This window comes from Collinsella aerofaciens (genome assembly GCF_902501475.1).
In the GTDB taxonomy this organism is placed as follows: Bacteria; Actinomycetota; Coriobacteriia; order Coriobacteriales; family Coriobacteriaceae; genus Collinsella; species Collinsella aerofaciens_AL.
Window position 1 is genome coordinate 1 of record NZ_CABWIF010000058.1, and the last position, 57,671, is coordinate 57,671.

General features: G+C 60.1%; 46 protein-coding genes and 5 tRNA genes. 7 read left to right on the plus strand and 44 right to left on the minus strand.

The genetic code is table 11. The annotated features are described in order from the left end of the window. Positions 1-2: 2 nt before the first annotated feature. Positions 3-89 carry an IS3 family transposase gene (locus GDJ93_RS09185; protein ID WP_226812388.1) on the plus strand — a complete coding sequence of 29 codons (87 nt, stop codon included), beginning with the start codon at positions 3-5 and terminating at the stop codon, positions 87-89. 303 nt (positions 90-392) lie between these two features. Here GDJ93_RS09185 and GDJ93_RS09190 read toward each other — a convergent pair whose 3' ends face one another. Further along, positions 393-2,408 carry an LPXTG cell wall anchor domain-containing protein gene (locus GDJ93_RS09190; RefSeq protein WP_152068571.1) on the minus strand — a complete coding sequence of 672 codons (2,016 nt, stop codon included), beginning with the start codon at positions 2,406-2,408 and terminating at the stop codon, positions 393-395. A gap of 226 nt (positions 2,409-2,634) precedes the next feature. Between GDJ93_RS09190 and GDJ93_RS09195 the strand changes: the two genes are divergently transcribed. Further along, complete coding sequence (locus tag GDJ93_RS09195) at positions 2,635-4,038, plus strand: helix-turn-helix transcriptional regulator (protein WP_152068572.1); 1,404 nt, start codon at positions 2,635-2,637, stop codon at positions 4,036-4,038. 51 nt (positions 4,039-4,089) lie between these two features. Here the strand turns inward: GDJ93_RS09195 and GDJ93_RS09200 are convergent, their stop codons facing one another. From GDJ93_RS09200 to purF, 11 genes are all read right to left on the minus strand, one after another. Then, the gene (locus GDJ93_RS09200) at positions 4,090-4,713 is read right to left on the minus strand and encodes a cytidylate kinase-like family protein (protein ID WP_148331746.1); all 624 of its coding nucleotides are present in this window, start codon (positions 4,711-4,713) and stop codon (positions 4,090-4,092) included. A gap of 48 nt (positions 4,714-4,761) precedes the next feature. Further along, entirely contained in the window at positions 4,762-5,400 is a 639-nt protein-coding gene (locus GDJ93_RS09205; RefSeq protein WP_152068573.1) for an amino acid ABC transporter permease, read from the minus strand. 3 nt (positions 5,401-5,403) lie between these two features. After that, on the minus strand, positions 5,404-6,150 hold the full coding sequence (locus tag GDJ93_RS09210) for an amino acid ABC transporter permease (RefSeq protein WP_035136546.1): 747 nt from the start codon (positions 6,148-6,150) through the stop codon (positions 5,404-5,406). Between the two features lie 25 nt (positions 6,151-6,175). After that, the gene (locus GDJ93_RS09215) at positions 6,176-7,051 is read right to left on the minus strand and encodes a transporter substrate-binding domain-containing protein (protein WP_152068574.1); all 876 of its coding nucleotides are present in this window, start codon (positions 7,049-7,051) and stop codon (positions 6,176-6,178) included. An 8-nt stretch (positions 7,052-7,059) separates the two neighbouring features. Then, positions 7,060-7,791 carry an amino acid ABC transporter ATP-binding protein gene (locus GDJ93_RS09220; RefSeq protein WP_152068575.1) on the minus strand — a complete coding sequence of 244 codons (732 nt, stop codon included), beginning with the start codon at positions 7,789-7,791 and terminating at the stop codon, positions 7,060-7,062. 246 nt (positions 7,792-8,037) lie between these two features. Further along, positions 8,038-8,481: a GatB/YqeY domain-containing protein gene (locus GDJ93_RS09225; protein WP_117769746.1), complete on the minus strand. Its 444-nt coding sequence runs from the start codon at positions 8,479-8,481 to the stop codon at positions 8,038-8,040. A 54-nt stretch (positions 8,482-8,535) separates the two neighbouring features. Further along, the gene (locus GDJ93_RS09230) at positions 8,536-9,756 is read right to left on the minus strand and encodes a peptidylprolyl isomerase (protein ID WP_152068576.1); all 1,221 of its coding nucleotides are present in this window, start codon (positions 9,754-9,756) and stop codon (positions 8,536-8,538) included. 226 nt (positions 9,757-9,982) lie between these two features. Then, on the minus strand, positions 9,983-10,447 hold the full coding sequence (locus GDJ93_RS09235) for a PTS sugar transporter subunit IIA (RefSeq protein WP_152068577.1): 465 nt from the start codon (positions 10,445-10,447) through the stop codon (positions 9,983-9,985). A gap of 153 nt (positions 10,448-10,600) precedes the next feature. Further along, the gene (gene purN / locus GDJ93_RS09240; RefSeq protein WP_152068578.1) at positions 10,601-11,302 is read right to left on the minus strand and encodes a phosphoribosylglycinamide formyltransferase; all 702 of its coding nucleotides are present in this window, start codon (positions 11,300-11,302) and stop codon (positions 10,601-10,603) included. Further along, positions 11,292-12,395, minus strand: a complete 1,104-nt coding sequence (gene purM, locus GDJ93_RS09245; protein WP_152068579.1) for a phosphoribosylformylglycinamidine cyclo-ligase — start codon at positions 12,393-12,395, stop codon at positions 11,292-11,294. Before purM ends, purN begins: the two co-directional genes overlap by 11 nt. Before the next feature lie 157 nt (positions 12,396-12,552). Further along, positions 12,553-14,223 carry an amidophosphoribosyltransferase gene (gene purF, locus GDJ93_RS09250; RefSeq protein WP_152068580.1) on the minus strand — a complete coding sequence of 557 codons (1,671 nt, stop codon included), beginning with the start codon at positions 14,221-14,223 and terminating at the stop codon, positions 12,553-12,555. Positions 14,224-14,517: 294 nt separating this feature from the next. Here purF and GDJ93_RS09255 point away from each other — a divergent pair, with 294 nt between their 5' ends. Continuing rightward, positions 14,518-15,747 carry a putative ABC transporter permease gene (locus tag GDJ93_RS09255; protein ID WP_006235807.1) on the plus strand — a complete coding sequence of 410 codons (1,230 nt, stop codon included), beginning with the start codon at positions 14,518-14,520 and terminating at the stop codon, positions 15,745-15,747. Between the two features lie 89 nt (positions 15,748-15,836). Here GDJ93_RS09255 and GDJ93_RS09260 read toward each other — a convergent pair whose 3' ends face one another. From GDJ93_RS09260 to rpsF, 15 genes are all read right to left on the minus strand, one after another. After that, entirely contained in the window at positions 15,837-16,253 is a 417-nt protein-coding gene (locus GDJ93_RS09260) for a molybdenum cofactor biosynthesis protein MoaE (protein ID WP_226812578.1), read from the minus strand. Between the two features lie 66 nt (positions 16,254-16,319). Further along, positions 16,320-17,318 (minus strand): class B sortase, encoded by a 999-nt coding sequence (locus GDJ93_RS09265; RefSeq protein ID WP_152068582.1) that lies wholly within the window; start codon positions 17,316-17,318, stop codon positions 16,320-16,322. 35 nt (positions 17,319-17,353) lie between these two features. Continuing rightward, positions 17,354-17,818, minus strand: coding sequence for a 5-(carboxyamino)imidazole ribonucleotide mutase (gene purE, locus GDJ93_RS09270; RefSeq protein ID WP_006235810.1), 465 nt, complete (start codon positions 17,816-17,818; stop codon positions 17,354-17,356). A 445-nt stretch (positions 17,819-18,263) separates the two neighbouring features. Further along, a complete protein-coding gene (gene carB / locus GDJ93_RS09275) occupies positions 18,264-21,578 on the minus strand; it encodes a carbamoyl-phosphate synthase large subunit (RefSeq protein ID WP_152068583.1) in 3,315 nt (1,104 codons plus the stop codon). Between the two features lie 98 nt (positions 21,579-21,676). After that, positions 21,677-23,182, minus strand: a complete 1,506-nt coding sequence (gene carA / locus GDJ93_RS09280) for a glutamine-hydrolyzing carbamoyl-phosphate synthase small subunit (RefSeq protein ID WP_226812579.1) — start codon at positions 23,180-23,182, stop codon at positions 21,677-21,679. A gap of 206 nt (positions 23,183-23,388) precedes the next feature. Continuing rightward, positions 23,389-24,354, minus strand: coding sequence for a hypothetical protein (locus tag GDJ93_RS09285; RefSeq protein WP_152068584.1), 966 nt, complete (start codon positions 24,352-24,354; stop codon positions 23,389-23,391). A gap of 19 nt (positions 24,355-24,373) precedes the next feature. Continuing rightward, positions 24,374-26,146, minus strand: coding sequence for an ABC transporter ATP-binding protein (locus GDJ93_RS09290; RefSeq protein ID WP_152068585.1), 1,773 nt, complete (start codon positions 26,144-26,146; stop codon positions 24,374-24,376). Positions 26,147-26,393: 247 nt separating this feature from the next. Beyond that, positions 26,394-27,089: an NUDIX domain-containing protein gene (locus GDJ93_RS09295; protein ID WP_193221516.1), complete on the minus strand. Its 696-nt coding sequence runs from the start codon at positions 27,087-27,089 to the stop codon at positions 26,394-26,396. Positions 27,090-27,110: 21 nt separating this feature from the next. Next, positions 27,111-28,415, minus strand: coding sequence for a phosphoribosylamine--glycine ligase (gene purD, locus GDJ93_RS09300; RefSeq protein ID WP_152068586.1), 1,305 nt, complete (start codon positions 28,413-28,415; stop codon positions 27,111-27,113). Between the two features lie 118 nt (positions 28,416-28,533). Then, entirely contained in the window at positions 28,534-29,820 is a 1,287-nt protein-coding gene (locus GDJ93_RS09305; protein ID WP_055251352.1) for an adenylosuccinate synthase, read from the minus strand. 93 nt (positions 29,821-29,913) lie between these two features. Next, the gene (dnaB, locus tag GDJ93_RS09310; RefSeq protein WP_006235827.1) at positions 29,914-31,311 is read right to left on the minus strand and encodes a replicative DNA helicase; all 1,398 of its coding nucleotides are present in this window, start codon (positions 31,309-31,311) and stop codon (positions 29,914-29,916) included. A gap of 218 nt (positions 31,312-31,529) precedes the next feature. Next, positions 31,530-32,069: a 50S ribosomal protein L9 gene (gene rplI, locus GDJ93_RS09315; protein WP_022094073.1), complete on the minus strand. Its 540-nt coding sequence runs from the start codon at positions 32,067-32,069 to the stop codon at positions 31,530-31,532. A 15-nt stretch (positions 32,070-32,084) separates the two neighbouring features. Beyond that, positions 32,085-32,351: a 30S ribosomal protein S18 gene (gene rpsR / locus GDJ93_RS09320; RefSeq protein WP_006235829.1), complete on the minus strand. Its 267-nt coding sequence runs from the start codon at positions 32,349-32,351 to the stop codon at positions 32,085-32,087. Between the two features lie 72 nt (positions 32,352-32,423). After that, positions 32,424-32,876, minus strand: coding sequence for a single-stranded DNA-binding protein (locus GDJ93_RS09325; RefSeq protein WP_006235830.1), 453 nt, complete (start codon positions 32,874-32,876; stop codon positions 32,424-32,426). A 48-nt stretch (positions 32,877-32,924) separates the two neighbouring features. Next, complete coding sequence (rpsF, locus tag GDJ93_RS09330; RefSeq protein WP_006235831.1) at positions 32,925-33,218, minus strand: 30S ribosomal protein S6; 294 nt, start codon at positions 33,216-33,218, stop codon at positions 32,925-32,927. 505 nt (positions 33,219-33,723) lie between these two features. Between rpsF and GDJ93_RS09335 the strand changes: the two genes are divergently transcribed. The 4 genes from GDJ93_RS09335 (at position 33,724) to GDJ93_RS09350 (ending at position 36,324) form a co-directional block, all read left to right on the plus strand. Continuing rightward, positions 33,724-33,814, plus strand: a tRNA-Ser gene (locus GDJ93_RS09335). A 48-nt stretch (positions 33,815-33,862) separates the two neighbouring features. Next, positions 33,863-33,953 (plus strand) — tRNA-Ser (locus GDJ93_RS09340). A gap of 428 nt (positions 33,954-34,381) precedes the next feature. Then, the gene (locus GDJ93_RS09345) at positions 34,382-35,071 is read left to right on the plus strand and encodes a trimeric intracellular cation channel family protein (RefSeq protein ID WP_226812580.1); all 690 of its coding nucleotides are present in this window, start codon (positions 34,382-34,384) and stop codon (positions 35,069-35,071) included. Positions 35,072-35,178: 107 nt separating this feature from the next. Beyond that, positions 35,179-36,324, plus strand: coding sequence for a DUF8173 domain-containing protein (locus GDJ93_RS09350; protein ID WP_152068587.1), 1,146 nt, complete (start codon positions 35,179-35,181; stop codon positions 36,322-36,324). Positions 36,325-36,515: 191 nt separating this feature from the next. On the opposite strand, the gene GDJ93_RS09355 is transcribed toward GDJ93_RS09350, so the two are convergent. The 17 genes from GDJ93_RS09355 to GDJ93_RS09435 all read right to left on the minus strand — a co-directional run bounded on the left by GDJ93_RS09355 (position 36,516) and on the right by GDJ93_RS09435 (position 57,395). After that, the gene (locus tag GDJ93_RS09355; protein ID WP_152068588.1) at positions 36,516-38,201 is read right to left on the minus strand and encodes a SpaA isopeptide-forming pilin-related protein; all 1,686 of its coding nucleotides are present in this window, start codon (positions 38,199-38,201) and stop codon (positions 36,516-36,518) included. After that, the gene (locus GDJ93_RS09360; RefSeq protein WP_193221517.1) at positions 38,155-39,801 is read right to left on the minus strand and encodes a Spy0128 family protein; all 1,647 of its coding nucleotides are present in this window, start codon (positions 39,799-39,801) and stop codon (positions 38,155-38,157) included. The genes GDJ93_RS09355 and GDJ93_RS09360 overlap by 47 nt, the downstream gene beginning before the upstream one ends. A 62-nt stretch (positions 39,802-39,863) precedes the next feature. Further along, the gene (locus tag GDJ93_RS09365) at positions 39,864-41,897 is read right to left on the minus strand and encodes an isopeptide-forming domain-containing fimbrial protein (protein ID WP_152068590.1); all 2,034 of its coding nucleotides are present in this window, start codon (positions 41,895-41,897) and stop codon (positions 39,864-39,866) included. A 423-nt stretch (positions 41,898-42,320) separates the two neighbouring features. Then, on the minus strand, positions 42,321-44,159 hold the full coding sequence (gene typA / locus GDJ93_RS09370; RefSeq protein ID WP_152068591.1) for a translational GTPase TypA: 1,839 nt from the start codon (positions 44,157-44,159) through the stop codon (positions 42,321-42,323). A 117-nt stretch (positions 44,160-44,276) separates the two neighbouring features. Next, complete coding sequence (locus GDJ93_RS09375) at positions 44,277-44,726, minus strand: hypothetical protein (RefSeq protein WP_089572580.1); 450 nt, start codon at positions 44,724-44,726, stop codon at positions 44,277-44,279. Between the two features lie 30 nt (positions 44,727-44,756). Next, complete coding sequence (locus GDJ93_RS09380; protein WP_138374280.1) at positions 44,757-45,113, minus strand: hypothetical protein; 357 nt, start codon at positions 45,111-45,113, stop codon at positions 44,757-44,759. Positions 45,114-45,146: 33 nt separating this feature from the next. Beyond that, positions 45,147-45,647 carry a bifunctional nuclease family protein gene (locus GDJ93_RS09385; protein WP_138374279.1) on the minus strand — a complete coding sequence of 167 codons (501 nt, stop codon included), beginning with the start codon at positions 45,645-45,647 and terminating at the stop codon, positions 45,147-45,149. Positions 45,648-45,806: 159 nt separating this feature from the next. Then, a tRNA-Ile gene (locus GDJ93_RS09390) sits at positions 45,807-45,883 on the minus strand. Between the two features lie 4 nt (positions 45,884-45,887). Beyond that, a tRNA-Ala gene (locus GDJ93_RS09395) sits at positions 45,888-45,963 on the minus strand. Positions 45,964-46,030: 67 nt separating this feature from the next. Beyond that, positions 46,031-46,107, minus strand: a tRNA-Ile gene (locus GDJ93_RS09400). A 297-nt stretch (positions 46,108-46,404) separates the two neighbouring features. Further along, positions 46,405-49,116, minus strand: a complete 2,712-nt coding sequence (gene gyrA, locus GDJ93_RS09405; RefSeq protein WP_152068612.1) for a DNA gyrase subunit A — start codon at positions 49,114-49,116, stop codon at positions 46,405-46,407. A gap of 41 nt (positions 49,117-49,157) precedes the next feature. Continuing rightward, complete coding sequence (gyrB, locus tag GDJ93_RS09410; protein WP_040360015.1) at positions 49,158-51,188, minus strand: DNA topoisomerase (ATP-hydrolyzing) subunit B; 2,031 nt, start codon at positions 51,186-51,188, stop codon at positions 49,158-49,160. A 105-nt stretch (positions 51,189-51,293) separates the two neighbouring features. Then, positions 51,294-51,857 (minus strand): DciA family protein, encoded by a 564-nt coding sequence (locus tag GDJ93_RS09415; RefSeq protein ID WP_152068592.1) that lies wholly within the window; start codon positions 51,855-51,857, stop codon positions 51,294-51,296. After that, on the minus strand, positions 51,844-52,950 hold the full coding sequence (recF, locus tag GDJ93_RS09420; protein WP_152068593.1) for a DNA replication/repair protein RecF: 1,107 nt from the start codon (positions 52,948-52,950) through the stop codon (positions 51,844-51,846). The genes GDJ93_RS09415 and recF overlap by 14 nt, the downstream gene beginning before the upstream one ends. 10 nt (positions 52,951-52,960) lie before the next feature. Beyond that, a complete protein-coding gene (gene dnaN, locus GDJ93_RS09425; protein WP_152068594.1) occupies positions 52,961-54,064 on the minus strand; it encodes a DNA polymerase III subunit beta in 1,104 nt (367 codons plus the stop codon). 238 nt (positions 54,065-54,302) lie between these two features. Beyond that, positions 54,303-56,027, minus strand: a complete 1,725-nt coding sequence (locus GDJ93_RS09430) for a DnaA ATPase domain-containing protein (protein WP_152068595.1) — start codon at positions 56,025-56,027, stop codon at positions 54,303-54,305. Between the two features lie 15 nt (positions 56,028-56,042). After that, positions 56,043-57,395 carry an ATP-binding protein gene (locus tag GDJ93_RS09435; protein WP_052044048.1) on the minus strand — a complete coding sequence of 451 codons (1,353 nt, stop codon included), beginning with the start codon at positions 57,393-57,395 and terminating at the stop codon, positions 56,043-56,045. Positions 57,396-57,671: the final 276 nt, after the last annotated feature.

Below are 57,671 nucleotides of genomic sequence, written 5' to 3' on the forward strand. Positions count from 1 at the left end.
TCGTGGTCCATTGGAACACGAGGAGGCGCCAGGTTAAACTGAAGGGACTGACCCCGGAGGAGTTCCGGAGACAGTCCCTTGCGGCGTAGTTCTTATTTAAGCCGTCCAAGTTTTGGGGTGCAGTTCACGCCCGGCGGGGACTTTTTCTATGCCGACCGCCCGACCACCACAAAGGGGACAGGCACCTTTGTGGTGGTTTGGAGCCTGGCTGGTCGGTTTGTCTCGATCTGTAACACCTGGAGCCCGTTGAGCCTTGCAGTTGTTACAGATCGAGATATTGCGCCAGCCGCCCCCGCTTTGTCTCAATCTGTAACATCTGGAGCCGTTTTGACTGGCTTGGTGTTACAGATTGAGATTTTACTAACGTCGAGGATGGGCGCCGCCACCCAACCCTAACGCTTGCGGCGCTTGGTCGCTGCGAGGCCGGCGGCGGCTACGGTTGCGCCGGCGATGCCTAGGGCGGTAACCGTCATTGCGGTAGCGTCACCCGTGGCAGCCAGAGTAGCGTCGCCCTTCTTGGCCTGCGTGGTTTTCTCAACCGTCTTGGCCGTGGTGGTTGTCGTGACCGGCTTTGTCGCGGGCTTGGTCTCAGGTTTCACCTCGGGCTTGGGCTCAGGCTTGACTTCAGGCTGCGGCGCTGGCTTTTCGGGGTCGACCGGAGCCGGCGTGGCCTCGGGCGTAAACGTCAGATCGGTGTTGAGCCACAGAGTGAAGATACAGCCGCTCTCGGGATCAACTACACTCGCTTCGCCCACCTGGTAGCCGCACTCCTGGCCGTTGATCACCAGCTTGGTGTTGGGCGTAAAGTAGAATCCGCGCGCGGGCTTGAGGTAGATACCGTAGCGATAGGTCACGCCAGGCTTAAAGGCGTCGATGTGGTTCGTGATGTTCTGATCCCAGAACTTCTGAGAGTTCACTTCGCTGCCGTCGCTACCCGTCCAGTACTCACACTGAGGAAGGGAGTTGGAGCCCGTCGGAACATTCGCCGTAAAGACCGGCTTATCGCCCGCCTTGAAGGTGGTCGTGGCGCCGTTGATCTCTATAACGTCGATGGCACGCCATTCGTCGATTGGCTGCTCGCACAGCATATTGTCAGCATTGGGCGCAAAGACGCCGTTGTCGGTCTTGATGTGGTGCACCCAACGACCGTTGACGTTCATATTGCAGTCATCGGCCACGGTATTGTCGCCCTTGAGCCTCAGCTCAACGGAAAACATGTAGAACTTGCCCTCTTCGAAGTGGTCGATCCTCCTCGCGCCCGTCGGATACTTGGCGGGGTCGGAATACCAGAAGGCAACGGGTGTGAGCTCGGCGGGGTCGCTGCCATCCATCTCCTCCCAGCACTCGTAGGCGATCTCGTACTTGTCGGCGTCAGCAGCGGGAATCGTCGCGGTCGCGCGGGGCACCTCGCCGGGCGCGTAGTCGGTCTTCACGTCGTTGACGTCCAGGTTATGGAGGGCTTCGCTTTCTGACGCAACAAGCGTAATTTCGCTATTGATGGCGTAGTGGAGGTAATAGTCGTCCCTGGTTTCGTTGACGGTAATCGAGCTGCCCGCGTAGCTGTTGTCACCTTCATAGTCGGTGCCATAGTCGGTGCTGGTATACGTCAGTGCCGCGCCAATATAAAGATCCTCATTGCGCGTGAGTCGATACGAACCGCCTGCCGCGCCACCCGTAAAGGTCAGCGTCAGCCTCATGTGATTGCCAACGGGTTCGAAGCGAGCCGTCACGTCGGACATGGACGCATCCTGAACTTCGACCAGAGTGCCCGAAGCGGCATCGGCCCTGTAGTACTTAACCTCGACGACTTCGCTCGCAAGCGTTTCTGGAATGCCACCTTCTACATCGGGAAAATCATCATAGGTATACGGCTGGCCCTTTTTGAGCGTGATGTTGTCCGAAAGCACGCAGTTCGTATAATGATCGACCACGGTCGTATTGACCCTAACGCCGCTCCCGCCTGTCACATCGGTCACGCCACAGGGCATGATGGTGTTGTTTGCCGACGAGCTGTCGGTGCCACCAAGAGAGCCATCTTGGTTGGCAGCAACTGTATCGTTCCCCGTTGCCGCTGATGCGTCCTGCTGATCTTGCTGAGCTTCTGCCGTGGACGGTGCCGCCGGAGCCGCGTCAGTCATCGGCGCAGCCGGAGCCACCGGTACCGGCGCCGGAGCCGCCGTATCCTCCGCAACCGTCGGCGTCACCGGAGCCGCGGCAACCTCATCCGTCCCAGCGGCGGAATCGGCACATTCCGTCGCCAGTGCCACGCTCGGCAGCAGCAGCTGGCCAACCATAAGCGCACACGCGCCGGCGCAAGCTATTTTGGCACCCACACAACGCCAAGTACCGTGAGCCAGCGAGCAGGTGCGCTCACGCTGAGTTTGTTTATCGAAGTGCCTTCCGTTCATAACGGCCTCCTTGGTCGTAGGGACATACCACCACAAAGGTGCCTGTCCCCTTTGTGGTGGTCCTGCACCACCAAGATGTGCCAAATGACTCCGTATGCCTAGGTTCGTAGATGTGAACCTAGGCCTCTACCTGCGGTTTAATTCAATATGATTTCGCCATCGCCACACTCGTCCCGGGAACGCTACAATCGAGGACACGATCATTCGTCCACCCAAAGGACCGTCCTTGAACCTGAGCAGGCCTAAAATCAACGCGCTTCTGGCACTCGCGCTCTTTACCTTTGTCTTTCTTGCCGCCGAGTTTCGATTCGACATTAATGTCGGGCTGCTCACCGGTGCCGAGCGTGTTGTGATTGCGCAGGGCGTTATTCTGGGTGCGAGCGTGCTTGGCTTTATCGGATACGCGCCGCTGCTTGATCACGCGCAGCGCAAAGGCCAGCCTCAGGCAGTTGTCAGTGCCGCCGTCCCCATCGCCATCTTGGGGCTGCTTCAGATTCAGTCCCCCACGAGCCCGCTTGCGCTCGAGATTCTGGGGTGCCTCGCATTCCTCGGACTCGGCCTGCTGGGCGCCGCCACTCACCACGCCTTTTCGTTGGCATTCCAGGATGATCCCAAGCTCGCCACCGGCGCGGGAGCGGCCTATGCCGCGGGCATCCTGATGCAGTTCGCCATCAACCTGCTCGATTGCGGCGGTATCGCAGAGCTCATCGTCCTTGGCACAGCGACGATCGCCATATCCGCCCTCGGCGTCGTTCCCCAAAAGGCTGCCGAGAGCTCCAGCCCCACCATCAATCCCTTTGCCGAGCCCTCGCACGCCCTCGCCAAGCAGGCGTGCTGGAGTATCGCGCTCGTCATGATTCTTGCCTGCTTGTTCTCGACCCTCGACAACGTGGTCACACTCTCCAACGCCCACGGCACCATTGCCGTGCAAACCTGGCCGCGCCTCTTTTTAGCGGCAAGCGGCCTTGCCGCCGGTCTTATCTTTGACCTTGCCGAGCGCCGCTACATGGGACTTGTCATGCTCGGTATCGCCGTGCTCTCGACCATTTCCATCCTAGCCGTAGAGGCCGGGGCCGATCCCAACCTGGGCCTTATCGTCTTTTACCTGAGCTCGGGCTTTTTCGTCACGTTCTTCACCGCCACGTTTACTCAGCTTGCACCACGCATGCACGTGCCCGCCTTCTGGGCCGGCATGGGCCGTGCGGCCAATAATGTGTGCGCGTTCACCACGTCGGGCGTCTCGCTTGCGCTTGTGACCTCTGGCAATGTTTCTCTCATTATGATCGGTGCGCTCGTTTTGCTCGTCGCCGCCTGCGCGACATTCGTGGCAGCCGGCCTGTTCCGCCTACCCCAAACCGAGCAGGAGCGTAAGCATCAACAGCTTGCCGAGGAGGCGCTCGCTGCGCCGAGTATCGAAGAGCAGCGCCAGGCCTTCATCGCCAATCACGCTCTCACCCCGCGCGAAGTCGACGTGCTCATAGCCGTAACCCAGGACGAACGTCCACTTAAACAGGTCGCCGAGGAGCTCGGCATCTCGATGCGTATGGTCCAGCGCCACCTGAGCTCCATCTACCAAAAGACCGACACGCAAACGCGCGCCGGTCTCACCAAAGCCTTCCCCTCGGCCTAAAACAAAAACCACCACAAAAGTGCCTGTCCCCTTTGTGGTGGTTTTGGTCGGTTAGCCTTCGAGCTGAGCGACTTTGTAGCGGTAGGCTGCGGCGATGACATCCTTGCAGCCTTCGCGGCCCAGCTTGGCGCGGTTGACGACGATGTCCTTGCCGCTCGTCATCTTCCACTTTCCGGCGCTGTAGCGCTTATAGAACGCCTCGCGCGCCTTCTGCTGCTGCTTGACCAGCTTGGCGCCCTTCTTTTTGTTGAGGCCACGCTTCTTGCGCACGATCTCGACGCGGTCCTCAAAGGGAGCGGTTACCAGCACGGCGATGTGATTGGGGTTGTTGCGCAGCAGGTAATCGGACAGGCGGCCTTCGATAATGCAGCTCTCGGTCTCGCCCAGATCCAAAATCACCTGGCTCATCTTTTGGAACAACTTGTCCGAGTACGAACGCGCATCGTAGCGGTCGGGCAGAAACGCCATATTCTCCACGGCCAGGCGCTCGTCGTAGGCAGCCATCTTGTCGAGCGACTCGCCCGCGCGCAGCGACGCACGCACCAGCAGCTCGTTATCGTACAGCGGAATCCCCAGCTCATCGGCAAGGATACGGCCGATCTCGTGGCCCTCGGCACCAAAGTCGCGCGCGATGGTAATGACCACAGGACTCTTCTTATTCTCCAGATCGCTCATCGCGATTCCTTTCTCTATGTGGCAAAGGGGCTGTCCCTTTGCCACATTCTACGCTGCCACAATACGACGTTGATAAGCTCGGACCAGTAGCGAGATACCAAAGTTGAGCACAAAGTACATCGCAAACACCAGGCCGTAGAGCATAAGCACCTGCGTCAGGTCGATCGCGTGGGCCATCACGACATTTGCCGTGTACATGAGCTCGGCCACGTTAATGCCCGAAAGATACGAGCTGTCCTTGATGACGGTCGTGCACTGGCTAAACAGCGCCGGAATGATCGTCTTAAACGTCTGCGGCAGAATGATGTAGCGCATGGTGGCAAAGAAGCCAAAGCCCTGGCTCTGCGCCGCCTCAAACTGGCCGCGCGGAATCGAGTTGAGGCCGCCGCGCACAATCTCGGCCATAACAGCGCTGGTAAACAGCGTAAAGGCGATGGTCGAAATCACAATGTCCAAACCCTGCACCGTGAAGTAGATAAACAGGATCCACAGCAGGTTCGGCGTGCAACGGAACAGCTCGATATAGGCGCTCACCAAAATACGGAACGGGCGGGGCGCATAGCTTTTAACGAGCGCCAGCACCGTGCCAAAGATGAGCGAGAAAAAGATCGACAGCGCCGAGATCTCGATGGTCTTAACAAAGCCGCCCCAAATGTAGAGCAGGTTGGTCGCGTTGAAGATTTCCATGCGCTAGGCCTCCTCTACGTTGTCGAGCCCCAGCTCGGCCAGACTCACGCCGCGCGGACGCTCCTTGGAGCGGCGCTCGAGCCACTGCACCAACATGGCGAGCGGAAAGCAGATGATGAAGTACATAAGGCAGCAGACGATATATCCCTGCAGGTAACCGTACAGACTCACAAAGTTGTCGGAACGGTACATAAGGTCGCCGCCGGCCACAAGCGCCAGCACCGACGTGTTCTTGACCAGGTTGAGCGCCTGGTTACACAGCGGCGGCAGAATGATCTTGAATGTCTGGGGCAGCACGATGTACCAGTACGCCTGGGCACGGGTGAAGCCCTGGCTCTGGGCCGCCTCCATCTGACCACGCGGAACCGCCTCGATACCAGTGCGGATAACCTCCGAAATGTAGGCCGCGTGATACAGGCCCACGCCCAAGAAGCCCAGCACGAACGGCGCGATGCGCACCGGCTGGTCGGCACCGGTTATGGCCTGCAAAAACTGCGGACCGGCCATGTACATAAAGAGCACCTGCACGGGCAACGGGGTGTTCTGGTAAAACTCCACGTACACGCGGCTTATGGCGCGCAGCACGCGCGAGCGAGTGGTAGAGAACACGCCCAGCAGCGTGCCCAGCACCAGCGACAACAGCAGGCCGGCAACGACCACTTGCAGCGTCACGCCAAAGCCCTCCCAGAAGGGCCCCATGTTTTGAAATGTCGTCGACCAACGGTCGGCGTCAAATAATCCTTCGAGCATTTGATTCCTTCCTTGGACGATGTGCCTATACAAGACCCCAGGTCTTGACCTCTTGGTCGAGCCAGCCATCGGCCAGGCGATCACAAATCACCTGATCGACCACGGCCGAAAGGTCGCAGCCCTTCTTGGTCGCCACGCCGTAGCCCTGCTCGCCAAACTTGACCTCGGGCTGCAACAACTCAACGGTCTCGTTCATGTAGCCGGCCAGCGTGGAGCGGTCCATGGCAAAGACGTCGATATTGCCGGCGTCGAGCGAACTCTTGATGATGGGGTAGCCGCTAAATGCCCTAAACTCGGGCTTACAGCTAAAGCCGTTGTCCTTGATCATCTGCTCGATCAGGCCCTGCGTGGTGGCACCCTGGCTCACACCAATGACCTTGCCGTCCAGGTCCTCAATCGAGGTAAAGCCCGAACGCTTCTTGACCATGAGTCCCACGTAGTCGGTGCGGTACGGCGTCGAGAAATCCCAGCTCTTCTTGCGCTCGTCGGTGATGGTGTAGGTCGCCGCGACCACGTCGAGTTGGCCGTTATCGATCAGCGGGCCGCGTGTCTTGGGCGTTACGTCGGTAAACTCGACAAGCTCCTGGGCGCGGGCCTCCTTGTAGCTCACGCCAAAGACGGCAGCGGCGATCTGGTAGCACAAATCGACCTCCATGCCCTCAAAGCGGCCCTTGGCGGTGTCGTAATAGCCGTAGCCGGGAACGTCCTTCTTAACGCCGGCATTCAGATGGCCACGCGACTTAATGGCCGCAAGCTTAGACCCCTTGTCGGAGTCCTCGCCGCTGGTGGAGTTGCCGCAACCGGCAAGCGCGATCCCCGTCAGCGCAAGCATACCGGCGCCCGCCAGCTGCAAAAAGTGACGGCGCGACACGGCCGTCCTTGTCATATCCGTCATGTCCATCACCGCGCCTAGTGCAGAATCTTGGACAGGAACTCGCGGCAGCGCGGGTTCTCGGGGTTATCGAAGAAGTGCTCGGGCGTGCCCTCCTCCAGAATGCGGCCGTCCTCCATAAAGATGACGCGGTCGGCCACCTGACGCGCAAAACCCATCTCGTGCGTCACGCAGATCATGGTGATGTCCTCCTGCGCGAGCTCAATCATAACGTCCAGAACCTCCTGGACCATCTCGGGGTCGAGCGCCGAGGTCGGTTCGTCAAACAGGATGATGGGCTGCTTGGTGCACAGGGCGCGGGCGATGGCGATGCGCTGCTGCTGACCGCCCGAGAGATTCTGCGGATACTCGCCGGCCTTATGCGCCATGCCAACGCGCTTGAGCGCGGCGATGGCGATCTCGGTCGCCTCCTCCTTGCTCTTCTTTTGCAGCTTGATGGGCGCGAGCGTCAGGTTGCCGAGCACCGTCATGTTGGGATACAGGTTGAACTGCTGAAACACCATGGAACTATACTTGCGAGCCATCTCCAGGTGATTCTTTTTGGTGAGCGGCGTACCGTCGATGACGACCTCGCCCGACGTGGGCTCCTCCAGATAATCGACGCAACGGATGAGTGTCGACTTACCCGAGCCGGAAGGCCCGATCATTACGAGCTTCTCGCCGCGCTTGACGGTGAGATCGATATCTTTGAGCACATGCAGGTCGCCAAAGTACTTGTTGAGATGCTTGATCTCGATCATGTCTGCCATGAATGTCCCTTCCCTGCGTTTACACGAGTTGAACTATTGTACGGAAAGAACCGCGTTTCCGCAGCCCACACTACATTCCCGTAAAGAACCCGCAACCTTCCACTCACTCATTGGGGACGGACTTAAATGAGTGCCTACTCATTGGGCACTCATTTAAGTCCGTCCCCAATGAGTGCCCAGCCAGCAAAAAGGGGCGCGACCATGACGGCCACGCCCCCTCAACATCAACTATGTACCGCTAGGCCCCTATGCGAGTTTGGCGCCGACGATCTTTGCTGCTGCCGGCTTATCGAAGTTGCCGCCAGTGGCCTTACCCAGAGCGCCCATGACCTGGCCCATCTGCTTCTTGGACGTGGCACCCAGCTCGGCGATAACCTGCTCGATCAGGGCCTCGAGCTCCTCGCCCGAAACCTGCGCGGGCAGCAGGCTCTCCAGAATCTTGACCTGCTCGGTCAGGTTGTCGGTACGCTCCTGGTCGGTACCGGCCTTAATGGACATCTCCAGTGTCTCACTCGTCTGCTTAATCAGACGCTTGATCATGTTGTTGACGTCTTCCTCGGTCACATCGCGACGCTCGTTGACCTCGATATTCTTCACCTCGGCCTTAACCTGGCGAATGATAGACAGGCGAACCTTGTCCTTGGCCTTCATGGCCGCAATCATTTCCTTCTGCAGCTCTTCGTTGGTCATCTGCATATCCTCCTCAATAGCGTGGGCGGTACTCACGCGTGCACCGCCCCATGATTACTTAGTCGTCGACGAATCGTCGGTCGAACTCTTGGTGACGCCCTTCAGGCTGACGTTGTACGGCACGTCCTTGGGCATTGGGTTAACGGTGATGTCGGCGTCCTTCTTGTACTGCTCCAGCCACTCGCTGTACGCAGTGCTTGCCGCCTGCGTCTTCACCACGTTGGAGACGTACTTCTTGATGTCCTTGGGCACCTGCTTAATGTCATCGACCTGATTATCGACATGGAAGTAGTCGGTGCACTTGATGATGTGATAACCATAGGTCGACTCGACGACGTCGCTCACATCGCCCTTGTTGAGCCCCTCGAGCGCCGCCTGGTAGCTGTCGACGAAGGTGGTGAGCTTATCCCAGCCCACATCGCCCTTCTTCTCCTTGGAACCGGTGTCCTCGGAGTACTGCTCAACGGCGTCCTCAAAGCTCAGCTCACCGGAGTTGATCTTGTCCAGGCACTCCTGCGCCTTGGCCTTGGCGGCAGCCTTGTCCTCGTCGGAAGCATCGGAATCAGCCTTGATCAGGATGTTCGACGAGCGGCGAGCATCGTTGTAGTTAGACAGGTTCTCGTTGATGTAATCGACGATCTCGCTGTCCTTGGGCTTGCTTGTGGGCGCTACCGCATCCTTGAGTTTCTGCTGCGCCAGACTCTCCTTGAGCGAATCCTTGTAGGTGTCCTCGGTATAGCCGTAGGTCTTGAGGGTCTTCTTAAAGGCCTTGGCACCGCCCGCGCTCTTGCACGCGTCCTTCCAAGCCTTCTCGACCTCCTCATCCGACACCGTCACGCCGTTCTCCTTCCGTGCCTGTTGAAGCAGAATCTGCTGCGTGTAGGAGTCGATGAGTTGCTTGCGGTACTTCTTGGGCGTGAGGTCGTTGTCGACCAGATACTGCGCCCAGTCCTTGTCCTTGGTGTAGCCGTAGGACGTGCGCATGCTCATGATCTGCTTGGTCACGGTGTCCTCGGTGAGGTTGGTGCCGTTGATAGTAGCAGCAACACCGCCGGTCAGCTTGTAGCCCGAGGTGTCCTCAGCCCGCGACATAAGACCGGAGCACGCCATCGCCGAGACGGAAAGCAGCATCGCCAGCACGCCGATGACCACCAGGACGATCTTGACGGTCTTAGACACGTACGTCTTGCGCTGCTTCTTGCGAGAGCTGGAGGCAGCGCGAGCCTGCTGCTCGGGCGTCGGCGCGGCCTCGGAGTTCTTTTTCTTATTTGCCATAGTCGGCCTTTCGCATAACGAATCGAACAAACGCCATTGTGTCACAACGCGGCCCCCGCGGCACGCTTGGTACATTGGGGGCAGGTTAATCTGCACCATTTTGGTGCAAAGGGGGCAGATGCGGCACTTGGCAGTTGGGGACGTTCTTTATGTGCCGGCAGTTAGGGACAGTCCCCCAAGTGCCGACAGAAAAGGAACGTCCCCCAAGTGCCGACTCAGCCCCACCTTAGAAGTGGCGGCGGATGGCGTCGACCATGCCCTGGGGCGTGGTCTGGCCGAGCACGTCGGCTGCAGCATCGGCGTCCATAAAGATGTTCATGAGCGCCTGCAGGGCCTCGACCTGGCCGCCCGGCTCGGCAATACCCAAATTGATGACGATCTGCGCCGGCACCGGAGCGCCCATGCCAGCCATAGCGTTAAATGTCACGGGCGCGGCGGGCTTCACCACCGCGATATAGGGCTTGGCCACAAACCCCGGATCGGTATGCGGAATGGCAATGTTTGCCGCCGGCATGGCAAGACCCGTGGGATAGGCATCCTCTCGCGTGCGAACGGCGTCGAGCCAACCGTCGGCAATGTAGCCACGTGGTGCAAGCTCGCCCTCGAGCCGCGCAAACACCTCATCCGGCGTTGCACACTCCCAATCAAAAAACACCAGCTCAGGCGTAAACAGAACTTCGTTATCCGCCATGCGCTCACCTCTCTCACCCAGTCACCTGCGACGTTCTTGAATGACTAGTCGTTAAAGACCGTCCCCGATGACTACCCAAAAACAAAAGGTGGCCACGCGCGCCTTGGCGCCAATGACCACCCTGACTACTCGGCTAAATTGTACTGTGCGCCGCTAGCCGCGAGGCGCGTCAATTGCGACCTTGCCGCTCTCCAGCACGTGGACGCGGCCGTCGGCGAGCATTTGCACGACCTCGGGATACAGCACGTGCTCAATCGCGTGGATGTGCTCCTCGAGCGTGTCGACATCCCAGCCCTCCTCAACAGCCAGCGCACGCTGGGCGATGATGGGACCGTTGTCGTAGATCTCGTTGGCAAAATGCACGGTCACGCCAGTTACCTTGACGCCGCGCGCAAAGGCATCGTCAATCGCATGCGCACCGGTAAAGCTCGGCAGCAGCGCCGGATGCAAGTTGACCACGCGGTTGGGAAACGCCGCCAGCAGCGGCGTGTGCACCATGCGCATGTAGCCGGCCATGACCACATACTCGCAGCCGCGTTCGAGCAGTTCGTGCGCGATGATCTCGTCGGCGGCGATGGGGTCGGCGTAGACATCCTTAGACAGCGTGAGCGTCTGGATGTCCGCGCGCTCAGCGCGCTGCAAACCCTTAGCCGAAGGACGGCTCGACACCACAAGCCCAATCGAAGCGTTGAGCTTGCCGGCGGCGATCAGATCGATCAGCGCCTGCAGGTTGGTACCCGAACCGCTGATGAGCACACCGATCTTGAGCGGCTCGGCCGTATCGGTGCCGGTCGGACGGGTGTAGGGCACAAAGCCCAGGCCCTCGGCATCAGCCATCTGCTCGTTAGCGCTCATCGGAGTACACGACCTTACCGGAACCCTCGACGCACTCGCCCACGCGGAACGGCTTCTCGCCCAGCGCGACCAGGGCCTCGGTAACCGCAGCCTCGTCCTCGGGGGCGACGATCAGGCACAGGCCAACACCCATGTTGAAGGTCTTGCATGCCTCGTTGGGCGCAAGCTCGGCCTGGCGCGACACATAGGTGATGACGGGCGGAACGTCCCAACCCATCTCGGCACCGTTGCGGGTGACCACGGCGTCGACGTCGTCGGCGAGCGCGCGGTTGAGGTTCTCGGTAATACCGCCGCCAGTGATGTGGGCGATGGCGTGCACCGGAGCGCCGCCGCGGAGCAGCTCAAGAACCGGCTTGACGTAGATGCGCGTGGGGGCCAGCAGAGTGTCTGCCAGCGATGCACCACCAAGCTCCTCGAGCGGGCGGCTCAGCTCCTCGGCCTTAGCGGCGGCCTCGGGCGTACCCGGCTTAATACCGTCGACGCCGATGACCTTACGCACGAGCGAGTAGCCGTTGGAGTGCACACCGGTGGAAGGCAGGCCCAGAATCACGTCGCCGGGGCGGACGTTCGCGGGGTCGAGCATCTTGGGACGATCGACGACACCCACGGTAAAGCCGGCGAGGTCGTAGTCGGCAGGCGCCATGACGCCGGGGTGCTCGGCCATCTCGCCGCCCACGAGCGCGCAGCCCGCGAGCTTGCAGCCATCGGCCACGCCCTTGATGATCTTTGCCATGTGCTCGGCCTCGATGTGACCGATGGCAACGTAGTCCAGGAAAAACAGCGGCTCGGCGCCCGAAGCCAGAATGTCGTTGACGCACATAGCGACCAGGTCCTGGCCCACCGTCTCGTGACGGTCCATGATCTGGGCGAGCACGAGCTTGGTGCCCACGCCGTCGGTACCGCTAATCAGAATCGGGTCTTCCATATCCTTAAGCGCGGCGGCCGAGAATAAGCCACCAAAGCCACCGATACCGCCGATAACCTCGGGGCGATTGGTGTCCTTGACCATCTGCTTAATAGCGTCGACGGCGCGGCCGCCCTCAGCGGTATCGACGCCGGCATCCTCATACGTCACATGCTTGCTGTCGCTCATCTGAGCCTTCCTCTCCCACTACCGTGGCGCCGCGCGGGCGCCAAACGGTGCTCATAGTTGCGTTCATTTCGGCGTGTGCCATAACAGCACACGCCGTCATATCAACAAAACAGCAGGTAAAACCTACCAGAATAAACCTGTCCCTACATGGCAGGCTTTAGGCCTCGCCGTGCTCCTCTTCCCAGCTGCGGTCGTCGTATTTCTCGACCACGGCGTCGTCGTCAAAGTGCAGCGGCTTATCCAGGTTGCGGGGCTTAAAGCCCTCCATGAACTTGTCGCGGCCAAAACTCTCGGGAATCGCCACGGGGTAGCGGCCGGTAAAGCACGCATCGCAGTAGCCGCCCTTGGGCATGACCTTCAGCAGGCCCTCGACCGAAAGGAAAGCCAGCGAATCGGCGCCGATGTACTCGCAAATCTCGTCGACCGTCTTGTTGGCGCTAATAAGCTGCGACTGCACGTCGGTATCGATGCCGTAGAAGCACGGCCAGATGACCTCGGGCGAGTTGATGCGGATGTGAATCTCCTTGGCACCAGCGTTGCGCAGCATCTTGACGAGCTGCACCATGGTGGTGCCGCGCACGATGGAGTCGTCGATGACGACCAGGCGCTTGCCCTCGATGTTGTCGCGCAGCGGGTTGAGTTTCATACGCACGCCCATGGCGCGCAACTCCTGCGTAGGCTCGATAAACGTACGGCCCACGTAGCGGTTCTTGATGAGGCCCTCGCCAAAGGGAATACCGCTCTCGTGCGAATACCCCTCCGCGGGCGGCAGGCCGGAGTCGGGCACGCCGATGACCAGGTCGGCCTCGACGGGCTCCTCGTGTGCCAGCTGACGACCCATGTCATAACGGCAGGCATAGACGCTCTTGCCGTTCATGATGGAGTCGGGACGGGCGAAGTAGACCTGCTCAAAGATGCAGTTGGCGGGCTCTTCGGCTGCAGGCACGCCCTGCTCGGATACCAGACCCTCGGCGCTGATGCGCAAGATCTCGCCGGGACGGACGTCACGGACGTACTCGGCACCCACGATGTCGAGTGCGCAGGTCTCGGAGGCAACGACCCAGCCGCCGGCGCGCGTGACATGGACGGCGGAGTCGACCGTCGCGGCGCCGTCCTGCGACGGCAGCTGCGAAACGGATGCGGCATCGGCCTGGTCCAAACCCTCGTCCACCAGCTTGCCCAGCACGAGCGGGCGAATGCCGTGCGGATCGCGGAATGCGTAGAGCGCCTGCTCGTTGATGAGCGTCATGGCGTAGCCGCCGCGCACGAGCTCCATGGTCTTGCGAATGCCCTCGCGCAGGTGGCCCGTACGCTGAGTAAAGTAGCCGATAAGCTTGGTCGCGACCTCGGAATCCGAATTGGAGAGGAACGGCACGCCCAGCTCGATCAGCTGGCGGCGTAGCTCGTCGGTGTTGACCAGAGTGCCGTTGTGAGCAAGCGCGATAATGACGCTGTTGATGGTGGAAAGATGCGGCTGCGAGGCTTCCCAGCTCTTGGCACCGGCAGTGCCATAGCGCACGTGACCCACGGCCAGCTGGCCGGAGAGCGTCGACAAGTCGGCGTTGGAGAACACGCGATCGAGCAGTCCCAGGTCTTTGCGAACCATAACCGTGCCGCCATCACCCACGGCGATTCCCGCCGATTCCTGGCCGCGATGCTGTAGCGCACGCAGGCCAAAGTACGTCAGTCGGGCCACATCGCGATCGGGTGCCCACACACCAAAAATGCCGCATTCCTCATGCAGCTGGTCGGAGTCCGGATCATACGTCGACATGGTCTTCACCTGTCCCGCGGCACGCTCGGCCGCGCGGATGGTTTCTTGAGACATGGCATCCCCTCAGAGCCTCGTTATTTGGCGTTACCTGCCCTATTATACGCACGGCAAGACAAGCACTCCCGCGCATGAACAGCGCTTTTTAAAAGCCCACCGAGCTTATAATCCGTTTTGCAGCCAAACATTTTATTGGGCAGGCGCCTCGGGACCGACGATCCCGCATGCTTCCGTCGCGACGCGTCTCGTCCACCGCTAGGGCTTACATTGCTGCAATTGGGTCGTTTGTCCTGTCTTTTAGCAGGTCGGCGGCGTATCCTTGTACCTACAGCAAAACGAGAAAGGTTATGTATGGATCGAAACGAACTCGACCCCAGCGTCCCCAGCGCCACGGAGGTCAAGAAGATCCCCCTCATCATTAAGGTGTACGCCGTCCTGTGCATCCTGTCCGGCGTGGGCACGCTCCCGTCGGTCGGCGCCTTTATGTGGCAGGTCATCACCGCGCTCATCAACGGCAACGCCGCCGCCAAGCTCGGCGACAACACGCTCGTCGCGGTCGGACTGATTGTCGCCGGCATCATGCTCTCGGCTGCCAGTGCCGTCATCTTGATCATCTTTGGCCTTGACCTCATCAAGAACCAGCGCCGCAATGCCGCCCGTCTGTCCTATATCCTTATCGCATTGACCGTCGTCGAGCTTTTGGTTGACGTGATGCTCCAGGGCATCGGGCCTTTCTTGCTGCGCCCCGCCATCCAGCTCGGCATCCTCGTCGCGCTTTCGACCACCGTCGACCCCACGCTGCGCCAGGAGCGCGAGCTGCAACGCCGCCTGCAGGAAATGCTCGATCGCGACGCCGCCGCCGAGGGCATGCTCGGGCGCGATGAAACCGGCGAAGGCTACATCAAGCTCAACTACTTCAACCTGTTCTGGGTATTCTTTGTCTGCTGCATACTCGGCCTGATCGCCGAGGACATCTGGCACATGACGGTCGACGACCCTGGCGTCTACCAGAACCGCGCCGGCATGCTGTTTGGCCCCTTCAGCCCCATCTATGGATTTGGCGCCGTACTCATGACCATGGTGCTCAACCGCTTCTACAAAAAGAACCCCATCATTATCTTTTTGGTGAGCGCGCTGCTCGGCGCGAGCTTTGAGGTGTTCGTGGGCTGGTTTATGCAGACCTCGTTTGGAGTGGTCTCGTGGAGCTACTCACATATGAAGCTCTTTGGCATGCCCGATCCGCTCGCCGTCCTTACCGGCGGACGTACCTGCACGGGCTTCGCCTGCCTGTGGGGCCTGGGTGGCCTCATCTGGATCAAGCTGCTGCTGCCGAGGCTACTCAAGCTCATCAACATGATTCCGTGGAAGAGTCGCTACTCGGCTACTGTCATCTTCACCATCATTATGCTGGTCGATGGCGTTATGACGCTGCAGTCGCTCGATTATTGGTATCAGCGCGTCAACGGCACGGAACCGGATATTCCCGTTGCGCAGTTCTACGGCAAGTACTTCGATAATGACTTTATGGAGAATCGCTTCCAGAGCATGACCATGAGCCCCAAGGATGCAACGCGCGTGTAGCGCTCACCGCGCCCAAAACGCAAAATGCCCGTCGGTATCACACGTACCGGCGGGCATTTTTATAAGCCGCCTTCTATCGACGCAAGCCTCTACGCCTCGCGCTCGACCTCACTCACGCATTCATTCTTGATGGTGCCGACGAGCGCCTGCAGCGCATCGACCGCGTGCGGGCGAATGTCCCCGCCGATGAGCACGAGCATGATGTCGTCACCTACGGCAAGCTCGCCGCTTGCCAACCACACGCGCACATAGCCGATACCTGGCATCGCGCTCGTGGCCTCGATAGCAGCCTGCACCTTGCTGGCGTCGTATCCGAACACCATGCCGCCCACCTTGTGGCCCGGCGCCACGCCATCGGTCTCGACACCGCGCGCCTCGGCCTTGGGCGTCGCGCGCACCACACCGTTATGTGTCAGATACATACCGCACGCAGGTGCCGACGAATCGGCCTTGGCCTCGCGCAGCCAAGCATCAACCGAAGGCATCGTTTTGCCATTCTCGAGCATCATTTCTCCCTTACCGTCGTCGAGTAGCCAATTTGGAACGGGGCTTTTTAGCTACTCTCGAACAACTTATTCCTCGACCGGCGTGAGCACCATGACAGCACGCGTGTTGCTCAGCGATAACGAACGACAGGTCACAAGCGTCACGACCTTGGTTGCCGAAGCGGCACGATCGGTGGCATCGCTCGCCACGGCAGAGGCACCGTCGAGCATCTCGGACAGGTAGTTCTTGAGCCCGTCATCGCCCTCAAAATTGGGCGTGCGCGCCTTGGCATACGTGTCCTCGACAACTTTGGTCGCCAGTGGTCGCAGTTTATACGTAGCATCCCGTGTGATGTAATACACGAACTCGATGCTATCGAACGTTGCCTGATCAGTGGTGTCCGAAATCACGTTGAACATCGACCCGTCATTCATGTGGTGGCCGTAGATCGTGGTCTGCTGGTCAACCATTCCCGGCGCGGTATCGTCGCTGTCCAAGAAGATCGCACCCGATGCATTGGACGTACCGTCAAACAGCGTGTTGAGGTATTTGGAGTTGTTATTGGTCTGCACCACGGGATAGTTGATGTTGGTTCCCGGCGCGTAAATCCAACCCACAACCTCGGGATTTGTCTGGGCAAGTGCATCGAAGTCGATAATCGGCACGCCGCTGGCGTCCTTATCGCTTACATATTGCTTTTCGATTTTCTGGTACGAATCGCTTGCCTGCTTATAGCCAATCTGAGCATTGATAAAGATGGCAGCGGCGGCAACAATCAGGCCGATGCCGATGATGATGAGCAGAATGGGAATAATGGAGCGGCGCTTTTTGCGCGGCGGCTCGGTGTAATCCGACGGCGCGGCATGCGATGAAGACCGGGGCGGCTTCTTAGCGGTGCTATAAGATGAAGGTCGATATGCGGCCGGCGCGTCCTGCCGACGATGCGTCGCCGGTGTCACGGGGCGCGGCGCGCGTGGCTGCTGAGGAGAGGATGCCCGACCCTGCTGCGCCGCATGGGCAGCATCCGGCTTCGACGGATCGGGAATCTGAGAAGCCTTGAATCGTTTTCCCTGATAGTCGGACATGGCTCTCCTTATACTGCGGTGTAACGGCGGAACGCCTAGGCGTCGGCCATCTCCTGCTTCATTTTCTCGATAACCTTGCGGTATTCGGGGTCGCAAGCGCCCAGAATCTGCGTGGCGTAGATGGCGGCGTTCTTGGCGCCGTTGATGGCAACGCAGGCCACGGGCACGCCCGAAGGCATCTGCACCATCGACAGCAGCGAATCCATACCGCCCAGGTCACTCGTCTTCATAGGCACACCGATAACCGGCAGTGGCGTAAAGGCAGCCACGACACCACCCAGGTGAGCGGCCTTGCCGGCGGCGGCGATAATCACTTTGATACCGCGATCGGCAGCGGTCGAAGCCCACTCGTGGACCTTCGCCGGCGTGCGATGTGCGCTCGCAATGACGAGCTCATAGGGCACACCAAGCGCCTCGAGCTCGGCGGTGCAACCTTCCATAACGCCCAGATCGGACTTGGAGCCCATGATGATCCCGACAACCGGCTTTTGATCTGCCATAAACAAAGACCTCCTGTTGAGAGCGGCGACGCGGCGGATCCGCGACCCTTAACTACTGAGAGTAGTATAGCTGCTCCCGTCCCTGCGGTCTTTGTGGCGCTTCGCGGGCGGGCCAGGCTTTATCTTCACTCCGGTTGCTTCGCAAAGTCGTTCAGATAAAGCCTGGCCCGCCCGCGAAGCGCCCTGCGACCTACCGGGGATTGCTATGACGTACGTTGGCTGAAATATTAACGTGGGATCCGCCGTTCGAACGAACGGCGGATCCCACACTCACTTTTTATTCAGCCCTAGTCATCGCGCAAAGCCCCTTCCGCAGCACACGGAGCAGCCAAGTCACCGCAGGCCGGGGGCGGGAGGGGCCGAGTTTCCTCCTGAGCGACTCTGCTTGCAGCCGGAGCGAAAGGGGGAAATCTCGGCCCCTCCCGCCCCGGCCGGCCAGGTCACACTACACCGTGTGCTGCGGCAGGTCCTGCAGGGCGATGACGTCCATGCCCATGTCGTTGGCGCTACCGTGACCCTGCTGGTCCTCACGCACTGCCTCGATGGCACTCACGTACGTGTTGGCCGCAGACATCGCCGTCACGCAGGTCACGCCGCGGCGCACCGCCTCGGTACGCAACAGATAGCCGTCGCCACGCGAACCCGGGCCGTACGGCGTGTTGATGATTACCGCAATCTTGCCATCGGCGATGAGGTCGCCGATGTTGGGACGCTCGCCGTCATGCGGGCCGCTGATCTTCTCCACGACCTCGCATGTCACGTTGCCGCCGCGCAGCACGCGCGCCGTGCCCTCGGTGGAGCAGATGTCAAAGCCCAGGTAGCGCAGGATACGGGCGACCGAAAGGATGTGGCGCTTGTCTCGGTCGCACACGCTAATGAACACCTTGCCGGCGCTCGGGTCGGGCAGCTTGTAGTCAATCGCCAGCTGCGTCTTGGCGTATGCCTCGGGATAGCTCTTGGCGATACCCATAACCTCGCCCGTCGACTTCATCTCGGGACCCAGGATAACGTCGGCGCCCGGGAAACGACCCCAGGGCATAACGGCTTCCTTCATGCAGAACCAGTCCAGCTGACGCTCGTCGCTCGGCAGACCCAGGCTGGCGATAGAATCGCCCGCCATGATACGCGCCGCGCACTTGGCCAGCGGCACGCCGGTTGCCTTGGAGATGAACGGCACGGTGCGGCTCGCGCGCGGGTTTGCCTCGATCACGTAGACGGTCTCGCCCTTGATGGCGTACTGCACGTTGACCAGGCCGCGTACGCCCAGCGCCATCGCGATGCGGCGCGTGGTCTCGCGAAGCTTTGCCTGCAGGCTCTCGCTAAAACTGAACGGCGGGATGCAGGTCGCGGAGTCGCCAGAGTGGATACCGGCCTCCTCGATATGCTCCAGAATGCCGCCAATGTAGACCTCTTCGCCATCGCACAGGGCGTCGACATCGGACTCGATCGCACCCTCCAGGAAGCGGTCCAGGTACACCGGGTAGTCGGGGCTAATGCGCGCGGCCTCGGCCATGTAATCGCGCAGGTGCTCGGCATCGTAGGCGATCATCATGCCGCGGCCGCCCAGCACGTAGCTCGGACGTACCAGCAGCGGGTAGCCAATGTGCGCGGCCACGGCCTCGGCCTCCTCAAACGAGGTGGCCTGGCCCGCCGGCGGGTACATGATGCCCAGCTTGTCGAGCAGGGCGGCAAAACGCTCGCGATCCTCGGCAAAATCGATGGCGTCGGGCTTGGTGCCCATGATGTTCACGCCGCTCTCCTCGAGCATGCGCGCCAGCTTAAGCGGGGTCTGGCCGCCGAGCGTCACCACGACGCCGTCGGGGCGCTCAACATCGATGACGTCCATGACATCCTCGTAGGTGAGCGGCTCAAAGTAAAGGCGGTCGGACGTGTCGTAGTCGGTCGAAACGGTCTCAGGATTGCAGTTGACCATGATGGTCTCAAAGCCGCGGGCCGCCAGCGCATAGCTCGCATGCACACAGCAGTAGTCGAACTCGATACCCTGGCCGATACGGTTGGGGCCGGCGCCCAGGATCATCGCCTTGGGCTTGTCCGCCGGCGTGGTCTCGTCGGGAGCCACGCACTTCTTGGCATCCGGACTCATGCGGTAGATATTCTCGTACGTCTTGTAGTGGTACTCCGTGGCGCTCGAGAACTCCGCAGCGCAGGTATCGACCGTCTTCATGCTGGGAACCACGCCAAGGCCCTTGCGATAGGCGCGCACAAAGCGCTCGTCCGAGCCGGTCAGCGCGGCGATCTCGGCGTCGCTCGTGCCGTACTGCTTGAGCAGGCGCATCGCGTCGGCGTCGATATCCTCCACACGCAGGCCGCGGATGCTCTCCTGGACCTGCACCATGTCGTTGATGCGGTTGATATACCACGGGTCGATGCCGCAAATGGCATGGATGCGCGTGACGTCCCAGCCACGGCGTAGGGCCTCGACCACAAAGAAGATGCGGTGCTCGGTCGGGGTTGCCACGGCCTGAGCGAGCTCGTCGTCGCTCAGCTTGTCGGCACCCTCCTTGCCACCGGCGCAAATGCCCTGGTGTCCGTCCTCCAGCGAGCGCATGGCCTTGCCAAAGGCCTCCTCAAAGGTGCGGCCAATCGCCATGATCTCGCCCACGGCCTTCATGCGCGTGGTGAGCGTGGGGTCGGTACCCTTGAACTTCTCGAAGGCAAAGCGCGGCACCTTGACGACACAGTAGTCGATTGTGGGCTCAAAGCAGGCGGGCGTAGCCTTGGTGATGTCGTTGACGATCTCGTCGAGCGTGTAGCCCACGGCCAGGCGAGCGGCGGCCTTAGCGATGGGGAAGCCCGTGGCCTTGGAGGCCAGTGCGGACGAGCGGCTCACGCGCGGGTTCATCTCGATGACGATCAGGCGGCCGGTCTGGGGGTTCACGGCAAACTGCACGTTGGAGCCGCCGGTCTCGACGCCGATCTTCTCCAAGATGGCGAGCGAGGCGACACGCATACGCTGATACTCAAGGTCGGAGAGGGTCTGCGCCGGCGCCACGGTGATGGAGTCGCCGGTATGCACGCCCATGGGGTCGAGATTCTCGATGGAGCACACGATGATGCCGTTGCCGGCGTGATCACGCATGACCTCCATCTCATACTCTTTCCAGCCCTCGATGGACTCCTCGACCAGCACCTCGTGGGCAGGCGAGAGCTCCAGGCCCTGGCTCACGATGGAGACGAGTTCCTCGTGGGTGTGAGCGATGCCGCCACCGGCGCCGCCGAGGGTAAAGCTCGGGCGCAGTACGCAGGGATAGCCCACGCGCTCGGCGATAGCCTCGGCGTCGGCCACGCTGTAGGCATAGCCCGAGCGCGCGACCTCCAGGCCAATCTCGGCCATGGCCTCGTTAAAGAGCTTGCGGTCCTCGCCGCGCTCGATAGCGGCCAGGTCGCAGCCGATCATCTCGACGCCGTATTTGTCGAGCGTACCGTCTTTCGCCAGCTCGACAGCGGCGTTCAGACCGGTCTGGCCGCCCAGCGTGGGCAGCAGCGCGTCCGGGCGCTCTTTCTTGATTACGCGCTCGATAAATTCGGCGGTGATGGGCTCGACATAGGTGCGGTCGGCAAGACCTGGGTCGGTCATGATGGTCGCCGGGTTGGAGTTGACCAGGATGACCTCAAAGCCATCCTCCTTGAGCACCTTGCAGGCCTGGGCACCGGAGTAGTCGAACTCACAGGCCTGGCCGATGACGATGGGGCCCGAACCAATGACGAGGATACGCTTGATGTCAGTACGTTTCGGCATGTTTAAAACCTCCTAGAGAGGCTGACTCAATGTTTTGGAAAAGTCAGCGAGGGTGCAGCTGGTGCATCAGGTTGCCGTGATGCGAGGGCGCGCTGGGCTTATGCCCGCGCGTCCGAAGCAGAGCGGCAAGATGATGTGCCAGATGCAGCCGCAGCGTCGACCGGTCCGCCGTTCGGTAGAACGGCGGAACCATCGTCGGCAAAGTTCCAGCCCTGCAGGCGGTCCTTCGCGGTGTCGATGTCCAGGTAGTTCTCCTCGCCGTCCATGAGTCGCGTAAAGGCAGTAAAGAGATAGTGGGCATCGGTGGGTCCGGGCGAGGCCTCGGGGTGGTACTGCACCGAGAAGCACGGCGCGTCGAGCAGCTGGATGCCCTCGGCGGTGCCGTCGTTGAGGTTCACATGCGTCAGGCGAATGCGGCCGAAGCGCTCGTTCATCACGACTGGCGCGATGCCGCGGCGCACCCAGACGCGCAGATCCCCATCGGCCGCATGCTCGGTCTCGCCGCCGGAAAGCTCGGGGACAAGCTTGCCCAAGCTGGGGAACAGCAGACCAAAGCCATGGTTTTGCGCGGTAATCTCCACGCGACGGCTTACCAGGTTCATGACCGGCTGGTTGCCACCGCGGTGACCGAACTTAAGCTTTTCCATCTGAGCGCCGCAGGCCAGGTTGATCATCTGGTGACCAAGACAAATACCAAAGACCGGCACCTTGCCGATCAGCTGCTGCACCTGCTCGTAGGTCTCCACCACGGCGTCGGGGTCGCCGGGACCATTGGACAAAAAGACACCGTCGGGATTCATGTCGAGCACCTGCTGGGCGGGCGTATCCCACGGCACGACGGTAAGGTCGCAGCCGGCGCGGACCAGACCCTCCAGAATGCCGCGCTTCACACCGCAGTCGTAGGCGACCACTTTGTGACGGGCAGGAGCGGCAGCCGTAAGCGCAAAGTCATGCGTGGCAGGCAGGTCGGCGGCCACAAACTCGTGAGGTACGGGGCAACTTACGGTCTTGACCAGGTTCTCGCCTACCAGCGTGGGCGCAGCGGCCAGACGCTCGGCAAGCTCGTCGACGTCGAAGATCTCGGTCGAAATAATGCCCATCTTGGAACCATTGTCGCGCAGGTGGCGCACCAGGGCGCGAGTGTCGACACCCTCGATAGCGACGATGCCGTGAGCGCGCAGGTACTCCGGCACGCTGACGGCCGAGCGCCAGTTAGAAGGCGTGGCGCACATGTCGCGAACGATCATGCCGCGCATGGCCGGAGCGCTCGCAGGGCGCACGGCGTCGCCGGGGAAGGCCGACTGGACGTCGGTCTCGTCGATACCGTAGTTGCCGATCTGCGGATAGGTCATGGTTACGATTTGGCCGGCATAACTCGGGTCGGTCATGACCTCAAAGTAGCCCTCGAGCGAGGTGTTGAAGCAGACTTCGCCGGTCGCGGTGCCCTCGGCGCCGCATGCACGTCCATAAAAAATGGTCCCATCCTCAAGATACAGGATGCAGGGACCGCAGGTGCCCTTGCTGGTTTTGGCCAGCATACGCTGGCAAAGCTCGCTGGGCGCGAAGGTGCGGGCGGCAGCGCCCGCGGTATGGTTGTTCGCCATAATTCTCCTTCCCGGTCTCACAGGACCGGCTTAAAGGTGTGTAGTTAGGCCTCGCGGTATTGTAACCGCAAGCATGCCTCATGGCGTTAATTTCATCGAAATGTTTACGAAATGATAATTATGATTTTCTATGCATAATGTTTTTTAATCCCCGTCCCAGAAAAATCATCCCGCGGGGCTTGTGGCTCACGCGGGATGATGGCGTCTTATTTTTTCTTGTCCTGCTCCAGCAGTTCGGACGGTGTGCGATCGGGCTTGCCGCCACGGAAAATCTCGCGGCCATGCAGACGATGCTCCAGATCGCGCTCGGCTTTTTCCTCGTCAATCTTGGTCTGGCTCACCACCGGGTCCTCAATCAACGACGACACCGAGTTCACCTGCTTCTGAATGCGCTCGGCGATGGTGTCATCCATACTCCCGATGCGCATCTTCCAGTCGATACTCGTGGCGTTGGATGAGCTCTTGGTCCACACGAACGTCAAAATGGCGCTCTGGTGGCCGCGCGCGGGGAACATGCCAAAGAAGGAATCGTGCTGAATGTTGCTATCCTCGTCGATATAGGCGTGAACGTTATACACCACGCGGTCGATCTTATCGTTGAGCAGCGCGTTGGTCGCGAGCGCCGCGGCCTGAATCTGCCCGTTGGACAGCAGCTCGAGCTCGTTGGCAGACGATGTGTCCAACACCGTCACCTCGACCGTGCCCGTACGCTCATCGGCTTCATCGACGGTGAAGTCGAGCGGGAACTGCGTAAAGCCGTTGCCCCATTCAAGTCCACCCTTGAGCGCCATCGAAACGGTATCGACCGAAACGCTCTCGGACAGGTTGGCGGTGTTCAGACGACGCATCACGCCGTAACCAATCTGCATGCCCACGATCAGCACCAAAATACCAATGACCACGGCCATCGCGGTCTTCGTAATGGTATGACTCACCTGCGAACCCGAAGGATCGTCCTCGGACAGCGGGTCGATATGTTTTGCCTGGCTCGCGCGGTCCTCGCTGCGCAGCTGCGCTAGCGCAGCTTTGTCACCGCGCTTGGCCGCAGCCTCCTTCTCACGCATGCGCTCGGTTCGCTTTTTGGCAAGCGTGGGATCCAAGACACCGGATGCATCGATTTCGGAGAATAACTCCGTCACTTCTTCCGGAGTCAAAGGGTTCTTGTCAGCCATAAACTTCCTGTCATATCAATCAGTCGAGCTCGTGCGCACGCGCACCTTCGAACTGCATTCGATAGTAACGGGCATAGGTGCCGCCATGGGCGAGAAGCTCCTCGTGCGTGCCACGCTCCACAACGCGACCATGCTCAACGGTCGCAATCTCATCGGCATGCTTAATGGTCGAAAGACGGTGGGCGATGATAATCGTGGTGCGGCCGCGTGCCAGCTCTTCGAGCGACTCCTGCACCGCCTCCTCGCTCTCGTTATCCAAAGCACTCGTCGCCTCATCCAAAATAAGGATCTTGGGGTTCTTGAGAAACACGCGCGCGATGGCAACACGCTGCTTCTGTCCGCCCGAAAGACGGCTGCCGCGCTCGCCCACGACCGTGTCATAGCCCTGTGGAAGCGACTCGATAAAGGCATCGATGTTGGCGCGACGGGCGGCCTCGGCGATCTCTTCAGCCGTAGCGCCCGGCTTGCCGTAGGCGATGTTCTCGCCAATCGTACCGTCAAATAGATAGACATCCTGCTGCACCAGGCCGATGGCGCGGCGCAGGCTCTGCTGCGTCACATCGCGCACGTCCTGGCCGTCGATGCTAATGGATCCGGTAGCCACGTCATAAAAGCGCGGCAGCAGCGAACAGGTCGTGGACTTGCCGCCGCCCGAAGGGCCAACCAAAGCGATGGTCTGCCCGGGCTTGATGGACAGGTCCATATGGTCGATAACGGGACGCTCGTCGGCATCGCCCTCGCCCAGCTCGACATCCTCGTAGTTAAAGCACACGTCGTGATACTCCACGGCACCAGCGGTCACCTGCAGATCCGTGGCGCCCGGCTTGTCCTGGATATCCGGCGCGGTCGAGAGCACCTCGTCCATACGCTTAAAGCCGGCGATAGCCTTCTGATACGTTTCGGCCGAATTGACGAGTGTCTCGAGCGGCGTGCAGAACAGCGAAATATAGAGTGCAAAGGTCGCCATATCGACCGCCTGCAGCTGTCCCTGGGCGACCAGCCAGCCGCCCAGCAGCACCACGATCACATAGAGCACACCCGAGAGCAGGCCATACGTCGCGGTATAGACGCCCATGGCGTGATACATGTTCTCCTTGGACGAAAGATAGCGATTGTTGGAGGCGCGGAACTTGAAGCGTTCGGTCTCCTCATTGGCAAAGCTCTTGACCACGCGCATGCCCGCCAGCGAATCCTGCAGCTGCGCATTGATGCCGCTGATTTTTTTGCGGTTGTCGCTAAAGACCTCGCGCATGCGCATGTTCTGCCAAAACATGATGACCGCAAACGCCGCCGTCACCACGGCCATGGCGAGCGCCAGCACCGGGGCGATGGTAAAGAGGATCACAAACGAGCCGATAATCTCGATGCCGCAGATGATGATCCACTCGGGCACGTGATGCGCCGCCTCGCAGATATCGAACAGGTCGTTGACCACGCGGCTCATCATGTCGCCCGAGCTGTTGCGGTCGAAGTACGCAAAGCTAAAGCGCTCATACTGGTCGAACAGGTCCTCGCGCATTTTGGACTCCATGCGCGCGCCCATCACGTGACCCCAATAGCTCACAAAGTAGCGGCAGGCGCAGCGGACGGCATACATCAGCACCAAGCCCACCGCGATCATGCCGAGCGCCTGCATAATGGCAGCCTGACCCTGAGGAAATAGCCCACCGGTCAAATTGCGCAGGATAATGGGGAACGCCAGGTCAATGGCGGCAAGCACCAGAGCACAAACAGTATCAGCAACAAAAAGCCCCATCTGGGGCTTGTAATAAGACAAAAACCTTCTAAACATGCAGTCCTCGGGGGTAAATAAATAGCGTGAGAAATCCGGTTGAACCGGTCAGGCTGAAAACAAAGCGTCCCAACAAGCATAACGCCGATGTTCTGGCAGCGTCAGCGAAAACGTCCCTAAGCGAGCAAGGTGCCTTGAAAGAGGAGCGACGCGTACTTCGGTACGCGAGCGACGATTGAAAGGCAGATTGCCGCTTAGGGGCGTTTGCAGCGTCGGCTCGTTACGCGGTTTGGTAAAACCGCGTAACCTAGAGATCGGCCCCACCCAAGCGGTGCGCGATGCTATCGCAGGCCAAGGCGCCTACGACGGTCTTGGCGTCTTCGATCTTGCCGTCGAGCACGGCGTCGATCAGCTCGTGCAGCGGCACCAGGTCCACGTTGACAAACTCGTCATCATCGGGGTTGGGCGCGTCGAACTCGAGCTTGGTGGCCAGGTAGATATGAATGATCTCATCGCAAAAACCGCAGGACGTGACAATCGACGTCAAAAAGCGAATACGACCAGCCCTAAAGCCCGTCTCCTCATGCAGTTCGCGCTTGGCGCAATCGAGCGGGTCCTCGCCTGGATCGAGCTTGCCGGCGGGAATCTCGACCGTCACGCGGTCGATGGCGGTGCGGTACTGACGCACCAGTATGATCTTGCCGCTCTCGGTCAGTGCTACAACGGCCGCCGCACCCGGATGGCGAACGATATCGCGGGCGCTGCGGTGACCGTTGGGCAGCTCAACCTCAAGACGGTGGACGTCGAGGATCTTGCCCTTCCAGGCGCACTCCTCCGAAAGAATCTTCTCGTGCAGCTCGGTATCGTGCGGGTCGTCGTCGCCCAGCACCAGCGCCGGCTCGTCAGCGACCTCGCCACCAGGCTCGCCCTCGGCGTGCCCATACATGCGGCTGTCCTCTTCGACGATCTGCGCGTCCACGAGCTCTTCGTTCTTCTCGTCCATCCGTCTCATTCCTCTCGGATTTTAGGCATCCCAGGCGTCGCGGCCGCGCAGCGCGCGCAGGCCGATGTCGTGGCGCAGGGTCTTGCCCTCAAAAACAATCTTCTCGCAGGCCTCGTAGGCAAGGTTGCGAGCGTTCTCGAACGTGTCGCCCAGAGCGGTCACGGCAAGCACGCGGCCACCATTGGTCACGAGCTGGCCGTCCACCACGGCAGTGCCCGCGTGGTACACGGTCACGTTCTCCATGGCCTCGGCATCGGCGATACCGGTGATGACCTTGCCCTTCTCGTAGCTGCCGGGATAGCCCGCGCTCGTCAGGACAACGGCCACGGCCCACTCGTCGCGCCAGTCGAGTTCAATCTGATCGAGCTCGCAGTTGGCGCAGGCAAGCATGACCTCGACCAGGTCGTTCTTAAGGCGCGGCAGCACGACCTGCGTCTCGGGGTCGCCAAAGCGGGCATTGAACTCCAGTACCTTGGGGCCGGCAGGCGTGAGCATAAAGCCGCCGTACAGGCAGCCGCGGTAGTCGATACCCTCGGCAGCGAGCTCGGCCACGGTCTGCTCCATGACCTTCACCATGGTGGCGTGCTCCTCGTCAGTCACGATGGGCACCGGGCTGTAGACGCCCATGCCGCCGGTGTTGGGGCCCTTGTCGCCCTCGAGCGCGCGCTTGTGGTCCTGCGAGGTGGCCATGGGGCGCACGGTCTTGCCGTCGGTAAAGGCCAGCAGCGAGCACTCGGGACCAACGAGCATCTCCTCGATAACCACGGTGTTGCCGGCATCGCCAAAGGTGCCGCCAAAGCACTCGCGCACGGCTTCCTCGGCCTGCTCAAGTTCGGTCGCCACGATAACGCCCTTGCCCGCGGCAAGGCCGTCGGCCTTGACGACCAGCGGGGCGCCCTGCTCGCGCACGTAGGCGAGAGCCGAAGCCTCGTCGGTAAACGAACCATAGGCTGCCGTCGGAATGCCCGCACGCTCCATGAGCTGCTTGGAGAACAGCTTGGAGCCCTCCATCTGGGCGCCCTCGGCACCCGGGCCAAAGCAGGGAATACCCGCCGCGCGCACGGCGTCGGCCACGCCCGCCACGAGCGGAGCCTCGGGGCCAATTACCACGAGTCCGCATCCGTGGCTCTGCGCAAACGCCGCCACGGCCGCAGGATCGCAGTCGTCGAGAACAACGTTCTCGCCGCAGCTCGCGGTGCCGCCGTTACCCGGCGCAATGTAGAGCTTGCCGGCGCGCGGTGATGCTGCGAGCTTAGCTGCCAAAGCATGCTCACGGCCGCCGCTGCCCAACAACAGGATGTCGATGGTTTGAGTGTCCGCCTTCAAGGGTGCCTCCTCTATGGATGAATGGCCCGCTCCGCGCGAGCCCTTTGCAAGCAAATATACCCCTCGGCCGCCCGTCCGGGCTGCAAAGGGGTATATCGCAATAACCAAATAGTCCCGATTACTTCCAGAATCGGTTGATGATCTGCTCGCGACCAGCGCCAACGCCAATGAACGTCACGCGGGTGTGTGCCAGATCCTCAATAAACGCCACGTAGTCCTGAGCCTCCTGCGGCAGCTCGTCAAAGCTGCGGCAACCGGTGATATCGCACTTCCAGCCAGGGAGCTCCTCGTAGATGGGCTTGGCATGCTCAAAGCGCACCTGGTGTTCGGGCACGCTCGTGTAACGCTCGCCATCGACGTCGTAGGCCACGCACACCTTGATGGTGTCGAAGGCCGAAAGCACGTCGAGCTTGGTCAGGGCGATGTCGGTGAGGCCGTTGACGCGCGAGGCATAGTTGGCGATAGGGCCGTCAAACCAGCCGCAACGACGACGGCGACCGGTGGTCACGCCGTACTCGTAGCCCTCCTCGGTCAGCGTGTGACCGGCCTCGGACTCATAGGAAAGCTCGGTGGGCATGGGGCCCGAACCGACGCGGGTGATATAGGCCTTCATGACGCCCAGCACGCGGTCGACGTTCTTCATGCCCACGCCGGAGCCGGTAATGGCGCCGCCGGCGGTGCAGTTGGAAGACGTCACGTACGGATAGGTGCCGTGGTCGATGTCGAGCAGCGTCGCCTGGGCGCCCTCAAACAGCAGGTCCTTGCCCTCGTCGATCATGTTGTTGAGCAGCAGGCTCGTCTCGGTGATGTAGGGGCGCAGGCGCTCGGCCATCGGCAGGTACTCGTCGCAAATCTGGTCCACGGTGTAGGTGGGCAGGTTGTAGATGAGCTCGAGCTCGGGGTTCACGCGAGCGAGAGCGGTCTCCAGCTTGTCGCGGAACAGCGCCTCATCCAGCATGTCCTGCATGCGCAGGCCAATGCGGGCCATCTTGTCCTGATAGCACGGACCGATGCCACGCTTGGTGGTACCGATGTTCTTCTTGCCGAGCTTCTGCTCAAAGGCGCCATCCAGATCAATGTGGTACGGCATGATGACATGCGCGTTGCCGCTAATCTTGAGGTTCTTGGTGGTGATGCCGTCGGCCTCGAACATGTCGATCTCCTCAAGGACAACCTTGGGGTTGACGACGCAGCCGTTACCGATCACCGACACGTGGTCGGAATACATGATGCCGGAGGGCACCTGGTGCAGGCCGTACTTCTTGCCGTTGACGACGATGGTGTGGCCGGCGTTGTTGCCTCCCGAGTAGCGCACGACGGCATCGAAGTCGCCGGCGACCAGGTCGCAAATCTTACCCTTGCCCTCATCGCCCCACTGGGCACCGACCAAAACGGTTGACGGCATGTTTACTCCTTACATTCATGGACTGTCTGCGCGCCACGCCGGCACGCAGAAGCACAAAACATTCCCAGTATACCCGTGCAACGGGCGCCTGTCCTACTCCTCGGCATGTGCCCCATCAAGCTCATAGAACTTGGTAGATGCCGGCAGGAACATCAGGTCGACGTCGCCGATCGGGCCCGAACGGTTCTTGGCCACGACGATACGCGTAACGCCCTCGTCGGGTCGATCGTCGCGCGAGGCTTCGGCCTCGTCGGCGGAGCGGTCCAAGAACATAACGATATCGGCGTCTTGCTCGATGGAGCCCGATTCACGAAGGTCGGAAAGCTGCGGGCGCTTGCCGGTACGGGATTCGACCTGACGCGAGAGCTGTGACAGCGCGATGAGCGGGATCTTGAGCTCCTTGGCCATGATCTTAAGACCGCGCGACATCTCCGAAACCTCGACGGTACGGCTCTCGGAGCGGCGTCCCGGTGGGGGACTCACCAGCTGCAGGTAGTCCAGGATGATGATTGCCTTCTCCTTGTTATGGAGCATGCGGCGGCTCTTGGCGCGAATCTCGGTCACTGTGGTGCCGGGCGTATCGTCAATCAGAATATCGAGCTTGGACAAGGTCTGCGTGGCCTCGTTGATATTGGCCCACTGCTCGGGGCTAATGCGGCCCATGCGGAAGTCACTGATCGAGATCATGGCGTAGGCGCAAATCAGACGCTGGGCAATTTCCTTGCCCGACATCTCCAGCGAGAAGAAGCCGACGGTATAACCGGCAGCGGCAGCGTTGAGCGCCAGATTCAGGGCAAACGACGTCTTACCCACAGCAGGGCGGGCGCCGATAATGATGAGCTGGCCCTCGCGGAAGCCCATGAGCATGCGGTCGAGCGACGGGAAACCCGTGGGCACGCCCGCAGCCTGACCACCGGCTTGGCACACTTCCTCGGCCTCGTTATAGGCCTCAACCATAAACTCGGTCAGCGTCTTGTAGCTCGACTTGACCTCGCGCGCCGTAACCTTGAGCAGTTTGCTCTCGGCCAGCTCCACGACCTCTTTCGTGTCGGTAGGGGCGTTATAGGCCAGCGCGTTGATCTCGTTGGTGGCGCCGATCAGCTCGCGCAGCATCGAATCGCGGCGAACGATGGCGGCATGATGCTGCCAGTTGACGAGCGACAGGGTCTGACCCATCAACTCCAAAATGTACGCTTCGCCGCCCACGGCATCGAGCTTGTTGATGCTTCGCAGGTAATCGATCAGCGAGATGGAGTCGATGGGAATGCGGCTGTTGTACATATCGACCATCGCGGTATAGATGGTCTTGTGAATGGGCCGGTAGAAGTCATCGGGCTGCAGCTCGACCTGGGCTTCTTCGACCACCTCGGGCGATAGCAGCATAGCGGCCAGTACATTGGCCTCTGCATCTTGGTTTTGGGGAAGACCCAACTTTGAGCCGCGGTCCTCAACCGTCAGCCCGGTCTCCCTATCGTCATATGCCATGAGCATCCTCATTCATATCGCTTGCGAGCATCCATAGTATCAGCCACGGTCCCAAAACGCGCCGCGCGCCGCCAATCATCACCGAACCAAACGGATGAACGGTCCCGTATATAGGACTTCGACGCAACGTTCACCATGACACTCACTCAGCGCAAAAAACAAAAGGGCGCCCTGGTTTCCCAGAGCGCCCTTCTTAGAACAAGATTGTTGCGTTGCAGCAAATGCTACTCGGCAGCAGCCTCAGTCTCGACCTCGGCGGTCTCGGCCTCGGCGACCTCAGCGGCCTCCTCGACCTCAGCCTCGGCAGCGAGCTCCTCGGCGGTAACGCCGACGAGAACGACAACCTCGGCCTTGATCTCGCGGTACAGCGAGATGGCAACGGTGTGGGCACCGGCAACCTTGATGGGCTTACCGAGCTCGACGCGCTTGCGGTCGATGTCCATACCGAGCTGAGCCTTGATGGCGTCAGCGATCATAGCGGCGGTAACGGAGCCAAAGAGGATGCCCTCGTCGCCGACCTTGACGTCAACGGTGACCGTCTTGCCCTCGAAGGCAGCCTTGGTCTCGTTGGCGGTAGCCAGACGGACGGCCTCGCGCTTGGCGATGTTGTTGCGACGCTCGTCAAGCTGCTTGAGGTTGCCCTTGGTGGCGGCAACAGCGAGCTTCTTGGGGAACAGGAAGTTCTCAGCGTAACCCTGAGCGACCTCTACGACGTCACCCTCGCCGCCCTTGCCCTTGATCTCATCGAGAAGAATAACCTTCATGATGCGTCTCCCTTCTTAGCCGCGGTCGCGGTTGCCACGAGAGGAAACCACGGGGACGGTGTACGGCAGGAGAGCCATCTCGCGGGCGCGCTTGATGGCGTTGGCGATGTCATGCTGATGCTGCGTGCAAGCGCCAGTGACGCGACGGGGCTTGATCTTGCCACGGTCGGTCATGTACTTACGGAGAAGCTGAGTGTCCTTATAGTCGATGAACTCAGTGTTCTCCTTGCAGAACTGGCAGTACTTACGACGCGGCTGACGTGCAGAAAAATCATTAGCCATGTCAAAATACCTTTCATTTGGCAACTTCGGCGAACCGAAGCCGCCTCTCACTCAAAAATAGGTGAACAACCCTTAGAACGGGATGTCCTCATCGTAGACGTCGACCGCGGGCGGCGTGGCCACCGGTGCGGCAGGACGTGCTGCAGGCGCGGGAGCTGCGGGGGCGTAGCCGCCCTGATCGTAGCCACCCTGGCCACCACGGGAGCTCATAAACTCGATCTCATCGACGATGACCTCAAGCTTGCTCCGGCGCTGGCCGTCGCGCTCCCAAGAGCTGTAGCGCAGTTTGCCCTCGATCGCGACCTTGTTTCCCTTTGCCAGGAAACGGCTCACGGCCTCGGCGCGGGTGCCGAACATGGTGCAGTCGACAAAGTTGGGATAGTCCTCCCACTCGCCAGTCTGCGCGTTGCGGCGACGATCGTTCACGGCGACGCCAAAGGACAGAACCTGGGTTCCGCCGGCGGTGGCGCGCAGCTCGGGATCGCGGGTGAGGTTACCGGTGATGTTCACTCGATTGATGCTCATAACTCACTACTTCCTCTTGGGGCACAAGCCCAGTCCAAAACGACAGTCTTACTCCTGGTCGTCGCGACGGACGATCATGTGGCGGACCACAGCGTCGGTGATGCGCAGGACGCGATCAAGCTCGGCGATCTGGGTAGGATCTGCGTGGAAGTTGATGAGGGTGTAGTCACCATCGGTGAGATCGTTGATCTCGTAGGCGAGCTTGCGCTTGCCCCACTCGTCAACGGAGTCGACCTTGCCAGCGCCCTCAGCGATCGTGGTATCGATACGCTTCATAACAGCGAGACGAGTCTCGGGGTCGAGCGACGGGTCAACAAAGAACAGCAGTTCATAAGCCTTCATATTGTCACCTCCTCTGGGCAAATGTGGCTTCAGGTCGTGAAGGTGCGCCTGAAGCAGGAAAAGACTTGGTAATAATATCTTTCAACCTCCTAGGCTGCAAGAATATGCAGCTACAACCTCATGACCTCCACATATGCCCATACTCGCACGACGTTTCATGCGCATTCCAACCAAATGCTGACCAAAAGCTTGACGGATCTGTGGACAAGATACGGTGCCGTGGGGACAAGCTGAGCCAAGTCGCAGGTCAACGGGCGCATGGTTGTGGTCGCAAAATGCATACCAGTGGTCTACAACACCACCCAAAGATTTTTATATTCATTGCCAAGTCGCTTATGAATACCCCTTTTGAACAATTGAGCTGATCAACCACGCTGGTCGAAAGCCGTTTTTTTGGTACCTCAAACCCCACCGCAACGCCAAGCGCGGCCAAGCGTTTTAAAAAATGCCAACTTTTCTGTTTGCACTTTGCGATTCCTCGTGTATACTGACTTTCGCATTTAACGGAGAGTTGTCCGAGTGGCCGAAGGAGCACGATTGGAAATCGTGTAGGCGTCAAAAGCGTCTCCAGGGTTCAAATCCCTGACTCTCCGCCAGTTAATTCCAAAGCAGGCCTTCGAGCCTGCTTTGTTTTTACCCCACGCGGAGGGGTGGCAGAGTGGTTGAATGCGGCGGTCTCGAAAACCGTTTGGCCTGTATAAGGTCACGAGGGTTCGAATCCCTCCTCCTCCGCCATTTAGATTGAGAAAGCTCCCGAGAATGGGAGCTTTTTTCTTTTGAGTCCCTTACAAGCAAATACGGCGGAGGAGGAGGGATTCGAACCCGCCAGGGCGCGGAGCGTAAAGAAAACGCGCCCGTGGCGCGTTTTTAGCGCAGCGCGGTCGGCGTAAGCCGACCGGATAAATTTTGAGCTCCGCTCAAAATTTGGACATCCCTCCTATTCAGCCATGCCCCCATCGCGTTCAACATCAACCCAGACCCCCAAACATGTACGTCACCCTCCAAAACCGACATTTTTCGACATCTTTGGAGGCTGATGTACATGTTATGTACCTACGCCCCCACCCGGCCCCGACCGTTTACCGAGCAATAGGGTCGCCACGCCCGACAACCATGTACTATGTACGGGCATTGTCTAAACCCACGATCCAAAGGACCCCATCTTGCCCGTCGTCGCTGCCATAACCATTACCTCACATGCCTCGGATGCCATGGTTGCCATCCCGTTTTGGCTCGAGATGTTCGCTGTTGTCGCTGCATCGATCTCGGGTGTGCTGGTTGCGCGCGAGCACAAGCTCGACCTGGTGGGCGCGGTCGCGCTCGCGGTGGTCTGCGGTCTGGGCGGCGGTCTTTTGCGCGATATGACGCTCCAGGTCGGCAACGTCTACATCCTCAACCAGCCGATGGCGCTGCCGCTTTCCATTGCCACGGCAGCCATCATCTATATTTTCCCGGCAATCGTCGACAAGCCCGAAAAACTCATTCCCCTGCTCGATATCATCTCGGTCGGCATCTACGCCGCCACCGGAGCGGACAAGGCGCTTGTCTACGGCTTTGCGCCGGCGGTGTGCATCATGATGGGCTTTTTCACCGCGGTGGGCGGCGGCATGCTGCGCGACGGCTTTATGGGCGTGGTTCCGGGCATTTTCCAACGTACTAACTTTTATGCCATCGCCGCCATCGCCGGATCGACAAGCTATGTGTGTCTCGTTATGAGCGGCATCATGAGCAATGTCGCCGCGCTGGTCGTATGCGTTGTCGTGACCATGGGTCTGCGCTGGCTCTCGCTGCGCTTTGACATCAAAAGCCCCACCGAAGAAGATATCGCGCGCTTCTTGCACCGTAAAAAGTAGACAGCACGGCACGACACTTCGAAATGCAACCGAGAGGTTCTTTTAGAGCGCCCACGCGTTGGGTACCCTGTTAGGTATATGCCGAACACCTAACAAAAGGATCAACCATGGCTTTCAATCAAACCGCGACGGCGCCGTCACACAAGATACGTCGCTGCCTGCTTATGGCATTCGCGCTCATCGCGCTCGCGCTCACCGCGCTTCCCACGGCGTCGTTCGCCGGCACGGACACCGCAGGCAACGTACTTGCGACCGACAATGACGCCAATTCGTCCGGCGTCGAAGGTGACCTGTACTGGGCAGGTCAGGCCCTCAACTTGGACGATGCGTCCATCGGCCGCGACATAATTGCAGCAGGCGAGAGCCTCTCCATCCGCGACTGCACGGTGGGCGGCGCCGTCCGCTTGGCGGCACGCACTATCGATATCGCCAAGACCACGGTTGATGGCAGCGTCACGGTCGTCGGTCAGCACGTTGTGCTCAATTCCGACAGCACCGCCAACTGTTTTTACGCGATAGGCGAGACGGTTGCCCTGCGCGGCTCTACCAAGTCGGCAGCGCTTGCGGGCGACACGGTGACCATCGATGGCACCGTCGAGGGCGATGTCGAGGTTTGGGCCGACAAGCTCATCTTGGGCAAGAACGCCCACATCACCGGCACCGTGAACGCGCACGTCTCCGAGGACCCCGAGCGTGCCGCAGGAGCCGAGGTAGGCGCGCTCAAGATCGACCGCACCGAGAACGAGGATACTTCCACCGTTAACGATGTCATCGGCGGTATCGTCGCCGCGGCACTCTCGACCTGCTTTGTCGCTCTGCTGCTCGAGCTCGTCTTTCCGCGCGCGACCGCCAGCGCCGCCGGCATGCTCCACCAGCGCCCCATACCCCTGTGGGTGAGCGGTCTTCTGGGCACGATTGCTATCGTCCCCGCCGTCCTACTGCTAATTATCTCTATCGCTGGTCTGTCGCTTGCCGGAGCCCTCTTGTGCGGCGTTATCGGCATCGCGTTGGTGTCGAGTGCCTTTGCGGGGTGCGCGATCTCCCGCATGGTCGGACACAACCAAAACCGCTACGCCATGGCAGCCGTGGGCGGCGTAATCGCAGGCGCCCTCACGGGGCTTCCCCTCGTAGGTGACTTCATCAGCGGCGTAGCCTTTGTCTTTATGCTCGGCTACGTTATCCAGATCATCTGGCGCAACGCCCACCTCAAGCCGCAGCAGCCGGCTAACATGCCAGGACTCCCCACCGCTTAGCCACCAACCACCACAAAGGTGCCAGGTTACTTTGCACCAACAAACGAAGCGGGGCACTCGGTCATGTCGACCGGGTGCCCCGCTTTTCTTGGAGGGTTCTCTAGTAACTTTTTCAAAACCAATGATCATCAGGTCGGTAGGCCTGTGCGTCACTCGCTACGGAGGCAGCACGCCATTAAGCAGGGGGGCAATTATTTTTCACGACGACCGCCTCCCCGCTTGATGACGAGCGCGACAACAATAGCCGCCACTCCGATGGCAGCCAAAGCCGCCACCAGCACCAACGTTCTATCTCCTGTCGAGGGCATAAAGCCTCGACTTGCTTCTTTGCTTGGAGTGTTGAGCACCGACAGTTCAATCGAACCCGTCCCGGCATCAGCGGTATCAACCCGCAGAGGGCTTTCGGCCGACACGGTCACCTTGGGCTTCGCGGCTGCAACCTGTTTAACGTCCAATCCCTCGGACGTAACCGTTACCGTTCGCTTGCCCTCAAAGGCGGTGTATCCCTTGGGAGCCGCGACCTCTTCGACGGTGTAGACACCCGCGTCCACACCGCTCAATTCCACATGGCCGTCCGCGCCCGTGGTGACGCACGCGGCGGCATCCGTCGACCACGAGCCGTCGGTCGTTAGGATGCGCCCGCGGTCATCGATGATGCGCAGCTTGGCGCCCGCGAGCGGTTTATCGTCCGAGCTTGAGCGCTTGATCAGACTGAGTCCCCAGGTGTAGGCGCACGCGTCATCGCTCGGCGTGCGGGTGAATCCGGCGTCGCCGGACTGGTCGGCAAAGGGTGAGCGCGGGTAGCGCAGGTAGACCTCGTTGGGGTTGCCCTTCGCGATGCCGTGGTTGCATGCGCTGTTGAGCGGCGCGTTGTACACGGCGACCACGCGGGCGCCCGCGGTGAAGGCGTCTGCCCCGCCGAGCACGTCGATGAGGTCGCCGGTGCGCACGGTGAAGGTCTTGCCGTCGACCGAGACCCCGCACTGGGCCGTGATATCGGTCCAGCCCTTCGCGGGGTCGGTGCCGGCGCGTCCGTCCTTGCCGGTCTGGACCGCGTCAAAGCCGCCGTCCGCGCCCGCCGCCACGTACACGCGCATGCTCGCGGCCACCTTGGAGGGGTCGAGCCCCGCGCTCATGGTGTCGGCGAACTGCACCGTATAGGTGTCGTAGGCCGTGAGGCCCGCCGGGACCGTGGCAGAGAGGCGCCAGTACAGGTCGTCGGCGACCGTGGCGTCGGCGGCCTTCTGCCAGGCGGCGGTGCTGTCCTCCAGCACGTGCTTGGACACCTTGGGGGTCGCCGCCTTGGGCTTGACGGTGACGGCGCTGCCGCCGACCAGGGCCATGATCGGCGCGGTGCCGGCCTCGCCCCGGGCGATGGCGTCGTCGTCGGCGACGATGAGCCAGTAGCCGCAGGGCAGCTCGGCCGCCGTGCCCGCGTTAAGGCCCACGGAGGCGGCGCCTGCTTCGACAATTGCGCGGGCAAGTTTTGCCGTCAGTGCGGTCGCCATGTGTCTGTCGGCATTCATCCATTCGGCAGCCTCTTGCGCCGTCGATGCCGAGCCATCAAGTCCAGCATCATGAAGCACGGAAAGAATAGTTTGACGAACCGCGTCATTCGCCCACGTTACGTCAGTTGCAATTTTTTGGCCAGCATCGTCATCGTCGACAACGGTCGCCGAAAAGAGCTGGTACGCGTCATACCGCGTCGCAACTGTACCGCCTACCATAATGGCACCGGTGCCCGCCGCGCGGGCCGTCCCGGGCAGCATCGCAAAAGAGAGCATAGCGACCGTAACTATCGTCGCCACGGCCAACAAGCGGCGCCAAAGCCTACTCACGGCGACCACCTCGATCTCGATCGCGATGGCGGTGAGCATGCATCCATGTCGCGGCAAAGCACAGCAGCGAAGCGCCAGCCAGATACGTCATAGTCAAGCCGGCACCGCCTGCCTCGGGAAGCGTGGTCGAGTATCTGTTGGTAAAAGTCGGCGGGGTCGAAGAGCCATTGTCGTAGGTGACGGTGGCGACGAGATTTCTCTCACCGTTGTCCACCTTAACCGTAACCTTGTGCTGGGTCCTGTCGTAGGTGATGTGGTCCTTGACGTTGTTCTCGGCGCCCTCGGGGACGACCTCAGAGATGGTATAAGTATAGGTATCGGCCTTGTTGTAGTCGACGTTGAAGGAGACGTTGCCCATGGCATCGTTGGTCACCGTTTGGAGCACCCTGTCCTTGTCATCCTTGAGCGCGAACGAGAACTGACCTTCCTTGAACGTTCCGCCTGCGAGCACCTTCTCTGCGTTAATAACCGCCTTGCCCGTCATGCGGTTGTCGTAGACCCAGATCTCGTCCTTCTTTGTATCGTCGATGATCTCCGCACCGTCGACGATGTCCTTTGCCTTAGTTAGCGCAGCCTGATAATCCTTGTCGCTCGCGCTGCCCTTGAGCATGATCCACGTGGGATCGGCCTTGGCATAGCCAACAGGCGCCTTGGTCTCCACGAGCTGATAGAGCACACAATTACTCATCTTCTTGTCGCTTGTGCCGAACGAGATTTTGCCGTTGGCGTCGGTAGGGACGTCGATCGCGGCCTCGTCAAACGGCGTTCTGGCGTTCTCTACATTTCCGTCATCCGCAACCTGGCCCATATCCACGCTGTAGAGTGTGAACTTCGCCCCCTCGAGCGTCGCGCCGACCTGCTGGGCGTCGTACTTGGTCATCGTGATGCTGTAGCCGTTGCCGCCCGCGCTGGCGGACGCATTTTGAATCTTCCATTTTTGCTCGTCGATCGCCGAACCCTCCGTCACCCCCGCAAGCTCGGCGGTGTTGGAAAGGGACACCTCTTCGCCGGGGTTTCCGGTCGGGATAACCTCATACTCGACCTTGAGGTATTTCCCGTCGGGCACCTCAAGAGTCAACTTCGTACGCGAGCCAGATTCATCCTTGACTTGCTCCATCTTCGACGAATAGTCCTTATCAGCCAGCGGTGACCAGGCACCATTCACCTGCTCATAGACCTTAAGCGTCGACGGCACCAGCGCGCACTTGGCATCCATGGTATCGACGAGCTCAAGGAAGTCGGTGCCATTTTTAAGGGCAACGGCAGACTCGTTAACAAGAATGGTGTATTTGATGCGATTGCTATTGGCAACCTGCTCGCCGGACTTTTTGATGACGTTGTTCTTAATGATAACGTCACCTTTACCGGAATCGAACTTTTTAACTCCTGACCCCGCGCTGGCCTTGTTGGTGAACTTCACCTCGTTTGTGGAGGTATCGAGCTCACCGCGCTTGACCGCCGTCTTGTACGTGAGCTTTGCGTAGCCGGCATAGCTTTCAAGCTCAGTCGTGGGGATGGAGAAGGTGACCGTATTGCCGTTGCGGCTGACGTTGTCGGCGGCGAGCGTCCGACCCGTAACGACCTCCTTGGCCTCGCCTCCGCGATGAAGCCCCGTATGTTTATCATAGGGGTTCTGCACGAGCGTATACTTTGCGGAATTCGCAACATAGCTCATACCATCCGGAAGGCTATCAACGATATTCAGCGGTTTCCCGCCCAGCTTTCCAGCTCCATAGTATTCGAACTCGCCATTTGCGCCCTTATTACCCTTTTGGCGGTTGCATACACCGTCCAGTCGACGATCCAGGCGCCCTTCTCATCCGAGCCGTCAACGGTATGCCAATCGAAGTTCTCAACCCAAGACACCTTCGACTCCGCTTCCGGCTTCTCGACCGCGGGCATCGTTTCTCGGTTGACAACGTACTTGATGGGTTCGGTGAACGGCCACTGTAGTCTCAGGCCCGGTGCTTCGACCGCTGCGAAGTTTGAGTACCAGCCCGACAGCGCTTCTGATGTAGTGTCGTAGGTGATAACGGCGTAGTCCTCGTTCTCGAGAGCGGCTTTCACGTTGTCGGTAACGATGATCTTGAGGTCGTAGTTTTTCTTTGTTTCATTACCCGGATAGCTGGTCGTTGGTCTCCAGTCGGTGCCCGGAACCAGCTCGGTATTGCCGATTTTAATGGTAATGGAGCTTTCGTCGACACCAAGTTTCTGCGACCATGCCGACTGAAACGTGTCCTTCACCGTCACCTCGCCTGGATGGGCCGCATTGACGATCGCCTTCAGCGCGACCTTCGTCTCCCACGTCGCCCTGCCCGTCGTCGCCGCCTCATCGTATCTCACGAGCCTCTTGGTGATCGGCACAACACCCGTCAGCTGCGGCGTGAAACTGCCATCATCCGTACCGGAAACGGAACCTTTGCGCTCGATGGTCGCGCTGTTGCGCACGGTGTCGTACGAGCTCGTATCGTTCATCTTGGTGTGATAAACGATGCAGTAGGTGGCGTACTTATCCTCAAGGTTGTTCGGGAACGTATAGGAAAAGAAATTATCCTTAGGTTCAAGTTTTCTTTCACAAATCTTGACTCCGCTCGCCTCCGAGTCGCCTTTGTAAACCGCAAAGTTGCCCGTATACGTCTGTTTTCCGTCCAGATTATCGGTGAACATGTATCCGCTCATGTCGGCCTTGAGCTTGCCTTGGTTGAGCTTGACCGTCCACTTGATGTCCGACGGCGTGCCTGAGCCATTGGACTTCTTGATCATGTCATAGCCGAATGTAACAGGCTCAGCCGTAGCTGTTCTGTTATCGCCGTCGCTTGAGCCAGCCCAATTCCACGTTGCCGTATTCTCAGCTTTGATCAAATCGCCGCCGTTCGCGGCAACGCCGCTCTTCAGCACCGTATCGTACGTGATCGTGTGGTTGCCCCGGGAAAGGTTGCCCAGGCTGTCGAGGGTTACGACCTGGCCGTCGATCATCGGCTGGGAGTCAAGCTTCTTGCCGTCGAGCTTGAAACTGTCGTTCACAAAGTCGAAGTTGTCGCCCAGCGTATCAGTGAAGCTAACGTCCGTAGCATACGACTCTACGGTAAGCGTAACAGTCCAGGTAACCTTGGCCACGCCATCTGCGCCCTGGGAGAAGGTCCCCGACTTCGTCCCCGTGACTTTGCCGTCCTTGATAGGGATTTTGATCGTTCCCACACCAGGGAACACGACAGATGCGTTGCCGCCTGAGCTGGTGTCCTTGTCTGCAAGCTCGAACGACAAATTGGCTCCGACATAAATCTCCGCAGGGTTTGACGCAAGCCAGTTTTTGTCAAACGCAAAGATGACCTTATTGTCCTTAATCTTCCACGTGCCAGCCTTGGCGGCAGTGGCTTCCGAACCCTCCATGAGGTCGCCGCCGTCGTTGTCGTCAACGACAATGGTGTCGGGCAGCTTATAGACAGCGATGTTCTTCTCGGGCGTAGGCGCCTTGCCGCCTTTGAATTGTGCCGAGAAAGCTCCATAGAGCGTCGAAGTGGACGTTACGGGATCCTCGAGCTTTTGAGTATGGTGCTCATCGGTATACAGCCTGACATCAACCGTCGCCGTATCCCCATCGATCGCAATCGGATCGGGCTTCGCAACGTCATCGGCGCGCACGGGGGCCGCACCGTAAAACACTGCGGCGGTGAGGCAAATCAAAATGAAAATCAGAGCCGCCATACCCAGCGACCGTGAGCGGTGTACGTCCATAGTTGTCCCCTAATTCCTACAACACAGTGTGGAATACGGCGAATCGTCGGATCGAACACAAGCCCCAACATCAACGAGAACCTACCTAGCGCATTGCAAGAACCCATTGGGGAGCACCTTCTAAGACGGTTCGTCTATGCCACAATGCATAAAATACAATATAGATAACAGTCATGTAAACCGCTGGTAAAGACGTCTTTTAATGTAATACCAGTTGATATTTATCTGTTAACGGTTTTGTATCAAAGCGGTTATATCCTGTGGAATTATGTATATGTTTAAACAACTTTACTTTGGCTGGAAAGCCGCTCGGGGGATAACCTCCTCCACCGTGGTGCAAAGTAACCTGTCCCCTTGCACCAAAAAGGGCGCCGACCATTGCGGTCGACGCCCTTTCTTATTGGCGGTTATAAGCCCCAACGCTTATTTGTTGACCTGGCCGGCGCGGACGGCAGCCTTCTTGCGGTCGGTGGCGTTGAGCAGACGCTTGCGCAGGCGGATGTTCTTGGGAGTGATCTCGACCAGCTCGTCGTCGGCGATATACTCCAGCGCCTCCTCCAGCGAGAAGGTGCGAGGCGGCACCAGCTGGACGGAGATATCGGAGGTCGAGGAACGCTGGTTGCCCAGGTTCTTGGTACGGGCGATGTTGACGACCATGTCGCCAGCCTTGCTGCGCTCGCCCACGATCATGCCCTCATAGCACTCGGTGCCCGGCTCAACGAACAGCTGGCCGCGCTCCTGCAGCGTGCCCAGAGCGTAGGCGACGGCCTTCTCGGTGGTCATAGAAATCATGGCGCCGTTCTGACGGTTGCCGATCTCGCCGGCATAGGGACCATACTCCAGGAAGGTGTGGTAGAACACGCCCTCGCCGTGGGTGACGTTCATGATGCGGTTCTTAAGACCCATGATGCCGCGCGTCGGGATTTTGAACTCGAGGTGCGTCACGATGCCCGAGGTGTCCATACTCGTCATGATGCCGCCGGAGGTACCGAAGACCTCAACGACCTTGCCCGAGTACTCGTCCGGGCACTCGACGACGGCCTGCTCGACAGGCTCCATCTTGTTGCCGTTCTCGTCCTTCTTAAACAGAACGCGGGGACGGCCGACCTGGAACTCAAAGCCCTCGCGGCGCATGGACTCCATCAGGACGGACAGGTGCAGGATGCCGCGGCCAGAGACCTCGACGCCGCTCTTGTCCTCGAGCTCCTCGATCTTCATGGTCACGTTGTTCTCGGCCTCGTTGAACAGGCGCTCCTTGAGCTGACGGGCGCCCACGATGTCGCCGTCGCGACCGACGAGCGGGGAGGTCGAAGCCTCAAAGACGATGGACAGGGTCGGCGGGTCAATCTCGATGGGCTCGAGCTCGACGGGGTTCTCGGGGTCGGTGTAGACATCGCCGATATCGGTGCGTTCAATACCCACGACAGCGGCGATATCGCCGGCGCCGACTTCCTGGCACTCGGTGCGGCCCAGGTAGTCGAAGGTAAAGAGCTGCTTGACGGTAGCGGTGGCGCTGGAGCCGTCGTTCTTCACAACCAGGATCTGGTCGCCCTGGTGAATGGCGCCGGAGTACACGCGACCGATACCGATGCGGCCGACGAAGTTGGAGTGGTCGATGGTCACGCACTGCATGGCCAGCGGGGCGTTCTCGTCAACCTCGGGCGCGGGCATGTCGTCGATGATCATATCGAGCAGCGGATACATGTCCATGTTGCCGTCGTTGGGGTCAAGACGGGCAAAGCCGTTCATGGCGCTGGCGTAGACCACGTGCTCCATGGCGAACTCAAGCTGGTCGTCGGTGGCGCCCAGGTCGGCCATAAGGTCGAGGCAGTCGTTGTAGGCCTTCTCGGGGTTAGCACCCGGACGATCGATCTTGTTGATGACGATCATAATCTTAAGGCCGGTGTCGATAGCGTGACGCAGCACGAAGCGGGTCTGGGGCATGGGGCCCTCAAAGGCGTCGACCAGCAGCAGGGCGCCGTCGGCCATACGCAGCACGCGCTCGACCTCGCCGCCAAAGTCGGCGTGGCCCGGGGTGTCGATGACGTTGATCTTAACGTCCTTGTACTCGATAGAAATGTTCTTGGCGAGAATCGTAATGCCGCGCTCGCGCTCCTGGTCGTTGGAATCCAGGACGCGGTCCTCGACCTGCTGGTTGGCACGGAAGGCGTCCGTGGCACGCAGGAGCTTATCGACCATCGTCGTCTTGCCGTGGTCGACGTGGGCGATGATGGCGATGTTCCTCAGATTGTCTACGCGCATGTAGTTCCCCTATCTTCTATCCATATACAAACGGCACGCGTATGCGACCCGCCCAGCGATGCAACGCTCAGCGGGAATATTGAGCCTTTTACCGAAAACTCGTTTATTTTAGCGATTTTAGATGAGAGGGGTTTCCTCACCTGCAGGTTCAGGGTCGCTCCACATAAAACCATCGCCGGCGCCCATGCCCTCATACAGCACATATGCCGAAAAACCACTCTCGAGCGTGGTTTCGAAGAAGCTCACGAGCAGAGCATCGTGATAGCCGCCGTCAATCTCGACGCAGCCGGTGTAGCCGATGGCATAGCGGGCGATACGGCCCAGGCCCTCGTCCTTAAGACCCATCTTGTGCTCGGAAATAAAGTTGGTGGCCGCCTCCAGGCACGCCTCTTCGCCGTCCTCGTCGAGCGCCGCCAGATATCGGTTGGAAGCAGCGTCCTCAATCGCCACAACTACGCCCGGATTCTCGCCGGCGGCAAGGTCGTCCAAGAACGCACCAATCAGGTCACACACCATGGCGTCGAGCTCGGCGGAGACGTTACCGGCGTCCTGCATATCCTGTGCCATCTTTAGACCTTCCCATCGAGTCTGGCGTCGTTACAGTTCTTGTGCCTCGGCGGCAATCTTAGCGGCAGCGTCGCGGGTGCGCATCATATCCATCGCGCGCTTGTCGAGCACCTTGATCTGACTGGTCAGCATGACCGCATCGACCACACCCCAGATCACGAGGCCCGTAGAGATCGAAAACCCAAGCGCACCAACTGTACCACGAAGGCGCGAGCAGATTGCCGCGACAAGGGCGGAGACGACAACCATCTTGATAAACGAGCCGCGGCGTTCGCGAAGCGTGCGGGCCTGCGTCACATAGGCAATGCGAGCCGCCTCAGAAGCCTCCGAGCGCATCTGGGCCTCGCGCGCAATGGCCGCCGCCTCAGCCGACATACCGCCGGCCATCAGCGAACGCTCCGCAGCCTGGCCGCCCCACATTTAGAAGTCATCGGGGGAGAGCGTATGGACGAACTCGTCGAACTTCTCGAACTCCCGCTCGTCGTCAACTTCCTCGGCATGGGCAGAAACGGTGCCCAGGCGATTCATGATGTCGTCCTCCACAAACATGGGGGCATTGCTGCGCACGGCAAGGGCAATGGCATCACTGGGACGCGCATCGATCTTATGCTCGTTGCCATCGGCCAACACGACAACCGTCGCGTAAAACACGGGCGGCTCGGCGCGAACGATTTCGATGCGTTCGAGCTTGGCACCCAGGGCGCCAACAGTATCGAGCAACAGGTCATGGGTAATCGGGCGCTCGGCGCGGCCGCTATCGATGCCGCGGCTGATGGCAGCGGCTTCAAACGAACCAGTTTGAATGGAAAGGGAACGCAGTGGCGCGGGCGAGTCCGATTTGCTGCAGCGCTCGCGAAGCACGATAAGCGATGGCACGGGACCGGCGGCCATGACGATGGTCTCTATGTCGACACGAACCATGGAACACCTCCGGTACGTAGCGGTTAACACGCGGCAAGGTCGCCGCATTGAATAGCTATACTACCCAATCTTTCGCACAGCACACAAAACCAAAATGAGATTTATCGCAGACAAGAAAAAAGCCCCGAGGCAACGCCCCAGGGCTCTTCACAGTTTTGATGGTGGACCTGACAAGATTCGAACTTGTGACCTCCCGGTTATCAGCCGGACGCTCTAACCAACTGAGCTACAGGTCCATCATGGTGGAGGTTAGGGGGATCGAACCCCTGACCTCAGGCTTGCAAAGCCCGCGCTCTCCCAGCTGAGCTAAACCCCCACGGAGACAGTAATAAACACCCCAGCGGCGACTCGGCTCTCGCTGGGGTGTTTATTGCGAAAGAAAGTGGTGGACCTGACAAGATTCGAACTTGTGACCTCCCGGTTATCAGCCGGACGCTCTAACCAACTGAGCTACAGGTCCATCGCGCAAGGGATATATTAGACGAGTCGTTACGCGCGCGTCAACAACTTTTTTGAAAATCTTTGGGAGGGGTGGTCGCTGGGCTGGCGAGATGGTTTTGGTTTGCTGCTCGGACAGTCCTGCGCAAGACGAAGGCCACATTAAGTGGCCTTCTTTGCGTGCGGAACTCGCGACAAACCAAAACCACCTCGCCAGCCCAGCGACCATGGGGTCCCAAGGTTTTCAAAAAAGCGGTCGGCGCGCAGTGCGCCGACCGCCGATATATGGGGTCTGATATTTTCTACCAGCTAGGGCCTCTTACTCGTCTAGGAGATCTTCTGGCATGTCGTTGCCGTCGCCTAGATCGACAGGGGTTTCTTCGGAAGCAGAGCCGTTTTCTGTGGCTTCGCCTTCGGGCTTTTCCTTGGCTGCCGTCATGCGGGCGACAGCGCATACGCGGTCGTTGTCGTCGACGGTCATCATCTTGACGCCCTGGGTGGCGCGGCCGGTCTGGCTGATCTCGTCGGTCTTGACGCGAATGACCGTCGCGCCCTCCGTCACGATGAACAGCTCGTGCTGCGGGCCCACCGTCTTCATGGCCGCGAGGTTGCCCTTGCGCTCGGTCATTTGGATGGTGTAGACGCCCTGGCCGCCGCGATTCTGCTCCGGGTAGTCCGCAATCGGTGTGCGCTTGCCGTAGCCGCGCTCGGTGATGACGAACAGATCGCCGTTGCCGTTAGTGACTTCCATGCCCAGAACGCTCACGCCGTCCTTCATGCCGATACCGCGAACGCCGCTGGTGTCGCGGCCGGTAGCGCGCACCTGCTCCTCGGAGAACATGATCGCCTTGCCCGCGGTGGTGGCTAGGATAATCTTGTCGCCCTCGCGCACGCGGCGCACGTTCAGCAGCGCGTCGTCGTCACGCAGGTTGATAGCGATCAGGCCGTCGCGACGGCTGCGATCATATGCGCTCATCACGGTCTTCTTGACCATGCCGCTCTTGGTGGCAAACATCAGGTACTCGTCGGCCGGGAACTCGCGGCAGCTGATGACGCTCGCGATCTTCTCGCCCTCCTCGAAAGGCAGCAAGTTGACGATCGCGGTACCGCGTGCCTGGCGCGTACCTACCGGCAGCTCGTGCACCTTCAGGCGATAGACCTTGCCCTTGCTCGAGAAGAACAGCACGTACTCGTGCGTGGACGCGATGAACATCTCATCGATGACATCGTCCTCTTTGAGGTTGACGCCCGACACGCCCTTGCCGCCGCGCTTCTGGGCACGGTAGGCAGCCACCGGGATGCGTTTAACGTAGCCGGTGTGGGTGATGGTCACGACCATATCCTCGTCGGCGATGAGGTCCTCGACATCCAGGTCCTTCTCAACCTGGCTGATCTCGGTGCGGCGCTTATCGCCGAACTTCTTGGAGATCTCGCGCATCTCTTCCTTGATGACGCCCAGGATCTTCTCCTCGTGCGCCAGCAGGTCCTCGTAGTAGGCGATGGCGCGGCGCAGACCGTCCAGCTCTTCCTGGATTTTGTCGCGCTCCAGGCCGGTCAGGCGGCGCAACTTCATCTCGAGAATGGCCGTGGTCTGCTCGGGCGTAAAGCCAAAGCGCTCGATCAGGCGGCTGCTGGCCTCGGAGTCGGTCTGCGAGGAGCGGATGATGCTAATGACCTCGTCGATATGGTCGAGGGCCATCAGGTAGCCCTCAAGGATATGCGCGCGGGCCTGGGCCTTCTTAAGGTCGAAGCGGGTGCGGCGGGTGACGACGTCGACCTGGTGGTCGATGTAGTGCTGCAGCATCTCGCGCAGGCTCAGGCATTTGGGAACGCCGTTGACGAGCGCCAGGTTGTTGGCGCCAAAGGTCGTCTGCAGCGAGGTGTACTTATACAGGTTGTTGAGCACGACCTGCGGAATGACGCCCTTCTTGAGCTCGATGACCAGACGGATGCCCTTCTGGTTGGACTCATCGCGCATATCCGAGATGCCCTCGATGCGCTTATCGTTGACGAGCTGGGCGATCTTCTCCTGCAGGGTGCCTTTGTTGACCATGTAGGGAATCTCGGTAAAGACCAGGCGGCTGCGGCCGGTCTTGGTGGACTCCACATGCGCCTTGGCACGCACGGTAATGGAGCCGCGGCCGGTCTCGTAGCTCTGCTTAATGCCGGCGCTGCCCATGATTATGGCGCCGGTGGGGAAGTCCGGACCTGGCATGATCTGCATGAGCTCGTCGACGGTGGCGTCGGGGTTGTCGATCAGGTAGCAGGTGGCCTCAATCGCCTCGGTGAGGTTATGCGGGGCGATGTTGGTGGCCATGCCGACGGCGATGCCCTGGCTGCCGTTGACCAGCAGGTTGGGGAAGCGCGCAGGCAGTGCCACGGGCTCGGCGAGCGATTCGTCGTAGTTGGGCTGCCAGTCGACGGTATCCTTCTGCAAGTCACGCAGCAGTTCCATGGCGGGCTTGGCTAGGCGGCTCTCGGTGTAACGCATGGCCGCCGCGCCGTCGCCATCGATGTTGCCGAAGTTGCCGTGACCGTCGATGAGCGGCGTGCGCATGGAGAACCACTGCGCCAGGCGGACCATGGCCTCGTAGACCGCAGAGTCACCGTGCGGGTGGTACTTACCGATAACTTCGCCGACCGTCCAGGCCGACTTTTTGTGCGGGCGGTTGGGGTAGATGCCGCTCTCGTTCATCGCGTACAGGATGCGGCGGTGCACCGGCTTTAAGCCGTCACGCACGTCCGGCAGGGCGCGCGCCGTGATAACCGACATCGAATACTCGATGAACGACTGCTTCATCTCGCGACCGAACTCCGAAATCTGGAGCTGGCCGCCGTTGATATCCTCGCCGGCCGAGGCGCCGCGATCGACTTCGCCAAAGCTCTCCTCGAGCTCGGCGTCGTCGTCTTCCTCCTCATCATCATCGGCATCGGGGTTATAGGCGTCCGGATCGCCGTCCTCGCCCTGCTCAGCACGGGCAAGCAGGCGCTTCAGATCATCGGGCATACCGGCATCGCCGGCCTCGTCCATACCCTCGTTATTGTTGATATCGTCTGCCACGTTACCTCCTCTTAAGCGTCAAGGAATCGTGCATCATGTGCATGCTTCTCGATGTACTCGCGGCGATAGCCGACCTCGGAACCCATCAGCTCGCGCACGGCGCGGTCCGCCACCACGGCGTCCTCGATCGACACGCGCTGCAGAATGCGGGTCTTGGGGTCCATCGTCGTCGAGGCAAGCTGCTTGGGGTCCATCTCGCCCAGGCCCTTGTAGCGCTGGACGGTATAGCCCTTGCGCTTTTTGGTAATCTTGCCGTCCTTGGCCTTGCCGTCCTCGTCGTTATCGTCGGGGTTCAGGCCCAGACTCTGGATGGTGTCGCGCAGGATCTCGTCTTCGGGCTGGCGGCCGTTGGGATACACGTAGTGGATCTTGTTGCGCACCTTAATGCCAAAGATGGGCGGGCAGGCAACATAGACGTAGCCGGCATCGATCAGCGGACGCATGTACTTGTAGAAGAACGTCAGCAGCAGGATGCGGATATGCGCACCGTCGACGTCTGCATCGGTCATGATGATGATCTTGTGGTAGCGCGCCTTGGTGATATCGAAGTCGCCGCCGTCGCCGGCACTCGTCGTGACGCCGCAGCCGATCGCGGTAATCAGCGACTGAATGGTGTCACTCGAGAACGCGCGATGGTCACCAACGCGTTCGACGTTCAAAATCTTGCCGCGCAGGGGCAGAATCGCCTGGATGTCTCGGCGACGGCCGTCCTTGGCCGAACCGCCTGCCGAGTCGCCCTCTACGATGAAGAGCTCGGTCAGCTCGGCATCGCGCACCGAGCAGTCAGCGAGCTTACCGGGCAGGGACGCCGTCTCGAGCAGGCTCTTGCGGCGGGTCGCCTCGCGCGCCTTGCGGGCGGCATTGCGCGCCTTGCAGGCCTGTTGCGCCTTCTTGACGATCTCGCGAGCGGGCTTGGGATGCTCCTCGAGGTAATCGACAAGGCCGTCGGTCACAATCTTGAGCGTGAGCGCTCGCATATAGGAGCTGCCGAGCTTTGCCTTGGTCTGGCCCTCAAACTGCGGATCGGGCAGCTTGACCGAGATAACGGCCGAAAGGCCCTCGCGCACATCGTCGCCGGTCAGGTTGGCGTCTTTTTCCTTGAGCAGGTTCTGCTTGCGCGCGTAATCGTTGATCACGCGGGTGAGCGCGGTACGGAAGCCCTCAAGGTGCATGCCGCCTTCGGGGGTGTAGATGTCGTTGGCAAACGACATGACGTTCTCGCCGTAGCCGCTATTCCACTGCAGGGAAACCTCGACCTCGCCCATCTTGGCCACAGGCGCGTCCGGGTCCGATTTGCCCTCAATGTAGATGGGCTCCTTAAAGGCCTCGGGGACGTCCTTGCCCTCGTTGAGGAACTTGACGAAGTCGATGATGCCGCCCTCGTAGCAAAACTCCTCCACGTGGGGAGTCGCTTCGCGCTCGTCGGTCAGCACGATTTTGAGGTTCTTATTGAGGAACGCCGTCTCCTGCAGACGGTTATGCAGCGTATCGAAATCGTAGATGCAGGTCTCGAAGATCTCGTCGTCGGGCCAGAAGGTGACGGTGGTGCCCGTCGAATCCGAGGTGCCCACGACCTCCATCTTCTTGACGGTCTTGCCGCGCGAGAACTCCATCTCGTAGGTGTTGCCATCGCGACGAACCTGAACGACCACACGCTTGGACAGTGCGTTGACGACGGAGATGCCCACGCCGTGCAGGCCGCCCGAGACCTTATAGGCCGAGTTATCGAACTTACCGCCGGCGTGCAAGATCGTCATGACGACCTCGAGCGTCGGGATCTTTTTAACAGGGTGCTCGTCGACGGGGATGCCGCGCCCGTTGTCGACGACCGTGATGGAGTTGTCGGCGTGGACCGTCACCTGGATCTCGGTGCAGAAACCGGCCATGGCCTCGTCGACAGAGTTGTCAACGATCTCCCACACCAGGTGATGCAGACCGCTGGCGCTCGTCGAGCCGATATACATGCCCGGGCGCTTACGAACGGCCTCGAGACCTTCGAGAATCTTAATCTCGCCGCCATCGTAATCGTTTTCGTTTGCCACACGTCCTCCTTCAGTCAAGAAAATGTGTACAGCCTTACTAGTTTATCGTAAAAAAATACCCTCGGGAACGAGGGTATTTGGCTCTACAAGGCCACCAGATGCGATTTAAGGCTCTTTTTTGCTTTGCACGCCCTTGGCCCACTCGGCACTGGCTCTCATGGCGTTCTCGAGGGCCTCGCGCAGTTTTTGGTCTTCGATGGGCGCCACTTGGCGCTCAATCTCGGTGCGCTCGGCATCGCTGAGGTCGGCGTGTGGGGCCGGCGGGCGCTCGGTCGCCGCTGGGCGAAGGCGCTCCTTGGCGGCGGGCGGCGTGTGACCGGGCGCGGTGGTTTTGAACACCAGGCCATCCACATGCGCACCGGCGCGCTCCATGCGCGCGCGGATGATCTCGCGCAACAACGTCATTTCCTGCGTCCACGAGGGCGAGTCGAGATATACCAGCAGCTCATTGGACTCGGGCAGGTAGCGCAGGCCCGTCACATGCCGCCCCTCGCGCGTGCCCGAGCACACCGCGTTCCACGCGCGATAGACCGCGCGCGACTCCTCGGCGGCCTCCATCTGCGCACGGCGCTCAGGGGTCGCAGCCGCCAGGATGCGCTGGCGCTCTGCGTTCAACAAGCCACTGAAGGCGACTGTTTCGCTCTCGCGCTCGTAATTAGCACGTCTCACCCATGCTCACCACCTTGGCTCGATCAAGCAGGTCATCGGTAAAGTACCCCAGGTTGGTCGTGGTTATGACCGTCTGGATATCATCGCCGATCAGCCGCAGGAAAGCACCGCGGCGTTCGTCGTCGAGTTCGCTCATCACGTCGTCCAAAAGCAGCAGTGGGGCGGTGCCCAGGACATCGCGAGCCACGGCCACCTCCGCCACCTTCCAGGCCAGAACCAACGTTCGCTGCTGACCTTGGCTGGCAAATGAACGGGCGGAGCGACCCGCCACAGCAAACTCAATCTCGTCGCGATGCGGTCCCACCAACGTCACGCCGCGGCGAATTTCCTCGTCGGCGTGCTCATCAAGGGCAGCCAGCATGCGCTCGTACGCCCAGCCCTTCAGCTCTTCGCGATCATCGACCTGGGGCAAATCCCCCAGCGTGGACGCATAGGACACGTTGGCGGCTTCACCGGACGCCACTTGCCCGTAGGCAGTACGCACATGGCCCGCCAGCCGGTCGAGCAGGGCCAACCGGTGCACGAGCAGAGCCGCGCCCGCGCGGGCAATCGAATCGTTCCACGCGCCGAGCATCTCGCGGCAGCACCAGGCCTCCTTGAGCAAGGCGTTACGCTGGGTCACGCAGCGACCATAGGTGCTCGCAAGATCGGCATAGCGTGCGCTCAGTTGCATGCCAAAGTCGTCGAGGGCGGCGCGGCGCACACTGGCGCCTCGCTTAACCATGTCCAGATGGTCGGGGCAAAACAGCACGCTCGGCAGAACCCCGCGCACACCGGCGGCAGAGCATCTCTTGCCGTTGCGGCTAAACGAGCGTTTACCGTCCTCCGCGCTCAATCCCATATCAAGCACGCGGCCGTCGCCCTCGAGCCTCAGCTCGACCTTGCACGAGCCCACGCCGTCATGGACGAGCTCGGCTGCGGTCGGATGCCTAAACGAGGCGCCGCTCGTCAGCAGCTGCAGCGCCTCTATGAGATTGGTCTTTCCCGCCGCGTTGGGTCCCGCAAGTATCGTCACGCCCTCGTCCAGGGCAAGGCGATAGCTATCGAAGCTGCGGTAGTGCGCGACGGAAAGATCGCGGGCGAACATGGTCATAGGGCAGTTGCTAGATGCGGACCGGCATGACCAGGTACAGGTAGTTGATCTTGTCGTAGGACTTGAAGATGCCCGCCTGCGAGTAGCTCTTGAGCTCCAGCGTGATCTCCTTCTCCTTGGACAGGGCATTGAGGCAGCCAAAGATGTAGTGGTAGTTGAAGGCGATGGTGCCCGACTCGCCCTCGGCCTCGACATCGATCGTCTCCTGCGCAAGGTCCTGGTCATTGGAAATGGAGGACAGGCCCATCTGCCCGTTCTCGACATCGATCTCGAACTTGACGGCGGGGTTGGCGCTCGCGATAACGGCCACGCGCTTGAGGGCGGCGTTAAAGGCGGCGACGTCGATCTTGACGCTCGTCACGCACGAATCGGGGATGAGCTGCTTGTAGTTGGGGTACACGCCCTCGATGCGGCGCGACACGTAGGTGGTGTTGCCGGCCTCAAAGACGACCTGGGTGTCGGTAGCCCCGATCATGATGGTCGCCTGGCTGGCCATGATGTTCAGCGCGTCGTTAAAGGCGTCGGCCGGAACGTTGAGTTCAAAGGAGCCCTCGAGGGTTGAGGTCTCGACCTGCGTATCGCACACGGCCAAGCGGAAGGAATCGGTCGCCACCAGGCGCACGGTGTTGTTCTCGACCTTCATGTGCACGCCACCCAGGATGGGGCGGGCCTTGTCAGTCGAGGTGACGCGCCACACGCGGCCGACCATTTCGGACAAGATATCGGTCGGCAGTTCCACGGCGCTCTCGATGGCATAGGCCGGAAACTCGGGGAAGTCATTGGCATCGAGCGTGTTCAGGCGGAAAGAGCTCTTCTCACAACCAATCAGCACCTGGCGCTCGGACAGCTCAAAGGTGACCGGGGCATCGGGGAGGGTCTTGGTGATATTGGAGAGCATCTTACAAGGGATAACCATCTCGCCCCCTTCTTCGACATGTGCCGCGATGCGATGACGGATCGAGATGGTGTAGTTAGAGGTCTGGAATTCCAAGATGCCGTCTTGCGCCTTGACGAGCACGCCCGACAGGATGGGAAGGGTGGACGCCGAAGCGACACCCTTCATAACGACGCCGATGGCTTGTGTAAGCGAGCTCTGGCTGACGGTGAACTTCATCTTTTAATACCTTTCTTTAGATATAAATATCTTAATAATAGTAATAGCACTGACGAAACTGTTGATTACTCCCAAAGACGCAGGTCAGACCCAGAAAGAGAATCGACAGCAACCTGTGTGCAACGGGGGTGGTTTTCCACGTTCAAAACCTGCGCAAAACTTTTCACCACCGCGGGTTGGGTTTTAGACACCTTATGCCCATGGTTTCGACAAGTTTTCAACAGGTGTCTCTATTTCCCTACGAGCGCAGTGTAATTTTATCGCGCAGCGATTTGAGGTCTTCGGTGACGGTACGGTCTTCCTGGATCATCTTCTGGACCTTTTTGTAGCTCGTGCTGACGGTCGAGTGGTTGCGGTTGCCAAATTCGGCGCCCACCGCCGTGGTCGTCATCTCGCACATCTCGATGGCCAGGTAGATAGCGATATGGCGTGCTTTGGCGATATTGGCGTTGCGACGCGGGCCGATGAGCTCCTCGTGCGTCACGCCGTACTGCTCTTCGATGACGGACTGAACCGTCTGGACGTTGATCTTTTTGGCCGATGTGTCGAAGTACTGGCTGGCGATGGCGTCGATATCGTCAAAGGTGAGCTCCCCGCCCTCGCGCTCGCGGTCGCCCGCCTCGCCGGCGCAGCGCTCGCAAAAGCTCTCGAGTTCGCGGATGTTGGTGCCCGAGACCTCGGCCATGTGTTTAAAGTGCTCGTCGGTCAGGTGTCCGCCGTCGCCCCCATAGGCCGCCAGCAGCGAGTCGTCGCCTGCCTCGGGAGCGGCGACGATGGTGTTCTCGTAATAGCGCTGCAAGATCTTGTATTTCATCTCGTAGCTGGGCTCTGCGACCAGGCAGAGCATGCCGGCGTTGAAGCGGCTGGTCAGACGCTCGTCCATGCTCAGGTCCTTGGGGGCACGGTCTGCCGCGATGACGACCTTCTTGTTGTTGCGGATGAACTCGTCCATGAGCTGGAAAAAGTAGTCCACGCTCGCGCGCTTGCCGATGATGTTTTGGATGTCATCGATGATGAGCACGTCCACGCCGTGGTACGCCTGCATGATGGGGGCGTTGCTCTTCTTTTGGCGGTCGAACTCGGTCATCAGGTCGTCCAGATATGCCTGGGAGTTGGCATACTTGACCTTGATCTCGGGCGACTTCTCGGCGAGCTCGTTTTTGATGGCAAGCAGCAGGTGCGTCTTGCCCAGGCCCGATTTGCCGTAGATGAACAGTGATGTGCATGTGCCGCGCTCGTCCGCGAGGGCGGCAAACTTGAGTGCCGAGCGATAGGCATGGCTGTTTTCGGGGCCGTAGACAAAGTTCTCAAAGGTAAATTTTGAGTTCGCGGCGAGCGGGGCTCCATCCGTATTCTGCTCGGCCGGCACGGTCGGCGCCGGTATGGGTGAAGCGGGGGTCGCAGCTTGCGTGGATTTAGTCGGCGCTCCGCCCTTCATCTGGTTCATCATGCGACGAAAATCATCGGCCGAGAGCGTGTTCTTGATTGCAATGCCCGAATCCGCGCCCGCCGCTGCGTCGTGAGCGATAGGCATGTGCGTGACGGGTGCGTTCGTTGACGTCGCCGCCGCGGTCGGCAACGGTGCCATGGTTTCACGGGAAACATCGCTGTGCTGGTGCTCGATTGTCGGCACGTCGCCTGCGGAGGTCGGTGCCGCCGGGGAAGCGGCGGGAGCCGTGGCGGGCGCCGTCGCGGCAGCGGATTCCGTTGCGGCGCCTTGCGGTGCCACGATGTCGAGCGCGATCGGTGCAAAGGCGATTTCTTCCAGATAGGCCTCAATAGTCGGCTGATGCTTTTTGAGCTGCGCGATGGCAAAGCGCGAGGGGGCCTCGATCGTGAGCGTATCTTCGGTCAGGCTTATGGCCCGCGATTGCCCCAGCATGTTGATGAGGCGTGCATCTTGGCCGTCGCGCTGGCAAAAGGCGATGGCATCCCCCAGGATGATGCTTGCTTCCTCGTCCACTGTCTCTCCCGTTCTTTAGCTCTGAGCTCGCACGCGAGCGGCGCCGAGTTCGGTCAGATGGTATTTCTGGCCATGCTTGATGACCAAGCCGGCCTGCGCCAAGTCATTGAGCGTGCGTGACCAAGTGGGGGCCGAGTTTCCAAACGCCCTCGCCAGATCGGTTGCACCGCACGCTTGATTTTGCGCCAGATAGCCCAGCGCGGCGTTGCCGCGATCGCTTACGAACACGTCCGGTTGTGGCTGCGCATACTGATTTGCTGCATTAGGATACATCATTTGAGCTGCTGGTTGTTGAGAACTCTGCATCGGCGGCATTTGCTGTTGAAAACTTTGAGGCCACTGTTGGTAAGGCTGCAGAGGCATCTGTTGGGCCCAGGGGTTGTACTGCTGCTGCGGCATCTGCTGGTACGGCTGCTGATATCCCTGCTGGTACTGCTGCGGGAACTGCTGGCCATACCCCAGTGGCGGCATCTGCTGATATGGATATCCCCGTTGGTACGGCTGATAGCCCATTTGCTGGCCACCCGGTGCCCCCGTCGCCTGCTGCATTGCTGCTGCATCCTGATCTGCCAGCGGCATGGCCTCTGGCATGTTTGGCGTCATCGACATAGATGCCGCCTGGGGCTCTTGTGTGGGAAGCATTCCGGGCTGCTGCATCTGCCCCACGGGGGGCTGCATCTGCTGCGTTGCCATGGGCTGCTGCGCAAAAGCTCCCGGCAGGGGATATGTGGGCTGCTCCGTCTCGGGCCGCACGGCAGCACCGCGTCCGCCGGCACGCTCGATTTCCTGCACGCGTTTAGGGTTCAGGCTTACCGTAACCACGGTGCCGTTGCCCATGTTGTCCTCGATGGATACGGCACCGCCGGCGTTTTCCAAATACTCCTGCACCATGGGAAACCCTGCTCCGGTTCCACGGATATAGCGCTTCATCTTGCTGTTTGCGCTGGTAACGCCAAAGTCGAAAGCGCGTTCCTTGTCGTCGATGCCGGGTCCTTGGTCAGCAAAGCGGATGGTGTCTCCGCCGTCCAGAATCGAGATGATGGGCTCTGCAAAGTGTGCGTGGATAAAGTTTTCGACAATCTCGCGGATGACCATGAGCGAGATATGGCCACCTTGTTCTTTCATGCACTGGTAGACGGTGTTGGTCGTCTCTTCCAAATACGTGCGGACATCTTGCGGATCGATGACGATCACACGCGGTGTCGACAGCATGTCGTCATAGACGGCGATGCGCGCGGCGTACATGGCTTTTGGCGCCTGCGTTGTCGTCTGTTCACCTTCGTCACGCTCTTCGCGCACGCCGGTGATGTGCTCGTTGTCGGGTGCCGGGTCTCCGGAATCGACCATGGTGTAAAAGTCGTCAGACATGCCGCTCGCAATCTTCCTAAAGGTTTCGAACAAATAGTAGCTCACCGTGCAATGTTTCTCATCTTTCGACAAACTTTCAAAACCTGTTGAAAACTTTGGAAAACGGACGAAAAGTTCTCAACATTGCCAACATGACCTGTTGAAAACTCGATGAAATATCATGAAAAGTTGCCATGCACCGCTAAATCGAGCTTGGCTTATGGGGGAACCGTGTGAACTGCGCAACCTTTTACCTTTGATTTCTTGACATTTGAACATTGATTTCCCTACAATCTT

Bases quoted from the DNA above. Each gene is read 5' to 3' on its own strand.
- GDJ93_RS09190 (WP_152068571.1), bottom strand. From the start codon at position 2,408: ATGAACGGAAGGCACTTCGATAAACAAACTCAGCGTGAGCGCACCTGC.
- GDJ93_RS09380 (WP_138374280.1), bottom strand. From the start codon at position 45,113: ATGGCCGGCGGTATGTCGGCTGAGGCGGCGGCCATTGCGCGCGAGGCC.
- GDJ93_RS09290 (WP_152068585.1), bottom strand. From the start codon at position 26,146: ATGTTTAGAAGGTTTTTGTCTTATTACAAGCCCCAGATGGGGCTTTTT.
- purN (WP_152068578.1), bottom strand. From the start codon at position 11,302: ATGAGCGCTAACGAGCAGATGGCTGATGCCGAGGGCCTGGGCTTTGTG.
- gyrA (WP_152068612.1), bottom strand. From the start codon at position 49,116: ATGGACGAGGCCGGCGATGCCGGTATGCCCGATGATCTGAAGCGCCTG.
- dnaB (WP_006235827.1), bottom strand. From the start codon at position 31,311: ATGCTCATGGCATATGACGATAGGGAGACCGGGCTGACGGTTGAGGAC.
- GDJ93_RS09220 (WP_152068575.1), bottom strand. From the start codon at position 7,791: ATGGCAGACATGATCGAGATCAAGCATCTCAACAAGTACTTTGGCGAC.
- GDJ93_RS09385 (WP_138374279.1), bottom strand. From the start codon at position 45,647: ATGGTTCGTGTCGACATAGAGACCATCGTCATGGCCGCCGGTCCCGTG.
- GDJ93_RS09435 (WP_052044048.1), bottom strand. From the start codon at position 57,395: ATGTCTGACGACTTTTACACCATGGTCGATTCCGGAGACCCGGCACCC.
- GDJ93_RS09230 (WP_152068576.1), bottom strand. From the start codon at position 9,756: ATGGCAAATAAGAAAAAGAACTCCGAGGCCGCGCCGACGCCCGAGCAG.
- GDJ93_RS09295 (WP_193221516.1), bottom strand. From the start codon at position 27,089: ATGGACGAGAAGAACGAAGAGCTCGTGGACGCGCAGATCGTCGAAGAG.
- GDJ93_RS09365 (WP_152068590.1), bottom strand. From the start codon at position 41,897: ATGGACGTACACCGCTCACGGTCGCTGGGTATGGCGGCTCTGATTTTC.
- GDJ93_RS09205 (WP_152068573.1), bottom strand. From the start codon at position 5,400: ATGGAAATCTTCAACGCGACCAACCTGCTCTACATTTGGGGCGGCTTT.
- GDJ93_RS09355 (WP_152068588.1), bottom strand. From the start codon at position 38,201: ATGCTCACCGCCATCGCGATCGAGATCGAGGTGGTCGCCGTGAGTAGG.
- GDJ93_RS09260 (WP_226812578.1), bottom strand. From the start codon at position 16,253: ATGCTCGAGAATGGCAAAACGATGCCTTCGGTTGATGCTTGGCTGCGC.
- purE (WP_006235810.1), bottom strand. From the start codon at position 17,818: ATGGCAGATCAAAAGCCGGTTGTCGGGATCATCATGGGCTCCAAGTCC.
- recF (WP_152068593.1), bottom strand. From the start codon at position 52,950: ATGACCATGTTCGCCCGCGATCTTTCCGTCGCGCACTACCGCAGCTTC.
- GDJ93_RS09235 (WP_152068577.1), bottom strand. From the start codon at position 10,447: ATGGCGGATAACGAAGTTCTGTTTACGCCTGAGCTGGTGTTTTTTGAT.
- GDJ93_RS09305 (WP_055251352.1), bottom strand. From the start codon at position 29,820: ATGCCGTCAACCGTTTTGGTCGGTGCCCAGTGGGGCGATGAGGGCAAG.
- typA (WP_152068591.1), bottom strand. From the start codon at position 44,159: ATGCGCGTAGACAATCTGAGGAACATCGCCATCATCGCCCACGTCGAC.
- carA (WP_226812579.1), bottom strand. From the start codon at position 23,182: ATGGCGAACAACCATACCGCGGGCGCTGCCGCCCGCACCTTCGCGCCC.
- purF (WP_152068580.1), bottom strand. From the start codon at position 14,223: ATGTCTCAAGAAACCATCCGCGCGGCCGAGCGTGCCGCGGGACAGGTG.
- GDJ93_RS09285 (WP_152068584.1), bottom strand. From the start codon at position 24,354: ATGGCTGACAAGAACCCTTTGACTCCGGAAGAAGTGACGGAGTTATTC.
- rplI (WP_022094073.1), bottom strand. From the start codon at position 32,069: ATGAAGGTTATTCTTCTCGATGAGATCAAGGGCAAGGGCGGCGAGGGT.
- GDJ93_RS09350 (WP_152068587.1), top strand. From the start codon at position 35,179: ATGGCTTTCAATCAAACCGCGACGGCGCCGTCACACAAGATACGTCGC.
- rpsR (WP_006235829.1), bottom strand. From the start codon at position 32,351: ATGGCTAATGATTTTTCTGCACGTCAGCCGCGTCGTAAGTACTGCCAG.
- GDJ93_RS09375 (WP_089572580.1), bottom strand. From the start codon at position 44,726: ATGGCACAGGATATGCAGGACGCCGGTAACGTCTCCGCCGAGCTCGAC.
- GDJ93_RS09215 (WP_152068574.1), bottom strand. From the start codon at position 7,051: ATGGACATGACGGATATGACAAGGACGGCCGTGTCGCGCCGTCACTTT.
- GDJ93_RS09255 (WP_006235807.1), top strand. From the start codon at position 14,518: ATGGATCGAAACGAACTCGACCCCAGCGTCCCCAGCGCCACGGAGGTC.
- GDJ93_RS09200 (WP_148331746.1), bottom strand. From the start codon at position 4,713: ATGAGCGATCTGGAGAATAAGAAGAGTCCTGTGGTCATTACCATCGCG.
- dnaN (WP_152068594.1), bottom strand. From the start codon at position 54,064: ATGAAGTTCACCGTCAGCCAGAGCTCGCTTACACAAGCCATCGGCGTC.
- GDJ93_RS09265 (WP_152068582.1), bottom strand. From the start codon at position 17,318: ATGTCCGACTATCAGGGAAAACGATTCAAGGCTTCTCAGATTCCCGAT.
- carB (WP_152068583.1), bottom strand. From the start codon at position 21,578: ATGCCGAAACGTACTGACATCAAGCGTATCCTCGTCATTGGTTCGGGC.
- GDJ93_RS09210 (WP_035136546.1), bottom strand. From the start codon at position 6,150: ATGCTCGAAGGATTATTTGACGCCGACCGTTGGTCGACGACATTTCAA.
- GDJ93_RS09325 (WP_006235830.1), bottom strand. From the start codon at position 32,876: ATGAGCATCAATCGAGTGAACATCACCGGTAACCTCACCCGCGATCCC.
- GDJ93_RS09225 (WP_117769746.1), bottom strand. From the start codon at position 8,481: ATGACCAACGAAGAGCTGCAGAAGGAAATGATTGCGGCCATGAAGGCC.
- rpsF (WP_006235831.1), bottom strand. From the start codon at position 33,218: ATGAAGGCTTATGAACTGCTGTTCTTTGTTGACCCGTCGCTCGACCCC.
- purM (WP_152068579.1), bottom strand. From the start codon at position 12,395: ATGAGCGACAGCAAGCATGTGACGTATGAGGATGCCGGCGTCGATACC.